The 45,493-nt window shown below is 37.6% G+C and carries 44 protein-coding genes and 1 tRNA gene; 24 read left to right on the top strand and 21 right to left on the bottom strand.

All coding sequences use genetic code 11. The features are described from left to right. Positions 1-338: 338 nt before the first annotated feature. The 7 genes from ADIARSV_RS14295 (at position 339) to ADIARSV_RS14265 (ending at position 14,574) form a co-directional block, all read left to right on the top strand. The gene (locus ADIARSV_RS14295) at positions 339-2,702 is read left to right on the top strand and encodes a glycoside hydrolase family 95 protein (protein WP_016196289.1); all 2,364 of its coding nucleotides are present in this window, start codon (positions 339-341) and stop codon (positions 2,700-2,702) included. A 261-nt stretch (positions 2,703-2,963) separates the two neighbouring features. Beyond that, complete coding sequence (locus tag ADIARSV_RS14290) at positions 2,964-4,466, top strand: arylsulfatase (RefSeq protein ID WP_016196287.1); 1,503 nt, start codon at positions 2,964-2,966, stop codon at positions 4,464-4,466. Between the two features lie 95 nt (positions 4,467-4,561). After that, positions 4,562-7,663 carry a glycoside hydrolase family 2 TIM barrel-domain containing protein gene (locus ADIARSV_RS14285; RefSeq protein ID WP_016196286.1) on the top strand — a complete coding sequence of 1,034 codons (3,102 nt, stop codon included), beginning with the start codon at positions 4,562-4,564 and terminating at the stop codon, positions 7,661-7,663. 164 nt (positions 7,664-7,827) lie between these two features. Beyond that, a complete protein-coding gene (locus ADIARSV_RS14280; RefSeq protein WP_016196285.1) occupies positions 7,828-9,927 on the top strand; it encodes a sulfatase-like hydrolase/transferase in 2,100 nt (699 codons plus the stop codon). 4 nt (positions 9,928-9,931) lie between these two features. Further along, a complete protein-coding gene (locus ADIARSV_RS14275; protein WP_016196284.1) occupies positions 9,932-11,458 on the top strand; it encodes a glycoside hydrolase in 1,527 nt (508 codons plus the stop codon). A gap of 19 nt (positions 11,459-11,477) precedes the next feature. Next, a complete protein-coding gene (locus ADIARSV_RS14270; RefSeq protein ID WP_016196283.1) occupies positions 11,478-13,001 on the top strand; it encodes a sulfatase family protein in 1,524 nt (507 codons plus the stop codon). Between the two features lie 4 nt (positions 13,002-13,005). Next, positions 13,006-14,574 carry a sulfatase gene (locus ADIARSV_RS14265; RefSeq protein ID WP_016196282.1) on the top strand — a complete coding sequence of 523 codons (1,569 nt, stop codon included), beginning with the start codon at positions 13,006-13,008 and terminating at the stop codon, positions 14,572-14,574. Between the two features lie 66 nt (positions 14,575-14,640). Here ADIARSV_RS14265 and ADIARSV_RS20725 read toward each other — a convergent pair whose 3' ends face one another. Together ADIARSV_RS20725 and ADIARSV_RS22910 are read right to left on the bottom strand one after the other, a co-directional pair. Next, entirely contained in the window at positions 14,641-14,856 is a 216-nt protein-coding gene (locus tag ADIARSV_RS20725) for an IS3 family transposase (RefSeq protein WP_016196281.1), read from the bottom strand. A gap of 160 nt (positions 14,857-15,016) precedes the next feature. Continuing rightward, positions 15,017-15,229 carry an IS66 family transposase gene (locus ADIARSV_RS22910; RefSeq protein WP_016196280.1) on the bottom strand — a complete coding sequence of 71 codons (213 nt, stop codon included), beginning with the start codon at positions 15,227-15,229 and terminating at the stop codon, positions 15,017-15,019. 278 nt (positions 15,230-15,507) lie between these two features. Between ADIARSV_RS22910 and ADIARSV_RS14250 the strand changes: the two genes are divergently transcribed. After that, positions 15,508-15,870, top strand: coding sequence for a hypothetical protein (locus ADIARSV_RS14250; RefSeq protein ID WP_040300168.1), 363 nt, complete (start codon positions 15,508-15,510; stop codon positions 15,868-15,870). 99 nt (positions 15,871-15,969) lie between these two features. Here the strand turns inward: ADIARSV_RS14250 and ADIARSV_RS14245 are convergent. Both ADIARSV_RS14245 and ADIARSV_RS14240 read right to left on the bottom strand, forming a co-directional pair. Then, positions 15,970-16,042: transfer RNA gene (locus ADIARSV_RS14245), tRNA-Lys, on the bottom strand. Between the two features lie 61 nt (positions 16,043-16,103). Beyond that, positions 16,104-17,726 carry an ABC-F family ATP-binding cassette domain-containing protein gene (locus tag ADIARSV_RS14240; RefSeq protein ID WP_016196279.1) on the bottom strand — a complete coding sequence of 541 codons (1,623 nt, stop codon included), beginning with the start codon at positions 17,724-17,726 and terminating at the stop codon, positions 16,104-16,106. Between the two features lie 84 nt (positions 17,727-17,810). On the opposite strand from ADIARSV_RS14240, the gene ADIARSV_RS20720 reads away from it, so the two are divergent. The 12 genes from ADIARSV_RS20720 to ADIARSV_RS14180 all read left to right on the top strand — a co-directional run bounded on the left by ADIARSV_RS20720 (position 17,811) and on the right by ADIARSV_RS14180 (position 27,208). Continuing rightward, positions 17,811-18,350, top strand: a complete 540-nt coding sequence (locus tag ADIARSV_RS20720) for a hypothetical protein (protein WP_052017026.1) — start codon at positions 17,811-17,813, stop codon at positions 18,348-18,350. A 29-nt stretch (positions 18,351-18,379) separates the two neighbouring features. Then, positions 18,380-18,784 carry a DUF2721 domain-containing protein gene (locus ADIARSV_RS14230; RefSeq protein ID WP_016196277.1) on the top strand — a complete coding sequence of 135 codons (405 nt, stop codon included), beginning with the start codon at positions 18,380-18,382 and terminating at the stop codon, positions 18,782-18,784. 2 nt (positions 18,785-18,786) lie between these two features. Next, positions 18,787-19,176 (top strand): DUF2721 domain-containing protein, encoded by a 390-nt coding sequence (locus ADIARSV_RS14225; protein WP_016196276.1) that lies wholly within the window; start codon positions 18,787-18,789, stop codon positions 19,174-19,176. A 338-nt stretch (positions 19,177-19,514) separates the two neighbouring features. Continuing rightward, positions 19,515-19,802 carry a hypothetical protein gene (locus ADIARSV_RS14220; RefSeq protein WP_016196275.1) on the top strand — a complete coding sequence of 96 codons (288 nt, stop codon included), beginning with the start codon at positions 19,515-19,517 and terminating at the stop codon, positions 19,800-19,802. A 112-nt stretch (positions 19,803-19,914) separates the two neighbouring features. Beyond that, positions 19,915-20,574, top strand: a complete 660-nt coding sequence (ccsA, locus tag ADIARSV_RS14215; protein WP_016196274.1) for a cytochrome c biogenesis protein — start codon at positions 19,915-19,917, stop codon at positions 20,572-20,574. Between the two features lie 5 nt (positions 20,575-20,579). Continuing rightward, the gene (locus ADIARSV_RS14210) at positions 20,580-20,792 is read left to right on the top strand and encodes a CcmD family protein (RefSeq protein WP_016196273.1); all 213 of its coding nucleotides are present in this window, start codon (positions 20,580-20,582) and stop codon (positions 20,790-20,792) included. Between the two features lie 10 nt (positions 20,793-20,802). Then, positions 20,803-22,224 carry a Glu/Leu/Phe/Val family dehydrogenase gene (locus ADIARSV_RS14205; protein WP_016196272.1) on the top strand — a complete coding sequence of 474 codons (1,422 nt, stop codon included), beginning with the start codon at positions 20,803-20,805 and terminating at the stop codon, positions 22,222-22,224. Between the two features lie 127 nt (positions 22,225-22,351). Next, positions 22,352-22,765, top strand: a complete 414-nt coding sequence (locus ADIARSV_RS14200; protein ID WP_016196271.1) for a cytochrome c maturation protein CcmE domain-containing protein — start codon at positions 22,352-22,354, stop codon at positions 22,763-22,765. 8 nt (positions 22,766-22,773) lie between these two features. Next, complete coding sequence (locus tag ADIARSV_RS14195; RefSeq protein WP_040300163.1) at positions 22,774-25,257, top strand: heme lyase CcmF/NrfE family subunit; 2,484 nt, start codon at positions 22,774-22,776, stop codon at positions 25,255-25,257. 24 nt (positions 25,258-25,281) lie between these two features. Beyond that, complete coding sequence (locus tag ADIARSV_RS14190; protein ID WP_016196269.1) at positions 25,282-26,043, top strand: Rossmann-like and DUF2520 domain-containing protein; 762 nt, start codon at positions 25,282-25,284, stop codon at positions 26,041-26,043. Positions 26,044-26,078: 35 nt separating this feature from the next. Then, entirely contained in the window at positions 26,079-26,615 is a 537-nt protein-coding gene (locus ADIARSV_RS14185) for a KdsC family phosphatase (protein WP_016196268.1), read from the top strand. Positions 26,616-26,623: 8 nt separating this feature from the next. Then, the gene (locus ADIARSV_RS14180; protein ID WP_016196267.1) at positions 26,624-27,208 is read left to right on the top strand and encodes a Maf family nucleotide pyrophosphatase; all 585 of its coding nucleotides are present in this window, start codon (positions 26,624-26,626) and stop codon (positions 27,206-27,208) included. Here ADIARSV_RS14180 and ADIARSV_RS14175 read toward each other — a convergent pair. The 6 genes from ADIARSV_RS14175 to ADIARSV_RS14150 form a co-directional block, all read right to left on the bottom strand. Continuing rightward, positions 27,197-28,123 carry a Ppx/GppA phosphatase family protein gene (locus tag ADIARSV_RS14175; RefSeq protein WP_016196266.1) on the bottom strand — a complete coding sequence of 309 codons (927 nt, stop codon included), beginning with the start codon at positions 28,121-28,123 and terminating at the stop codon, positions 27,197-27,199. The genes ADIARSV_RS14180 and ADIARSV_RS14175 overlap by 12 nt on opposite strands. A gap of 53 nt (positions 28,124-28,176) precedes the next feature. Then, on the bottom strand, positions 28,177-29,331 hold the full coding sequence (gene dnaJ / locus ADIARSV_RS14170) for a molecular chaperone DnaJ (RefSeq protein ID WP_016196265.1): 1,155 nt from the start codon (positions 29,329-29,331) through the stop codon (positions 28,177-28,179). A 5-nt stretch (positions 29,332-29,336) separates the two neighbouring features. Then, entirely contained in the window at positions 29,337-29,933 is a 597-nt protein-coding gene (locus ADIARSV_RS14165) for a nucleotide exchange factor GrpE (protein WP_016196264.1), read from the bottom strand. Positions 29,934-30,055: 122 nt separating this feature from the next. Continuing rightward, complete coding sequence (locus tag ADIARSV_RS14160; protein ID WP_016196263.1) at positions 30,056-30,739, bottom strand: cell division ATP-binding protein FtsE; 684 nt, start codon at positions 30,737-30,739, stop codon at positions 30,056-30,058. Position 30,740: 1 nt separating this feature from the next. Beyond that, a complete protein-coding gene (locus ADIARSV_RS14155; protein ID WP_040300169.1) occupies positions 30,741-30,944 on the bottom strand; it encodes a hypothetical protein in 204 nt (67 codons plus the stop codon). 24 nt (positions 30,945-30,968) lie between these two features. After that, a complete protein-coding gene (locus tag ADIARSV_RS14150) occupies positions 30,969-32,009 on the bottom strand; it encodes an acyl-CoA reductase (protein ID WP_016196261.1) in 1,041 nt (346 codons plus the stop codon). Positions 32,010-32,105: 96 nt separating this feature from the next. Here ADIARSV_RS14150 and ADIARSV_RS14145 point away from each other — a divergent pair, with 96 nt between their 5' ends. Next, positions 32,106-32,453 carry a 4Fe-4S binding protein gene (locus ADIARSV_RS14145; RefSeq protein ID WP_016196260.1) on the top strand — a complete coding sequence of 116 codons (348 nt, stop codon included), beginning with the start codon at positions 32,106-32,108 and terminating at the stop codon, positions 32,451-32,453. A 296-nt stretch (positions 32,454-32,749) separates the two neighbouring features. Here the strand turns inward: ADIARSV_RS14145 and ADIARSV_RS14140 are convergent, their stop codons facing one another. After that, on the bottom strand, positions 32,750-33,226 hold the full coding sequence (locus tag ADIARSV_RS14140; protein WP_016196259.1) for a universal stress protein: 477 nt from the start codon (positions 33,224-33,226) through the stop codon (positions 32,750-32,752). 104 nt (positions 33,227-33,330) lie between these two features. On the opposite strand from ADIARSV_RS14140, the gene ADIARSV_RS14135 reads away from it, so the two are divergent. Beyond that, complete coding sequence (locus ADIARSV_RS14135; RefSeq protein WP_016196258.1) at positions 33,331-34,116, top strand: C40 family peptidase; 786 nt, start codon at positions 33,331-33,333, stop codon at positions 34,114-34,116. Here the strand turns inward: ADIARSV_RS14135 and ADIARSV_RS14130 are convergent. From ADIARSV_RS14130 to hisG, 9 genes are read right to left on the bottom strand one after another with little or no spacing between them, the layout of a single operon-like run. Then, the gene (locus tag ADIARSV_RS14130; protein WP_016196257.1) at positions 34,109-35,023 is read right to left on the bottom strand and encodes a WD40 repeat domain-containing protein; all 915 of its coding nucleotides are present in this window, start codon (positions 35,021-35,023) and stop codon (positions 34,109-34,111) included. The two genes, ADIARSV_RS14135 and ADIARSV_RS14130, sit on opposite strands and share 8 nt — an antisense overlap. A gap of 9 nt (positions 35,024-35,032) precedes the next feature. Next, positions 35,033-35,620, bottom strand: coding sequence for a bifunctional phosphoribosyl-AMP cyclohydrolase/phosphoribosyl-ATP diphosphatase HisIE (hisIE, locus tag ADIARSV_RS14125; protein WP_016196256.1), 588 nt, complete (start codon positions 35,618-35,620; stop codon positions 35,033-35,035). A gap of 11 nt (positions 35,621-35,631) precedes the next feature. Further along, positions 35,632-36,387, bottom strand: coding sequence for an imidazole glycerol phosphate synthase subunit HisF (gene hisF / locus ADIARSV_RS14120; RefSeq protein ID WP_016196255.1), 756 nt, complete (start codon positions 36,385-36,387; stop codon positions 35,632-35,634). After that, the gene (locus ADIARSV_RS14115; protein WP_016196254.1) at positions 36,388-37,146 is read right to left on the bottom strand and encodes a 1-(5-phosphoribosyl)-5-[(5-phosphoribosylamino)methylideneamino]imidazole-4-carboxamide isomerase; all 759 of its coding nucleotides are present in this window, start codon (positions 37,144-37,146) and stop codon (positions 36,388-36,390) included. Between the two features lie 6 nt (positions 37,147-37,152). Continuing rightward, positions 37,153-37,743 (bottom strand): imidazole glycerol phosphate synthase subunit HisH, encoded by a 591-nt coding sequence (gene hisH, locus ADIARSV_RS14110; protein WP_016196253.1) that lies wholly within the window; start codon positions 37,741-37,743, stop codon positions 37,153-37,155. A gap of 14 nt (positions 37,744-37,757) precedes the next feature. After that, complete coding sequence (hisB, locus tag ADIARSV_RS14105) at positions 37,758-38,909, bottom strand: bifunctional histidinol-phosphatase/imidazoleglycerol-phosphate dehydratase HisB (protein WP_016196252.1); 1,152 nt, start codon at positions 38,907-38,909, stop codon at positions 37,758-37,760. A gap of 15 nt (positions 38,910-38,924) precedes the next feature. Further along, positions 38,925-39,980, bottom strand: a complete 1,056-nt coding sequence (gene hisC, locus ADIARSV_RS14100) for a histidinol-phosphate transaminase (RefSeq protein ID WP_016196251.1) — start codon at positions 39,978-39,980, stop codon at positions 38,925-38,927. A 3-nt stretch (positions 39,981-39,983) separates the two neighbouring features. Beyond that, complete coding sequence (gene hisD, locus ADIARSV_RS14095; RefSeq protein ID WP_040300160.1) at positions 39,984-41,291, bottom strand: histidinol dehydrogenase; 1,308 nt, start codon at positions 41,289-41,291, stop codon at positions 39,984-39,986. Beyond that, positions 41,291-42,142, bottom strand: coding sequence for an ATP phosphoribosyltransferase (gene hisG, locus ADIARSV_RS14090; protein WP_016196249.1), 852 nt, complete (start codon positions 42,140-42,142; stop codon positions 41,291-41,293). The genes hisD and hisG overlap by 1 nt, the downstream gene beginning before the upstream one ends. 208 nt (positions 42,143-42,350) lie before the next feature. Between hisG and ADIARSV_RS14085 the strand changes: the two genes are divergently transcribed. Beyond that, positions 42,351-43,544, top strand: coding sequence for a BaiN/RdsA family NAD(P)/FAD-dependent oxidoreductase (locus ADIARSV_RS14085; RefSeq protein WP_016196248.1), 1,194 nt, complete (start codon positions 42,351-42,353; stop codon positions 43,542-43,544). Here the strand turns inward: ADIARSV_RS14085 and mnmD are convergent. Beyond that, positions 43,536-44,216 (bottom strand): tRNA (5-methylaminomethyl-2-thiouridine)(34)-methyltransferase MnmD, encoded by a 681-nt coding sequence (gene mnmD, locus ADIARSV_RS14080; protein ID WP_016196247.1) that lies wholly within the window; start codon positions 44,214-44,216, stop codon positions 43,536-43,538. The two genes, ADIARSV_RS14085 and mnmD, sit on opposite strands and share 9 nt — an antisense overlap. A gap of 105 nt (positions 44,217-44,321) precedes the next feature. Between mnmD and ADIARSV_RS14075 the strand changes: the two genes are divergently transcribed. Then, a complete protein-coding gene (locus ADIARSV_RS14075; RefSeq protein WP_016196246.1) occupies positions 44,322-45,368 on the top strand; it encodes a quinone-dependent dihydroorotate dehydrogenase in 1,047 nt (348 codons plus the stop codon). The last annotated feature ends 125 nt before the right edge of the window (positions 45,369-45,493 follow it).

Here is a 45,493-nt window from a genome sequence, read left to right as displayed (position 1 = left end):
GAAGTGTGTCCATACTATAAAAAACAAGAAAAAAGGAAGGCAATAATGCCTTCTTTTAACTTTTTATTTTGCGATTTACTCTAATTTTTAGTTCGTAATTTATTTTAAGAAATTAATTATGAGCTAGATGGAAAATATTTTAAAAAACAGGGGTTATTAGTACCTCCCATAAATATACATTCGTACAAAAAATAGAAATGTATATACCTGTAAAACAGAACTAAAGGCTGTTTTATAATTGCTTAAGCATCAGAAAATAGCTGGTATAGCGGGTAAGAAGGACTTAACTTAATTGTTAAGATTTAAGATGAAAAATAGATACCCTAAATTTTAAGTTGATGTTTTGTACTTACACTCTTTATAAAGATTTTTATTACAATATGATAACGAGAAACACCAATAAAATTATTTTTTTCCTTTGTTTGTGGGCATATAATGCCAAAGCTAATGAACCTAAAAAAGAAACTCCTTTGAAAATATGGTTTAACCAACCTGCCATGAAATGGGACGAAGGTTTGCCCATTGGAAACGGAAGTTTGGGCGCTATGATTTACGGCTCCCCAGCATCAGAAACACTTTGCTTAAATGAAGAAACCATTTGGTCGGGAGGGAAAAATTATCTTACCGACAGAAAAGATGGATATAAGTATTTAGGACAGATACGTCAGCTTTTATTTGATGACAAATACATTGAAGCAGAAAAGGTAGCAGAAGGTAAATTGCTGAACCAAAGACCTGATTCTGGTTCAAATTCATATCAAATGTTGGCTAATTTACATATTGAAAGTTCACAATTGGTTAACTTAACTAATTACAAACGCCAGCTAGATTTAAACCAGGCATTAGTAAGCACTCTATTTCAAAAACAAGGTGTAAACTACCTTAGAGAAAGTTTTTCAAGTTTCCCCGATCAAGTAATGGTTTTCAAATATACCGCAGATAAAGGACAAAAAATCAGTTTTTCTGCTTGGGTTGATAGAACAGCAAATACAAAGAAAGTACTTTCTAAAAATCGTATCGAATTTTCAGAACATGTTGGAGACGGTTTTGGAGTTAAATTTTATGCCATTGCTGATTTTGAAATCAAAGGAGGGAAATCTGAAGTGATAAATGGCAAATTGGTGATTTCTAATGCCGACGAAGTAATCATTAGAGTGGTAGCTTCTAGTGATTACCGAGGGTTAGATCCGCAACAGAAATGCAATAATGATCTAGCTAATGCATTAAAATTATCTTATCAAACGCTATTAAAAAGGCATATCCAGGATTATCAGTCTTTGTTTAATAGAGTAGATATCAAATTATCTGATAAAAATGGAGAAGATATACCTACAAATGTTCGTTTAAATCAAATAAAAAATGGAGCAATAGATAACTATTTAACACAAGTAGAATACCAATTTGGAAGATACTTGTTAATCAGCAGTTCAAGACCAGGAACCTTACCTGCAAATTTGCAAGGTATTTGGGTTGATGGTTTAAAACCAGCATGGAATTCTGATTACCATATTAACATCAATATTCAAATGAATTATTGGCTTGCAGAAATGACCAACTTATCTGAATGCCATTTGCCTTTTTTAGATTTTATAGGTGATTTGCGTGAAAATGGTCGAATTACAGCCAAAGAAACCTATGGCGCAACCGGCTTTGTTGCTCATCATACTAGTGATCTATGGTATTCTACAGCAGGTTTCGGAAAATCCAGATATGGCATGTGGCCAATGGGCGCCGCCTGGTGTTGCGAACACTTATTTACACATTATGAATATACCGAAGACAAGCAATTTCTGGTTTCTTATGCATATCCAATAATGAAAGAGTCGGCTCAATTTTTTGTTGATTTTATGGTTAAAGATCCTAAAACGGGATTTTTAGTCTCAGGACCCTCAGTGTCTCCAGAAAATAATTTCATTACAAAAAATGGAGAAGTAGGAACAATAACCATGGATCCTACAATGAATAGAGAAATCATTTTTGAATTGTTTAATAACTGTATTAAATCTGCCAATATTTTAGGTATTGATGCAAGTTTTAGAGATAGCCTGATTACCAAATTAAGCCAAATGCAGCCGATTCAAATTGGTAGTGACGGCAGGTTAATGGAGTGGGCTGAAGAGTTTAAAGAGAAGGAAATTGGACACCGCCATATATCGCATTTGTATGCATTACATCCTTCCAATCAAATATCAAAATATAAAACACCAGCGCTTTTTGAAGCTGCAAAAAAAACAATTGAAACCAGATTGGCTAACGGTGGTGGACATACGGGTTGGAGCAGAGCATGGATAATTAACTTTTATGCCCGTTTGTTAGAACCCGAGAAAGCATTTCAAAATATTATAGCGCTGCAACAAAAATCAACATTGCCTAATCTTTTAGATCTGCACCCACCTTTCCAAATTGATGGTAATTTTGGACTAGTGTCTGGCATTACCGAGATGTTGATGCAAAGCCAGAATGATGAGATTAATGTATTACCAGCTTTACCTAAAGAATGGTCATCCGGAAGTATTAATGGATTAATGGCAAAGAAAGGATTTGAAGTTTCTATTGAATGGAAAAACGGAGTGTTACGATCTTTACTAATTAAATCGAAATTAGGAGATCAGCTAAATTTACGTTATGGCGATATTGTAAAAAGTTTATCCACAAAAAAAAGAGATATTTTAAAGTTCAACAGCCAAATGGAATTGCTATAAAAGTTTTATAAAAAACAGGAATATAAGTTTCAATTTAAAAATAATGTTTTTTAAAAACTACAAGCAATTCCATCATTATAAGAATACAACCAATAAATGGAGGTTTTAAATAAAAGATTAACCTCTTAATACCTTTTGAGACGTTTTCGCTATACTTTGAGATATTTTGTTCTGTTACTTTTCTGAAGTTCGTAGTATAAATAATTGATCAACTGCCTTTTTTGTTGTGATTTAAACCTATTAAATTTATAATACTTTTTCATGGATATTAAATGCCGTAATGTTTTAATAGGCAAAAAAAAGAATTTTTATTCTTGCTTATTTATTTGCACAGTAGGTGGCTTTTTTTCTTGTAACGTTAATAACAATCAAGAAGTGCCCAAACAAAAACCTAATATCATTTACATATTGTCAGATGATATGGGTTATGGCGATTTAGGTTGCTATGGACAAAAAACTATCAAGACACCCAATATAGATAAAATGGCCTCCGAAGGGATCATATTTACTCAACATTATGCAGGGTCATCTGTATGTGCGCCATCAAGGGCTAGCCTAATGACTGGGAGAGACAACGGACACTGTAGAGTTAGAGGAAATTACGAAACCGGTACACATGGTTTTGGTGGCGAGTTAGAACTTCGTCCACAAGATACAACCATCCCCGAAATACTAAAAAATGCTGGATATACTACTGCTTTAATTGGCAAATGGGGTTTAGGAATGGATGGCACAACTGGCGAACCCAACAAAAAGGGTTTTGATTATAGTAACGGCTATCTAAACCAGGCACATGCCCACTCTCAATATCCAGATTATTTGTTTAAAAATGGTGTTAAATATATTATTCCAGCAAATGCCAACGGAAAAAGAAATAAATTTAGCAATGATATTTTTACAACAGATGCCATAAGATACATAAAAGAAAGTAAATCGAAAGAGCAACCTTTCTTTATGTTTTTATCTTTTGTTACCCCACATGCAGAAATGCTAGTGCCAGAAGATGAAGTTTTTCAAAATTATAAAAAAAAATTTAAAGAAACTCCATACACAGAGGGTATGGGTGGTTCTAATGGTAAAGACTCTTTAGGTATATATCATTCACAAAATTATCCAGAAGCTGCTTTTGCCTCAATGATTACACATATTGATAATGATGTTGCAAAAGTATTAAAACTTTTAAAAGATTTGAATTTAGATGAAAACACAGTTGTCATGTTTGCAAGCGACAATGGTCCGCATGAGGAGGGAGGAAACAATCCTTATTATTTTAACAGTAACAGCATATTCAAGGGTATTAAAAGAGATTTATACGAGGGTGGTATTAGAGTACCATTTATTGTAAGGTGGCCAAATGTGATTAAACCTAAAATAGTTACTTCTCAAATATGCGCATTTTGGGATATCATGCCTACTTTAGGGCAAATGGCCCATGCCGATATGTCTGGTGTACAAACAGAAGGTATATCTTTAATGCCAACTTTATTAGGCGATACAGCAAATCAGAAACAACACGATCATTTTTATTGGGAGTTCCACGAAAATAAATATTCAGACCAAGCTGTAAGAAAAGGCGATTGGAAAGCCGTTAGACATGATCCTAGCAAAGCCTCAGAATTATATAATATCAAAATAGATCCTGAAGAAAAAAACAATGTTGAAACAAAACATCCGAACATTGTAAAAGAATTTGAGCAGTTGATGATTAGTTCGAGAGTAGATAACCCTTATTTTAAATTAAAAAGATCTTCTTCAGTAAAATGAGTGTTAACTTGTTTTTTTGAGATTTCGATTGTCATCATATTTTAACATAGGTTATGTCTAATGTTTTTTAAAACCAATTATAATTAAAACACAATATGCCACGCATCTTTTTAAGTATTGCTCTTTTATGTTTATTAAAAACTGCAAGTGCACAAAATTTTAATTTAACCGAGTGGGAAGATCCTACCAAAGTTGAATTAAACAAATTAGAACCTCATGTAACCTTTGTGCCATTTCAGTCAGAAAAGGAGGCTTTGTTAGACGAAACTTCAAAATCAAATGCTTATCAATCCTTAAACGGAGAATGGAAATTTAATTATGTTGATAAGCCAGATTTAAGTCCAAAAAATTTTTTTGAACCAAATTTCAAAGATGCCAATTGGAAAAATATACAAGTGCCGTCAAATTGGGAAATGCAAGGTTTTGGGGTGCCTATTTATACAAATAGTGTATATCCTTTTCCTAAAAACCCACCATTTATAAGTCATAATTATGCCTCCGTAGGCAGTTATCGCAAAGTTTTTAAAGTAGCAGATAACTTTAAAAATAAGCAGGTTATTTTGCATTTAGGTTCCATTTCTGGGATGGCTTATGTTTGGCTAAATGGCAAACAAGTAGGTTTTACCAAAGCAGCAAAAACACCTGCAGAGTTTGATATTACTCCTTATTTAAAGAATGGAGATAATACTTTGGCGATTAAAGTTTATCGCTGGCATGATGGCTCTTACCTAGAAGATCAGGATTTTTGGCGTTTAAGCGGCATAGAAAGAGATGTATATTTATTAGCCAGAGAAGAAAATCATATTCAGGATTATGAGATTAAAGCCGGTTTAAACAGTAATTATAAAGATGGTGTTTTAGCACCCATTGTAAAAGTGGATGTGAAAATTGCCCAATCTGTAGAAGTAGGCTATAAGCTGTTTGATAAAGAGGGTAAAACCGTTTACCAAGCTACCCAAAAATTTGTAGCTAAACAAGGAGCTAATACCTTTCAATTTGTTGCTAAAACTTTGCCAGGGATTAAAAAATGGTCGGCAGAAGAACCCAACCTTTATCAAATTGTATTTAATATCAAAGGTTCGTCAGAATATATTGCCAATCAAGTCGGTTTCCGTAAAGTAGAGATTAACGATGGACAGTTGATGGTAAACGGAATGCCTGTTTACGTTTACGGTGTTAACCGACATGAGCATGATCCTGTTAAAGGGCATGTAATTAGCAAAGAATTGATGATTAAGGACTTAGAGATGATGAAGAAATTCAACATCAATACCGTTCGTACTTCGCATTATCCAAATAACGAGTTATGGTACAAGCTATGTAACCAATACGGAATGTATTTAGTGGATGAAGCAAATATTGAAGTACATGGAATGGGGGCTACTTATCAACGAGAGTTTGATACCATTCCACACCCAGCATATCGTAAAGAATGGGCTCCAGCTATTACCGATAGGATAAACAGAATGGTTGAGCGTGATAAAAATAATCCAGCGGTAATTATCTGGAGTATGGGGAATGAATGTGGAAATGGTCAGGTTTTTAAAGACAGTTATTTGTATTTAAAAAAAAGAGATGCGTCTCGTCCGGTGATGTTTGAGCAAAGCAGCCAAACTTGGAATACAGATATTATTGCGCCAATGTACCCAAAAATTGATAGCATGAAACGCTATGCCAGTAAGCCACAAACTCGTCCGTTTATTATGTGCGAGTATGCCCATGCTATGGGTAATAGTTCGGGCAATTTTGATGAATATTGGGAAATTATTTACTCTTCAAAAAATATGCAAGGTGGTTGTATTTGGGATTGGGTTGACCAAGGGATGACCCAGTACGATGCATCAGGCAGAAAATTTTATGGATATGGTGGCGATTTAGGTAGCTATATGTTCAGAAACGACGAGAATTTTTGTGCTAACGGATTGGTAGATGCAGATAGAAACCCTCATCCAGGTTTGTATGAGGTAAAGAATTTTTACAGTCCAATTGTAATAAGCGCATTTAATGCCAAATCAGGCTTGTTAACCATTCAAAACAAATTTAGTTTTACTAATTTAAACCGATATGATTTTAAGTGGCAATTGGTTGAAAACGGAAAAGTGATAAAAGGAGGTATTTTTACTGCTGATATAGCACCTAGACAGCAAAAAGAAGTAAATATTGCTTTGCCCCAAATAAGCAATCTAGCAAATGATTATGCTTTAAATGTTTTTGCTTTAACTAAAAATGCAACGCCTATAGTGCCAAAAGGACATGAAGTAGTACGTAACCAATTTGAAATTGGTAAGTCGGGTTATTTTGTAAACCTAGCTAATCAAAAAGAAAAAACAGCAAGTACAAGTAAGCAAAACGGCAATAATTTAGAATTAAACTCCGGAAATATTAAAGCTAGTTTTGACCTTAGAAGTGGCGATTTAAACAGCTATACCAAGGATGGTAAAAATATTTTGGCAAAAATGCCCGAGCCTTATTTTTGGAGAGCAACCACCGATAATGATTTTGGAAACCACATGAATACAGCTTCTGGTATATGGCGTTCGGCACAAGCTAATTTAAAAGTTGTGGATGTAAAAACGACCGAGAATAACGGCGAAACTACGGTTAAAGTACGCTACAAATTTGATTTTATTAATGCTAATTATGAGGTGGCGTACACCTTTTTAAAAGGTGGTGCTTTACAGATAACCTCCTCAATTTCTAACCTTATTAAAGAATTACCAGAAATTCCACGTTTTGGAATGCGTATGGATGTAGATTCTACTTATCATAATTTGGAGTATTACGGCAGAGGGCCTTGGGAAAATTACAGCGACAGAAAACATTCGGCTTTAATAGGTATTTACAAGGATAAGCCAGAAAATACTTACGTAGATTACATTCGCCCACAGGCAAATGGTAACCGTACAGATACTCGATGGATAAAGCTTGACGACGATAAAGGCAATGGTATTTTAGTACAAGGTTTACAGCCTTTAAGCTTTAGTGCTATGCCATATTATGATGAAGATTTTGATGCGGGCAATACCAAGAAAAATAGACATACAAACGATATTGTGAAAAGGGGAGTGATTAATTTGCAGGTTGATTTATTGCAACGTGGTGTAGGTGGCGATAATAGTTGGGGTTTTTTGCCACACGATCCATACCGTTTAATAAATAATAATTACAGTTACAGCTACATTATCAAACCGCTTTAATAATAAGGTTCATTTTTGTTTTGGGCTACCATATTCATTTTTATATGTTGCGTTAATGATAGAATCGGCAGCTCTCGATTTTTCATCGGGACTATAGCGGATAGCGTGTAAAAATGCCCAAAATGCTGGTGTAATAAAGAGATTGACAAAATTTAATTTAGAAGATGATTTTTAAAAAAGCAAAATATAAGATTTTTGTAATCACGTTACTTTTGGCGCAAAATATTTCATTTGCCAAGATAATAAAAGATGCTGATGCAAAACCAAAAACTAAACCTAATGTAATTTTTATTTTATTGGATGATTTAGGGGTGGGCGATGTGGGAGTGTTTTTTCAGGATCAGCGGAGATTGGCCAATCAACGAAATAGGCCTTTTACCATTACTCCATATTTGGATGAAATGGCTAAGAAGGGGGCAACTTTAGAGCAATATTGTGCGGCGCCTGTCTGTGCGCCTTCACGTTCTTCGATATTACTGGGGCAAAGTCAAGGACATGCCAACGTTCGAGACAATCAATTTGATAAAGCTTTGGCCAATAATTATACGCTTGGAAATGTGATGCAAATGGCTGGATATACTACCACGGCTATTGGTAAATGGGGCTTACAAGGAAACGGAAAAATTAAAGATGCAACAGAATGGCCTGCACATCCTTTAAAAAGAGGTTTTGATGAATATATGGGTTACATCCGACATGGCGACGGACATGAGCATTACCCAAAAGAGGGGATTTATACAGGAAAAAAAGAAGTTTATGATGGCTATAAAGAAATTAGCAATGATTTAGATAAATGCTATACCGGCGATTTATTTACCGCTGCCGCAAAAAAATATATAGTAAAGCATAGTCAAAGAAACGATAAAGCGAAACCGTTTTTCATGTATTTAGCCTATGATACTCCACATGCTGTTTTAGAATTGCCAACGCAGGCTTATCCAAAAGGTTTTGGTTTAAAAGGCGGTTTGCAATGGACAGGTAAGGCTGGGAAAATAATCAATACAGCAAATGGAACTCCAGACTCATGGATGGATACTGAATATGCAAATGCAACTTATGACGATGATAATAATCCATTAACTTCAGAAGTGCCTTGGCCTGATACTTATAAGCGTTATGCAACCATTACCAAAAGAATTGACAATCAGGTGCATGATATATTGATGCTGTTAAAAGATTTAAAAATCGACAAAAACACTTTGGTTATTTTTACTTCGGATAACGGGCCATCTAGAGAGTCGTATTTGCCGAAAAATCATGTTGAATATAATCCTACTTTTTTCGGAAGTTCTGGTCTCTACGATGGAATAAAAAGAGATGTTTGGGAAGGAGGTGTAAGAATGCCTACAATAGCTTATTGGCCTACCCACATCAAATCCAAAATGGTGATTGATAAACCAAGTATTTCTTACGATTGGATGGCTACTTTTTTAGATGTTGCCGGGTTATCAAGTCCTGTACGCTCAGACGGTATTTCATTATTGCCATTATTAACTGGCAAGGGAAAACAGAAAGATAGCCAGATTTATATTGAGTATTTTGAAAATGGGAAAACGCCTAACTACGAAGCTTTTGATGTTTCGCACAGAAACAGGGTAAGGAAACAAATGCAAATGATACGCTTAGGCGATACTGTAGCCGTGAGGTATAATATACAATCAGCTGCGGATGATTTTGAGATTTATAATATCCGTAAAGACCCTAAACAGATTGTCAATTTAGCGAAAATACAAAATTTAAGTAGGTTACAAAGTAATCTAAAAGCCAGAGCACTGCAAATGCGATTGGCGGACAGCGGAGCCAAAAGACCTTATGATAACGCATTAATCCCAGCTGATAATGTAGATGGATTAATCAAAGGCTTGCGTGAAACAGTTTACCAGAATGAAACTTCGTGGATAAGTGCACCAACCAATTTTTCAAATGCAATAGTGGTTAATAACATAAGACTAGAAAACTCAAACCAAAATGCAGTTTTGTTTGATGCTTACGTTTTAATCCCCGAAGATGGAACTTATACTTTTGGCTTACAAACAACTGGTAAAGCTTTTTTGAGATTACATGATATTGCCCTGATTGATGAAGATTTTAACTACCAAGCTGAGCAAAAATCAGAAATACTTAATTTAGCAAAAGGCTATCATCATTTTAAGTTGTATTATAAAAAAGGAGTGAAAAAAGGAGATGAAGTTTTACATTTTACTTGCTTTAAACAAGGCGAACAAAATGTGGACTTGATGAAAAACACTTATGCTAATAAATAGTTTTATGGTGCTTTTTAGGGTCTTAACATTGACTTGTTTAGTTAAATTTTTTATTTTTTCAGTTTTTGCACAATCTCAGATAAAATCCAATGGAGTTTTAAAACTGGAGGTAAATATAAATTCGAAAAAGCAAACTATTGAAAATTTTGGTGCTTCTGATGCTTGGGCAGGGCAGTTTGTGGGGCTTTGGCCTGCTAATAAAAAAAATGCTATTGCAGATTTATTGTTCAGCACCGAAATGGATAAAGATGGTATTCCCAAAGGAATAGGACTTTCTTTATGGCGTTTTAATTTAGGGGCTGGAAGTACTGAACAGGGTAGCGAAAGCAAGATTAAAAATGAATGGCGTAGAGCAGAATCTTTTTTTGATGCTAAAGGAGAATATGATTTCACAAAACAAAAAGGGCAACAGTGGTTTTTAAAAGCTGCAAAAGAAAGAGGTTTGAATAATTTTCTCGGATTTTTTAATAGTCCACCAGTAAAATTCACTAAAAACGGGCTGGCATTTTCATCAGATGGGAAAATCAATATTTCAGCAGACCAATATCCTGCTTTTAGTAAATACACCGTTGATGCAATTAAAGGATTGGCGAAAAATGGTTTCCAATTAAATTATATCAGTCCGGTAAATGAGCCACAATGGGATTGGAAAGATGGAGGACAGGAAGGGAATCCGTACACTAACCTGCAGATAAATGATTTGGTTAAGATAATGGATACCGATTTTGAGCAGCACAACATCGATACTAAAATCATCATTCCCGAAGCAGGAAAATTAGATTATTTAGTAGCAGAGGCAGATAAACCAGAAAAAGGCAAGCAAATAGCATACTTTTTCAAACACGACACATCATTATATAATTTGACACATGTAGAAAAGGTAATAGCAGGCCATAGTTATTTTACCACGTCGCCTTATCATAAAGCCGCAAACTTACGGAAAAAACTGAGTGATGAGGTTTCCAAAGTGGACGGATTAAGATTTTGGATGAGTGAATATTGTATTTTAGGGAATAATGATGGAGAAATAAAAGGAAGCGGGAAAGACTTAGGAATGACAGCGGCTTTTTACATAGCAAAAGTGATTCACAACGATTTAGTGAACGCAAACGCAACCGCTTGGCAATGGTGGACAGCTATTTCTTCATACAATTTTAAAGATGGCTTGGTTTATATTGATAATAATAAAGCAGATGGAAATTTTACGGATAGCAAAATGCTTTGGGCTTTTGGCAATTATAGCCGTTTTATTAGACCAGGATTTGTAAGAGTTAGCAATCAGTTTAGCGGATCCGATTCTTTGCTGTGTTCTTCTTTTATAAATCCGGACACAAATCAAATCGTGAATGTAATTATAGATAATTCAGATATAATTCAAACGTTAGATATTATAGTTAACAAGGTGAAAATTAAAAATTATCAAGTTTATCAGACATCGGCAGAAGCTAATCTTTCGCCTATACCATCTAATCAAAAGCAACAAATTAGTATTCCTAAACAATCAATTATTACCATAGTTGGTTATTATTAAGGTTTTAAAAGCAAATCTTATGAAGATTTACAAGTTTTTAATCATTTTTACAGTAGTTTTTGCTTTCTCTTCTTTTTCGGAAAAGGATTATGCTCAGGTAAAAAATGCTAAACCTAATATTGTTATTATTTATTTAGATGATTTAGGTTATGGCGATTTAAGTTGCTACGGCAGTTTAGGTTTAAACACACCTAATATCGATAAAATTGCAAATGGCGGATTAAGATTTACAAATGCGTACGCTTCATCTTCAACATGTACGCCTAGTAGGTACGCATTATTAACTGGATCATACCCTTGGCGTAATAAAGATGCAAAAATTTTACCCGGTACAGCACCTTTGCTAATATCTGCCGAACAACAAACTTTGCCTAAAATGTTAAAATCGCAGGGCTACACAACAGGCATTGTTGGTAAATGGCATTTAGGTTTAGGCAACGGAGAAATTGATTGGAACCAACACATTTCGCCAGGACCAAACGAGGTAGGGTTTGATTTCTCGTACATAATGGCGGCAACTCAAGATAGAGTGCCAACCGTTTATATTAAAAATGGCGACGTTGTTGGGCTCGGTAAAAATGACCCCATACAGGTAAATTACAATAAAAATTTCGCAGGAGAGCCTACAGGAAAAGATAATCCTGAGTTGACCAGAATGAAATGGCACCATGGGCATAACAATAGCATTATAAACGAAATTCCTAGAATTGGTTATGTTAAAGGCGGTAAATCTGCTAATTGGCAAGACACCACCATGTCTGACCATTTTTTAAACGAAGCCGAAAATTATATTAAAAATAATAAGGTTAAACCATTCTTTTTGTATTACGCAATGCAACAACCTCATGTACCACGTACACCAAATCCTAGGTTTGTTGGTAAATCTGGTTTAGGCCCACGTGGTGATGTTATTTTAGAAGCCGATTGGACTATCGGTGAATTGATGAAAACCCTAACAAATGAAGATGTTTTGGATAATACCTTAGTGATTTTTTCGAGTGATAATGGACCGGTTTTAAACGATGGTTATGATGATGAGGCGGTAGAGAAACTTGGCGTTCATAAACCTGCCGGTGTGTTAAAGGGAGGGAAATACAGTCTTTACGAAGGCGGAGTACGTATCCCTTTTATGATTTATTGGAAAAACAAAGTAAAACACGGCGTTTCTGATGCTTTAGTTTGTCAGTTAGATTTATTGAATTCGCTGGCTCAACTTACAGGTGCTTCGCAAATAAATACCGATAGCAACAATTTATTAGAAGCCATTTTAGGGAAGAGTGATGAAGGAAGAAATGCCTTAGTTATTGAGGCGAATACAAAAACAGCTTTAAGAAAAGGAGATTGGTTGATGATACCTCCTTATGCTGGTCCAGCTATTCTTGAACCTGTGCAAATTGAGGTTGGAAATTCTCCCGATTATCAGCTTTTTAATTTAAAAACTGATTTGGGGCAATATCAGAATCTGGCTAAATCTAATCCCGAAAAATTAAAAGAAATGATTTCAACTTACGAAACTTTAAGAGGTAAAAAAAATAAAAATTAAAAAAATGAAGAGACTATTTTTAATGCTTTTAACAGCCGCAACATGCCATGCACAACAAAAACCTAAAGTGGAGAAACCCAATATCCTTTTCATTTTGGCCGATGATTTAGGATACTCTGATTTAAGCTGTATGGGCAGTCAATATTACGAAACCCCTAATATTGACGCTATTGCAAATAAAGCGATGGTTTTTACCAACGGCTATGCCGGCTGTCAGGTTTGCAGTCCTTCTAGAGCCACAATTATGACTGGGCAGTTTACAGCCAGACATGGTATTACCGATTGGATTGGTTCTCCAGCAGGAGAGGAGTGGCGTAAAAAAGATCGCTTAACCCAACTTCTTCCAGCAGAATATAAACAGCATATGGATACCGATGTAGTCACATTACCTATGGCTTTAAAAAGTGCAGGTTACACCACCTTTTTCGCAGGCAAATGGCACCTGGGAGAGGAAGGTTATTATCCCGAAAATTTTGGATTTGATATTAACAAAGGTGGATTTAGCGCTGGTAGTCCTGTAGGGGGATATTTTTCACCTTTTAAAAATCCAAAACTCGAAAATCATGAAAATGGTGAAAATCTGAGCATGCGGTTAGCTAAAGAAACATCTGCTTTTATTAAAGCATCAAAAGATAAACCCTTTCTCGCATACCTATCGTTTTATGCGGTACATGGACCAATACAAACATCAAATGAGAAATGGAGTAAATATCGCGATAAGGCAGAAAAAATGGGCATTGCCGATAAAGGATTTGAAAAAGGCGATCTATTGCCCATGCGCAAATATCAGGATAACCCGGTGTACGCAGGTTTAATAGAAACAATGGATGATGCCGTTGGAATGGTTTTAAAAACACTTAAAGATAATGGTTTAGAAAAAAATACCATCGTTATTTTTACCTCAGATAATGGCGGAGTAACTTCGGGCGATAGTTATTCAACCAATTGCCTTCCGCTAAAAGGAGGTAAAGGTTACCAGTGGGAAGGTGGGATAAAAGTTCCTTATATGTTAAGTGTTCCATGGATGAATCAACACGGAGAAAAGAATAATATACCTGTTGCAGGAAGCGATTTTTATCCAACTATTCTTGATTTGGCCGGTTTGCCTTTACGGCCCAATAATCATAAAGATGGTAAAAGTATTGTTCCAGTATTAAAAGGAGCAACATTAGCAGAACGTCCATTATATTGGCACTACCCACATTATGGAAATCAAGGCGGAAGACCTGTTTCAATGATGCGTAAAGGCGATTGGAAACTGATTCATTTTTGGGAAGACGGACATGATGAGCTTTATAATTTACCAAAAGATATTCACGAAGACAACAATTTAGCCAAAAGTGCCCCTAAGCGTACTGCAGAAATGTCGAATACTTTATTGAACTGGCTTAAAGAAGTTGGAGCTCAATATCCTAAAAAGGATCCCTTGTATGATGCAGCAAAAGAAAAAGATGCTGTCTCAAAATCAATGGAGAAAAATATCAAACAACTTGAAGAACAACGTAGAAATATGTTAAATAAGGACTGGAAACCTAACAAAGATTGGTGGGGAAGTATTCCTACTATAGATTAATATTTTAGTAAACAATAAAACTGGAATTTCAACAATAAAGTTAACATTTAGTTAAGCGGCAATGTTTTATTTATTTAACTTTTTTCCAAATTCTTCTGCAGATAAATATCCCAGTGTAGAATGTAATCTTTTACGGTTGTACCAGGTCTCTATATATTTAAAAATTATTAGTGCTGCCTGTTGTTCGTCTTTGAATTTATACTGGTAAACGCATTCAGCTATAAGTGTTTTAAAGAAGCTCTCTGCCACTGCATTGTCCCTGCAATTTTCCTTTCTGCTCATACTTCGGATAATGAATGGATTTTTTTCCAATAGACACCTTAATTCATTGTATACTGGACTCCTCGATCAGAATGAAAATGAGCTTTTGTGTTATCGGCCTTACGCTTTTAGCCATTTTAAATGCGGGTATTACTGTATCGTAAGCCAACGGCTAACTACACTAATCTCCCGTATTAATGCTATTATTCCAGTTTTGAGGTAAGAGCTGTTCCAGTTTATTAGCGTGGTGGTCAGGGATTCTGGTCAGTAAATTCCTTAACCATTCAAAAGGATTGACACCATTTTTTTTGCAGGTATCCATAAAAGAGTACAGCATGGCTGCCCGTTGGGCTGCTTCATGTGATCCGGCAAACAGGTAATTTTTTCTTCCCAATTTATGTAAAGCTTTACATTAATTGGGTTATGCATAGCTGAGGGTTATGTAAAGTAAAGGGTAAAATCCAATCTTAGGCTTTGTTTTGAAGTAAAGCACTTTACATAATTATAGCTGTTGTAACGAAGACCGCAATACAGCGATCATTAAAGCAATAGCTATGAAAAAAATGCGGACACCCTTCGACCAGCTCATTTCAGATGCAGGCGAAGTGTTGATGAACAATATTGCTAAGGACCCCAAATACCATCATATGGTATAGCGTTTACTGGCGGCGAATGTATCGTCATCTAAGTACTCAGGGCATTACTGAATTTACCTCCGCTATCGGCAGGCAATATCTGATCAGCCAGTTTGGTGAGTTCGATTATGCTACTCTTTCCAAGCGTGACAAGGACGTGGTAAAGATCATCAACGTGCTCTGTGAGTTCTACGATACTGGCACCCTGGTGAATAACAAGGAACGGATCTTGCTGAATGGCCCCATCGGAGAACTTGTGAAACAGTTTCTTGCTCACCTGGTTTCACTTCGGTTAAAGCCATCGACGATAAATGAACGTAAACATTACTTAAGCCGATTTATCATATCCCTGTGTGAGCATGGTGTGATGTCGATTGATCAAAAACTATGTAAATCCTGACGAAACGGCGGTTGCCTTTCTCAATCCCAACAGACCCTAAAAACGGCCAATATAAGCCAAAAAAGCCCTTTCGTTACCAAAAAGGGCTTTTTTTTCAAGTGACCTGGGAGGGGTTCGAACCCTCGACCCACTGATTAAGAGTCAGTTGCTCTACCAGCTGAGCTACCAAGTCTCATTGTGGCTGCAAAGAAACGATTTTTTCTTGTCTTTTGCAACCATAATTTACTTATTTGTTAAGAATATAAATCCTCACGTTGTTTTTTAACCACTTCACTGCTGATGTATTCATCGTAAGTCATTAGTTTATCGATGATTCCGTTCGGCGTAAGCTCAATAATACGATTTGCAACCGTGTTCGTTAATTCATGATCTCGGGATGTAAATAGGATAGAACCTCTGAAATCGTTCATCCCATTGTTCAATGCAGTAATCGATTCAAGGTCTAAATGATTCGTTGGTTCATCAAAAAGGAGCATATTTGCCTGCTGAAGCATCATCTTCGAAAACATACAACGCATCTTTTCCCCACCGGAAAGCACACTTGCCTTTTTCAAAACTTCCTCTCCCGAAAAGAGCATTCTTCCCAGAAAACCACGGATGAACTGTTCATCTTTATCTCCATCCGAATATTCCCTCAGCCAATCAACCAGGTTGTCATTCTTACCTTCAAAATAAGTAGAGCTATCATTAGGAATATCAGCCACATTAATGGTAGTACCCCACTTGAAACTGCCCGTATAATCAGGATCTCTTCCGCTTAATACATTATAGAATGCGCTTGTAGCAAGACTATTTGAAGCAAGTATCGCAATTTTATCCCCTTTATTAACCAGAATATCAACTCCGGAAAACAAGATTTCGCCGTTTGAAACTTTCTTAAGGTTTTCAATTTGTAAAATCTGATCACCTGCTTCACGCGTCATATTGTTAAACATGATGCCTGGATACTTCCTGTTAGATGCCTTAATTTCATCGATGCTTATCTTATCCAAAGCCTTCTTCCTGCTTGTTGCTTGTTTAGACTTGGACGCATTCGCACTAAACCGCCGTATAAATTCCTGAAGCTCTTTAACCTTTTCCTCTGTCTTTTTATTTTGATCGGAACGCTGACGTAAGGCCAACTGACTTGATTCGTACCAGAAAGAATAGTTACCCGAATAGATACTCATCTTACTAAAATCGATGTCTACGATATGCGTACAAACCGTATCCAGAAAGTGACGGTCATGCGATACCACCAATACGATGTTTTCATAATTAGCCAGAAATTCTTCCAGCCAGGCAATGGTATCTATATCCAGGTCATTCGTAGGCTCATCCAATAATAGAATATCGGGATTACCGAATAGGGCCTGAGCAAGCAACACGCGTACTTTTTGATTTCCATCAAGCTCTTTTAACAGCTTATAATGAAGATCTTCTTTGATACCCAGATTACTCAGCATGGTTGCCGCATTATTTTCTGCGTTCCAACCATCCATTTCAGCAAATATATTTTCTAACTCTCCGGCGCGTTCACCATCTTTATCAGTAAAATCCTCCTTTGCATATAAAGCATCCTTTTCCTTCATGATGCTATAAAGCTCTTTATGGCCAACCATGACGGTTTCTATCACCGGTACTTCATCAAATGCATAGTGATCCTGCGTTAACACAGCCATGCGCTCTCCCGGAGTAAAACCAACCGATCCACTGCTTGGATCAATCTCACCGGAAAGGATTTTCATAAAGGTAGATTTACCGGCACCGTTTGCACCGATTACTCCATAGCAGTTGCCATGCGTAAATTTAAGGTTAACATCTTCAAAAAGTGTACGTTTACCAAAGCGTAAGGATAGATTGGATACTGTAATCATGCATAAATAAATGAGGTGCAAAGGTAAGAAATTGGAATAGCATATGGCAGAAGGCTAAAAAAGTTTTATTTTTGGATGATATTTATGGATAAGATTCAGCTTGAAAAGCAATTATTTCTGCCCTTAACGAAGCTTAAGATGGTTAAACTAGCAGAATTATGCAAAAGGGAGCAATCTGTAGTACCCGTTCTGCTGGAGATTAGCTCATTCCATAAAGAACCTAAAATTGCTTTTAGAGCAGCATGGGTGTTAGAATATATTCTTTTTTCATCTTTTCCCTCAGCTGATGACCAGCTATTATTCTTTAATTACTATCCCCTTCAAAAACACAATAGCTGCCGAAGACATTACACCAAGTTACTGTTGCTGCTCATCAGAAAGGGTCACCCACCTACAGGTTCGTCTCTATCTGCCATTATCAATCAAACTTCGGAATGGCTTATCGAAAGAAAGATCCCCGTAGCAGTTAAAGCTAATTGCATAGAGATCCTTTATTACTTAAGGAATGAAGAAGATTGGATTGAAGGGGAGTTGAAGCTGCAGATAGAACTCCTGATGAAAAGCGGATCTGCTGCTCTCCAATCCAGAGGAAAAAAGTATTTAATCCTGCTTAACCAAGAATAAGTGTAATTTTACAGCTGATTTTAATCATAATGGAATTATCTTTAGGTACTCCGGCTATGCTGTTTCCGGCAATAGCTTTGTTGCTTCTAGCGTATACAAATCGATTTCTTGCTTTAGCGGGACTTATTAGAAGCCTTAAAACTCAATATGTTGAAAGTCCAAACCCGAACCTGATCGGTCAGATTCAAAATATCCGTAAGCGTATTATGCAGGTAAGAAACATGCAAGCATGCGGCATTATGGCATTTCTACTGTGCGTTGTTTCCATGTGGCTGGTTTATATTTCGCAGGAGTTATTGGCAGAATACATTTTTGGATTCAGTTTATTTTTACTGATGATGTCTCTTTATATCTCTTTCCGCGAAATACAAATCTCTGTTCATGCCCTGGAAATAGAATTAAGCGACCTGGAAGAATTAATGAAAGGAAAGTAAAAATGGCAATTTCCCTTACGACACCCATGCTTTTGTTTCCGGCAACATCCCTTATTTTGCTGGCCTACACGGCTAAACTGGCCTATCTTTCCAATTTGGCACGAACACTTTATAAACAATATACAATTCTTGAAAATGAGGGATTGCTGATCCAGATCAGGAATTTAAGGAAGCGAATTTACTTCATAAAAAATATGCAGGCTTTCGGCAGTCTTAGTTTTTGTTTCTGCACCATAAGTGTATTTATGCTCTTAAATAACTGGATGATAGCTGGTGAGGTCTTTCTTGGATTAAGCAGCGTACTATTAGTTATCGCATTATACTTATCCTTCATGGAAGTTGTGTTATCCGCTGAAGCATTAAAGATAGTAGTAAAAGACGTGTGTGATTGAGGTCGCGAAGGATTTAGCTATATGGTATCCCCGTATCATACTGCTTCGTTCTGGCTTGCTCTTCCGTCCCTAGGCGAAGCACCAAGGGTGCACTAAGCCAGCAGGAGCGAACAAGCATCGAAGTTGACCCCTACACAGCTCCTCAGTGTCTCTAACATCAAAGGTCATATAGCCGTCAAAATTTCACAATTACCGGTGTTATTTATATACTTTCTTTTTTATTCTCTTTATTTTAAATACCTTGCATTCTGATTCAAGAAATTCAGGTTAGGCTATTGAGTTTTACCTGTCGATCAGAGTAGGAAATTCTGTATCAACACAAAAAACAGCATCTAGTTATGGGGAACATTAAATTAAAAGATTCATTATTAAACGGTTTTAGCTTTACAGAGCTCTTAAAAGAATATGCAGTTGATCCTTCCGATTTTACTATTCAGGATGAGCAGCTTATATTATCTGAAAAGAAACTCTTAAATAAAGAAACGATCAAGGAAAAAGTGATCATTGTAGGTAAGGGCAAAGACGGTTTGGTCAGCTTTTACGGCACTCTTCATTATAATCTTTTGAATAAATTAGCGGTTTTTGAACTGGATTCAGTAGATCAAACTAATTCTCAGGTAGCTTAACGCATCTCATTGTAATAATGAAAAGCCCGGACATTAAACAGTTCGGGCTTTTTCGTTTTATTTTTTGAAGCTTGCTGTACTTTTATACCTTTGATACCTAAATGTTAAGTATATGAAAGAAAACTGGTGGAAGATATTAGCCTCAGTTCTTGTTATCTATTCGGTATGGTCGGGTATGCTGGGATCGGTTCCCGAACTGCCCATTTTGCACGAAACCATTCGTAATCTTTATTTCCATGTGCCCATGTGGTTTACCATGGTTATATTGTATTTAATATCAGTTATATATAGCATTAAATACCTTTCCTCGGGAAATGAAAACCATGATTTACTTGCTGTTGAATGCGTAAATACGGGTGTTGTTTTCGGATTTCTAGGCTTGGTAACCGGTATGATCTGGGGGAATTACACCTGGGGTTCTCCATGGCCTAATGATCCTAAAATGAATAGTGCAGCCATTTCTACATTGATGTACCTGGCTTATCTGGTGCTAAGAAACTCCCTGGAGGAGGAGCAAAAACGCGCCCGCATCTCTGCGGTATATAATATTTTTGCTTTCCCGGTTATGATTGTATTACTTTTTATCCTTCCTCGTTTAACCGATTCTTTGCATCCGGGTAATGGAGGCAATCCTGGGTTTAGCTCCTATGACCTTGATTCGCGCATGAGAATGGTGTTTTATCCGGCCTGTATCGGATGGATTTTAATCGGTGTATGGATTGCTACTATTCAGTATCGTCTACGTAAACTTCAAAACAAACAACTTAATTAAAACAGATGAGAAAATATTTCGTTACTGCCACTATGGTTCTATTTACAGCAGTCTCATCTCTGGCACAATCAACTTCGGGTGTTGAAATGGCTGATGAATTACGTTCATCGGGTAAAATCTATGTGGTGGTTGCTGTTATTACAATTATACTATTGGCTTTAATTGGCTATCTGTTTTCTATCGACAGAAAAGTCAAAAAGCTTGAAAAAAAGAATTAATCTTCCTGTTATGTCTTCGATTCCAACTACAAATTTTTTCAATGATGTATGCTCATTTTTCGATCATGCCTCTCAATTTACTAATCACTCAGCAGGCTTGCTCGACCAGATCAAAACTTGTAACAGTGTTTATCGGTTTCGTTTTCCGATTCGCAAAGGAAACGGCGTACAGGTTATTGATGCCTGGAGAGTGGAACATTCGCACCATATGTCGCCTACCAAAGGTGGAATCCGTTACAGTGATATGGTGAATGAGGATGAGGTAATGGCATTAGCTGCCCTTATGACTTACAAATGTGCTATCGTAAATGTTCCTTTTGGTGGCGCTAAGGGGGGAATAAAAATTAATACGAAGAATTATTCTGTAGCTGAACTGGAAAACATTACCCGGAGATATACAGTAGAATTGGTTAAAAAGAATTTTATTGGTCCTGCTATTGACGTTCCTGCACCAGATTACGGATCGGGTGAAAGAGAAATGAGCTGGATTGCTGATACGTATAACACGATGAATCCCGGACAACTGGACGCAATGGGTTGTGTTACCGGAAAACCAATTGCTTTGCATGGGATCCATGGTCGCCGTGAGGCAACAGGAAGAGGGGTAGCTCTTGCTATCCGAGAATGTATGAATGTGACCGAGGATATGAAAAGGTTGGGACTTACACCAGGACTTATCAATAAACGTGTTATTGTTCAGGGACTGGGAAATGTAGGTTACCATACCGCTAAATATCTAGCTGAACTAGGTGCTATTATCGTAGGCCTTTGCGAATATGAAGGGGCTGTTTACAATGAAAATGGTCTTGATCTTGAAGCTGTTGTTGCTCACCGAAAAGAGGCAGGCACTATATTAAGTTTTCCAGGAGCTCAAAAGGAATTTATAAATTCAGCTGAAGGTTTAGAGCAGGAATGTGATATTCTTGTTCCTGCTGCGTTAGAAAATCAGATCCTGATCACCAACATCGGCCGGATTAAAGCTAAAATTATTGCTGAAGCTGCAAATGGACCTACCACACCTGAAGCTGCTCATCTATTTGTAAAAAATGAAGGAATCATTATTCCGGATATGTATTGTAATGCAGGAGGGGTAACGGTATCCTATTTTGAATGGTTGAAAAACCTTTCTCATGTTGCTTTTGGAAGAATGGACAAACGTTATGAGGAAAATGCCAATTCAAACCTGGTATCGATGGTGGAGAAAATGACAGGCATGAATTTGACGCTGGAACAAAGGGGACTAATTGTTAAAGGTCCTTCCGAACTGGAATTAGTTAATTCCGGATTAGAGGAAACTATGGTTCGTTCTTATCATGAGATCAGAGAGATCAAGATGGGAAATAAAAACATAAACGATTTGCGAACAGCTGCTTTTGTAGGAGCCATTAATAAAGTTGCTGTTTCGTACATGAATATGGGAATCTGGCCTTAGTTTAATGTAAAATTTTTAGGAGTATTGATTTCAGATGACATTTGAGGACCGATAATTTGGTACAAATGATTCCTGTTTTGTATTTTTGACGTTATTCTATTTAATGAATAGTTAGACCGGGGATTCAATGAAAAAAAGTTCTATTGTTGGTATTATAATTATTGCCATCGCTATAGGGGTTATTATAAGTACGTACGCAGATTCAAGCACTTATGGCTCTTTTACTGATGCCAAAGAAAGTCAAACTGAGCTCCATGTAGTGGGAACGCTAAACAAGAGTAAGGAGCTGATATATAATCCGAAAGTGGATGCCAATTATTTTGCTTTTTATTTAGTAGATAAACAGGGTAAAGAATGCAAAGTAGTTTTTTCTGGTGCTAAACCTCAGGATTTTGAACGATCTGAGGAGGTTGTGCTGACCGGAAAAATGATTGGTAATGAGTTTAGTGCCTCTAAAATTCTAATGAAATGTCCTTCCAAGTACAATAAGGACAAAATGGAAGTTCAGGAAGTTGAACACACAGCTGCCTTAAACAGATAATTTTTTAAATGGATATACAATTTGCGGGAGAACACCTGCTACCAGGGAAACTTGGGCAATTCTTCATTATACTTACTTTTGGTTCTGCGCTTATATCAGCCATTTCATACTACTTTGCTACTGTAAAAGATACAAATGACGATTCCTGGAAGCGTATAGCACGTCTGTCTGCATGGGTTAATACCTTCGCAGTTGTTGGAATTGGCGCTTCTCTTTTCTACATTATATACAGTCATTACTTCGAGTATAACTACGCATGGGCGCATTCATCTCGCTCGTTACCTGTTTATTATATAATATCTAGTTTTTGGGAAGGCCAGGAGGGAAGCTTCTGGTTGTGGATGTTCTGGCAAGCGGTACTTACAAACGTTTTAATACAGCGTGCCCGTACCTGGGAAACTCCGGTGTTGACTATCATCATGCTTTCACAGGTCTTTATATCCTCTATGTTATTGGGTGTAGAAGTCCTTGGATTGCGAATAGGCAGCTCTCCATTTATTCTTTTACGAGATGCTGTAGAAGGACCCATCTTTTCAAGAGCTGATTATTTAAATTTAATTCCTGATGGAAATGGACTTAATCCTTTATTACAAAACTATTGGATGGTTATTCATCCTCCAACTTTATTTTTAGGCTTTGCTTCTATGGTCGTTCCATTTGCTTATGCCGTTGCTGGTCTTTGGCAAAAGCGATATAAGGAATGGGTTACGGCAGCCTTGCCATGGGCATTGTTTGCGGTAATGGTACTGGGTACTGGGATTATCATGGGTTCTTTCTGGGCTTATGAGGCTTTAAACTTTGGTGGTTTCTGGGCATGGGATCCGGTGGAAAACGCTTCCATTATTCCCTGGCTTACGTTGATTGCCGCAGTGCACGTGATGATTGCGTATAAAAACTCCGGTCATTCTTATTTCACGGCTACTTTCCTGGTGCTGATCAGTTTTGTATTGGTTCTTTATGCTTCTTTTTTAACCAGAAGCGGGATACTGGGTGAAACTTCGGTTCACTCCTTTACGGATCTGGGCATGTTTGGGCATTTATTAACCTATCTGCTCGTATTCTTCGTTATTGCCATTGGTTTTCTGATTGCAAGATGGAAGGATTTGCCAATCACTAAAAAGGATGAAGAAACCTACTCGCGTGAGTTTTGGCTCTTCATTGGTGCTTTAGTGTTAACAGTTTCCTGTATCCAGGTGATCGCAACAACGTCAATTCCTGTATTCAATGCTATTTTTGGTACAAAAATAGCTCCACCAGCAAATGTTTTTCAGCACTATCATCAATGGCAGGTACCTTTTGCTATTGTAATCAGTTTGGTTTCGGGTTTCTCTCAGTATCTTAAATATAAGAATACTGATCCGCGTAAGCTTTACGTCAAGCTGGTTATGATCATCATCATGGCTGCGATGATTACAAGTGCGTTTGCCTATGTTGCTGATGTGTATCATAACGTGATGTATGTGATACTTACTTTTGCTGCTGTATTTTCGCTGTGCTGTAATGTTCCTTTTCTCATTGACGCCCTTAAAGGTAAGTGGAAATTAGCAGGAGCTTCCATTGCTCATATTGGCTTTGCTTTCCTTTTACTTGGGGCTCTTGTAGCTGCTGCAACCAGTAAAGTAGTGTCCATTAATACTTCCGGTGTTGGTTTTGGCGAAGAGTTTGACAAAAGCAATAATGCGAAGGAGAATATTATTCTTTATGAGAATGAGCCGGTCCGCATGGATCAGTATACCGTTACTTACAAAGGAGACTCTACAGTAGGGGTGAATACCTATTATAAAATCAACTACAAGACTATCAATCAGACCACCCGTAAGGTGATTGAGGAGTTTGATCTTTATCCAAATGCACAACAGAATGCAAAAATGCAGACTATTGTGGCTTCTCCAGATACACGTCACTACTTGTTACATGATATTTATACCCATGTGAGCAGTGTTCCTTTGAAAACGGAAACTGCTGAACATGATGACCATACCGGTCATTCGGCAGACGAAGGGTACGACCAACCTGCTACTTACGAGGTAGCGCTAGGGGATACCATCCGATATCGCGAAGGAATAATTGTAGTTAAAGGGATTAATAGAAATGCCACTGTTGAAAAAATCCCTCTTGGGAAAAATGATGTGGCGATTGCGCTTACACTTCAAGTGATCGCTAAAAACAAGACCTATGAAGTGGATCCTATCTTTTTACTTAAAGCTGGAAATAAGTTTGATTTCGGAAAGGCTGTAGCGGATGCGGGTCTGAAGTTTCGTTTCACTAATGTTCTTCCTGACAAGAATAAACTGGAAGTTATGGTTTATCAAAAGCCCTTAGCTGAAAAGAAATGGGTGGTACTGAAAGCTATTAAATTTCCATTCATCAACTTTTTCTGGGCTGGAAATATATTAATGATGGTTGGATTTCTGCTTTCTATATTCAGAAGGAATAAAGAGATTAGAGTTAAACCAGAAGAAATAAAGGAAATAAAACTCCAATCGAAATAGTTAGGAGATTAACGTTATACAGGCATGAAGGTTGTTCTAATAGGTAGCGGAAATGTGGCTACTCATCTTGGAATCGCACTTAAAGAAGCTGGTCATCAGATTCTTCAAGTTTGGAGCAAAACCCTTCTTCACGGAAAGGTTTTAGCTGATATTTTGCATTCCAGTGCAACTGACGATTTAACAAAGATTGATCAGGAGGGCGAAATTTATATTATAGCGGTTAAGGATGACTTTATTTCAGAGGTAGCTGCCGGTTTGAATTTAAAGCATCAAATTCTTGTTCATACATCCGGTACAGTATCGTTGGACCAGTTAGCCGCTCATGCTGATCGTTGTGGTGTTTTTTATCCTCTTCAAACTTTTAGTAAAAACAAAAGTATCGGATTCTTGACCGTTCCTGTTCTTGTGGAGGGAAACACTCAGGAGGTCGGGGAGGTGCTATTTACTCTGGCTGGTACAATAAGCAATCAGGCTTGTGAAATGTCTTCAGAGGAGAGGAGTGTGTTACATGTTGCTGCCGTATTTGCCTGTAACTTTAGTAATCACCTGTATGCGCTTTCCGAAAAAATATTGCAGGACAGAGGTATTGACTTCAATTTATTAAAGCCATTAATTGCAGAAACGGCTGCTAAAATTCAGCATTATCCACCTGCTGATGTACAAACTGGACCAGCCATACGAAATGACTTACTTACATTAGCCAGGCATAAAGAACTTTTAAATAATTATCCTGATCTGAAAGATATTTACGAAATCTTAAGTAACAGCATTATGCGTTCCAAATAATAAGCTATATTCACGTTTTTACTTGATCATCATTTATGTTTTTAACAAAAATTAAAGCCGTTAAAGCCTTTATTCTGGATATTGACGGCATTTTAACAGATGGAACTGTTCTGGTTACTGAATCTGGCGATCAGTTGAGGAAGTTTAATGTTAGAGACGGATATGCCATGCGTGTGGCAGTGAAACGCGGTTATCATATCTGTATTATATCAGGTGGAAATTCGGCTAGTGTTATATTTCGTTTAAACGGGCTTGGCGTTACTGAAATTCATTTGGGCATTGACAGAAAGCTGGATGCCTACCAAAAATTTATTGATAAGCATAATCTGGCTCCTGAGAGTGTATTATATATGGGAGATGACATTCCGGATATGCCAGTGATGAAAGTGGTAGGTGTAAGTGCTTGTCCGGAGGATGCCGTTGAAGAGGTAAAGATGATTAGCGACTATATATCTGCTCATTCCGGAGGTACCGGATGTGTGCGGGATGTGATTGAAAAGGTGCTTAAAATTCAGGGTAAATGGTATGATCCTGATCCTTCTGCACATGATGATACGATCACTTCTTCTTAATTTTTGTTATGCCTGAAACTCCTTCTCCAACTATAATTTTAGCTTCAAAGTCGCCACGCAGACAAGAACTCCTGGAACAAATGGATATCCATTTCAAAGTGGTTCTTAAAGATGTGGATGAATCTTATCCTGAAGATCTTAAACCTGCAGATGTTGCCTTGTATATTGCTCAGAAGAAAGCAGAGGCATTTGACGACGTGCTGCATGAATCAGAAATCGTGATCACAGCGGATACCATAGTCACCATTGACGGTTTGATTCTAGGTAAACCCAAAGATGAACAGGATGCCTTCGACATGCTTACTCTTTTATCGGGACGGAAACATGAGGTGATTACTGCTGTAGCCCTGCTACATAAACACCAGATCCATGTTTTTCATGACATCACCTATGTGTATTTTAGGGAATTAAGTGCGGATGAGATCCTATTTTACATCAGGAACTATAAGCCTTTTGATAAAGCAGGGTCGTATGGAATCCAGGAATGGATAGGACATAACGCAATAGAAAAAATTGACGGATCGTATACCAATGTGGTAGGTTTGCCTACATTCAGATTAGCTATGGAAATCAAAAAGCTTTTAAGCGTTTAGTTTTTCATAAAGCAATCCTTCCTTAAGGGCATAAGTGGAGAGCGCAATAGCCGGGATTTTTAGTTCATCCAATACATATATCGCTAAAATAGCCGCGACAACAATCATATCAACCCGCACCGGACTAATCGTTACGTTAGCTACTCTATGCTGATGGTCAGATAGGATCAGGTCCTTTACAATGGATTGAAAATGCGCTACTGATACTTTGTAACCAATTAGAGATTGACGGCCTGAGAGCTGAAATTTCTTTATTGCAAGGTCTGCAAATGTTTCAAAAGCTCCTGCAGAACCTATTAAAATTTGCGGTTTGTATTTTGCAGCAGCTAATTTTAAATCAGCAAGCTGCTCATCGAGGTACTGATGGATAGTGTTGATATCGCTTTCCTGGATTGGATCAGAATGATGATAAAGTGCCATTAAGCGGGCTGCACCAAGAGGATAACTTTTTTTAAAGAGAATTTCCTGCTGGTTGCATAAAATAAATTCAGCACTTCCTCCGCCAATATCGAGTATCAGGGAGCTTTGATCAATAGGCACCGCTTGTTGTACACCATTATAAATTAATGAGGCTTCGCGATCACCATCAATAATTTCAATGGTTATTCCTGTTTCTTCTTTAACCTTATTAATGAAATCATTTCCATTGCTAGCCGTTCTTAAAGCCGCTGTACCGGTAGCATAAACCGAAGTGATCGAATAACTGTCGATTACTTTTTTAAAGGCTATCATGGCATCAACACCTCTTTGAAATGAAGCTGCTGTAATGAGTCCAGCCGTAATTCCGCCTTCACCCAACTTCACATCTTTTTTATCCATGTAGATTTCTTTTATAGATTGCTCTTGGGTAAGTTCAGCAATTAATAAATGAAAGGTATTCGTACCGAGATCAAGAACTGCAATTTGTTTTTTCATAAAAAAGGATAAAAAAAACCACCATACGGTGGTTTAATTAAAAATATGTTTTTTTATTCGAAGTATTCCTTCATTCTTTCAAAGAAGCTTCTTTCATTTTTACCAGGTTGTGGTCTAAAATTAGGAGAGGCCTGAAGTTTTTCAAGCATTTCTTTCTCATCCTTAGAAATAGCTTTTGGAGTCCAGATATTGATATATACCAACTGATCGCCTCGGTGATACGAGTTTACTTCAGGTACACCTTTTCCTTTTAGGCGTAAAATTTTACCGCCCTGAGTTCCGGGTTCAATCTTAATCTTTGCTTTTCCATCTATGGTTGGGACTTCAACAGAAGCACCAAGAGCTGCATCTATAAAACTGATATGAAGGTCGTAAACTACATTATTACCCTCACGTTGAAGGGATTCATGTGGAATTTCTTCAATAAGGATGATTAAATCTCCGGGGATACCGCCATTTGGTGCTGCATTTCCTTTTCCGCCCATTGAAAGCTGCATTCCTTCACTAACTCCTGCTGGAATATTGATGGAAATTGTTTCCTCACCACGTATAACGCCTTCACCATGACATGAGTCACACTTAGATGTAATTTGTGTTCCGGCTCCGTTACAAGTAGGGCAGGTTGCACTAGTCTGCATCTGACCAAGAATAGTATTCGTCACACGCCTTACCGCTCCACTACCACCGCAAGTTTTACAAGTTTGAACAGAAGATTTATCTTTTGCTCCTGTACCATCACAAGTACGGCAAACGATAAGTTTATTGACTTTTATTTTCTTTTCGGCACCCTTAGCAATTTCATCAAGTGTTAGTTTTACCTTAATGCGAAGGTTACTACCGCGGGACATACGCCGGCTTCCACCTTGCTGTCCGCCACCACCGCCAAAGAAACTGTCAAAAGGACTGCCACCGCTACCAAAGATATCTCCAAACTGGCTGAAGATATCGTCCATGTTCATATGGCCACCACCGCCACCCTGAGGTGAATTACCGGAATGACCATATTGATCATAACGTTGTTTTTTTTCAGGACTGCTGAGTACTTCGTAAGCTTCAGCAGCTTCTTTAAACTTATCTTCGGCTGCATTATCACCAGGGTTCTTATCCGGATGGAACTTTATTGCAAGCTTACGGTATGCTTTCTTTATTTCATCCGCAGTAGAACTTCTGGTAACACCCAGAATATCATAAAAATCTCTTTTTGCCATAATTATTAACTTCCTACCACCACTTTCGCAAATCTTAACACTTTATCGTTGAGATAGTATCCTTTTTCAACTTCGTCAATAACCTTACCTTTCAGATCAGCTGAAGGGGCGGGAATGTTTGTAATAGCTTCGTGAATATCTGCATCAAAGACAGTTCCTATAGATTCCATCTCTTTTATTCCCTTTTGTCCAAGGGTATTTTTAAGTTTACTACTTACCAGAATAATACCTTCCTTAATGGCTTTGACATCGGAAACTGATTCCATTGCCTTTATAGCACGTTCAAGGTCGTCAGCAACAGGTAGAATACTTAATAAAACATCTTTTCCTGCGGATTGCAATAAATCGATCCGTTCCTTTGTGGTACGCCTCTTATAATTATCAAACTCAGCATATAAGCGCAGGTATTTATCGTTAGCTTCTTTTAAATCACCCTGAAGTTTCTCTTCTACAGAAATCTCTTCAACTGCTTCAACTTCGCTATCGACTTCAGGAGCTCTCGCTTCGTTTACCTGCTCTATCTCTTGTTCTATTTCAGACTGCGTCTGATTTTCTAAAGCTACTTTTTCTTCTTCGGTAGTTTTCTTCTTGTTTTTCAACATGTCTGAAAAATTCATATTTATGGAATAGACAATTTATTTGCCAAGTTAATTAATCAGTCAAGCTGTCAGCAAAATGCATAGTATGTCAGCGACATACACATTAAAGCAGACATTTAGCCTTGTTAAACCATTTTTACATCTTCTATTACTCTTCCATTTTCGCATTTAACAATACGGGAAGGGAAGGTGCGAATCAGATTATAATTATGTGTGGCCATCAGGACAGCCGTCCCTGATCTGCTGATATCTTTCAATAAAAGCATAACTTCTTCGGATGTTTCGGGATCGAGATTACCTGTGGGTTCATCGGCCAATATAAGCTCCGGATTGTTTAGCAATGCCCTGGCTACTACAACACGCTGTTGTTCGCCACCGGAAAGTTCATGTGGCATCTTCCGGAGTTTAGAGCGTAGACCTACTTTTTCAAGTACATCACGGATTCGTTCATTGATCAGGTTTTTATCCTTCCAGCCCGTTGCATTTAATACAAATGCAAGGTTTTCTTCCACCGTACGATCAGTAAGCAGTTGAAAGTCCTGAAATACGATTCCAAGTTTTCTTCTTAAGAAAGGGATATCGTGATCGGAAAGCTTTTTTAAATCATATCCTCCGGCATGGCCTTCACCTTCTGTGATATGAAGCTCACCGTATAAGATTTTCATTAAACTACTTTTCCCTGAACCGGTTTGTCCAATAAGGAATACAAATTCACCTTTATCAATGTGAAGATTCACTGCTGATAAAACAAGGTGTTTTTGTTGGTATACATCTACGTTATGGAGTTTTATAATCGAATTTCCAATCATATTACAATTCTAATTTCATTATTTTGCCAAATGGAAGACTCTCTATCAGCGTCACTATATATTCTTTCTTACTGCTTAATCCTATTTTATCAAGCGTTTTATCCGGGCGATCTACCCTGAAGTAGGCCAGCAAAGTAAACTCATCATCACGTAGCTGAACATAGTCAGGTATTTTAGCTATTCCCTTTACTTTGATGATATACATGGCTCCAAAGTTAATATTTTCCATTTAAATCAATGTGGGATTATAATTTAGCAAAAATTCAAATGTGTTTACTCCATCTGCATAATCCCACAACTTTGGAGTCTGACTATCACCAAACATGACCTGTTGATTCTGTAGATCAAGTTTTTCTTTAACCACAACACATTGAATTTGTTCGCTAAGAATATTGAGCTTCTCTTCTGCCTGGAGCTTTGTCGGAAAGGTATCGTAAAATAATACGGCTAAAGGTGAACTCATGCTAACATCCTGTTTGAGTAATAAAAATCCATTATCCAGGTGCTTTTCTCCGTTCACCAGATATATCGACTTATTATAGTCGTAATTGTTTGCATATTTATGATGATTAATCATGTTTTTAAAGGGTTCTTCTATTGCTTCGAAAAATGGAACAAAGTTATATGCTTCGGGAACGAACAATTTTGAAACATTTCTACAGCCTAATCCGAAGTAATCGAATATATCATGGCCCAAAGCAATGAAATCTTCCTTACTTTCTGTACCATCAAGCACGGCTACGCTATTTCTATTTTTACGAATGATATGCGGAACTTTTTTAAAATAATACTCAAAGTATCGGGAGGTATTGTTACTTCCGGTTGCAATTACAGCATCGAATTCCTTTAAACGATCGGTGTAAATGATGTGATCCTTTAACGAAGGCATATATTCAATCAGACGGGAAAGAATATGAGGAGTGAGGTGTTTATCCTGTGAAGAAAGCTTAATCATCGCCTTGTTTCCACTTGCCAGCACAGTTAATATATCATGAAAACCGACAAGAGGAATGTTCCCTGCGAGAACTAATCCAACGGTAATAGACTGATGTTCTTGCTGATGAGTTTCGTAAGCGGAGTCTATCCATTGTTCAATGTCTGATGGATTAAGCATTTTACCCAATGCTTGTACAGCATGATTTACTTGTTCGGGGGTAAACCAGGCATTGTAACCCTGTGCAGAGTTAATGAGCTCATTTAATTGAGCGTCATCTGAGCGTAAGTAGTGTCCTAACTGTGTAAAAGCTTGTTTTATTTGTTGTGTTGACATATAAGTCGTATGTTAAAATCAAGTATTGTATTATATTTGCATTGTTTTTGCATATATAACATTGCAAAAGTAAGTTAAGGAAAAGACATTTAGACCATGGCAATAAAAATAACAGATGAGTGTATAAACTGCGGAGCCTGCGAACCTGAGTGCCCTAACAATGCTATTTATGACGCCGGTGCTGCATGGCGCTTCTCTGATGGAACAACATTAAAGGGTGTAATAGATTTTGGGGACGGTTCAACATTAGATGCTGAAGAAACTCAGGCAGCAATTTCTGAAGAGTTTTACTATATAGTTTCAGATAAGTGTACAGAATGTAAAGGTTTTCATGATGAGCCTCAATGTGCTGCGGTATGTCCCGTAGATTGTTGTATTGATGATGAAGATGTTAGAGAAACTGAAGAAGAGCTTTTGGCGAAGAAGGATTGGCTTCACTCTTAAGCCTAAAGAATCGATTTAAAGGAATTAACATAAAAGAGAAGAGAGCATTAAAATGGTTTCTTCTCTTTTACGTTGATATCCTTTCTGTATGTTCCTTTAATTTTAGGAAGACTTTTTCATCCTGATTGGATTCTATTTGCCTTAGTGCAAGATTTTCACTAAGTAATTTAACTAGTTTTACTGGATACTAACACCTTTTATTGCTGTTATTATATCGCAGCTTCCTTGTTTGGATAATCATTACAGGACATTTTGCTTTTCTAATTACCTAGTATAATTACTCTTTATTGCTGTTATTATAACGCAGCTTCCTTGTTTGGGATAATCAATACAGGACATTTTGCTTTTCTAATTACCTTTTCAGCAACACTTCCTGATATAAAATGATCAAATCCTGTTCTCCCATGAGTTCCTAAGATGATCAGATCAGCTCCCCATTCTTCTGCAGTTGCTAAGATTTCATCCTTTGGACTCCCTACCTTAGTAAAAGTATACACGGGAACTTTATCATCGAAAGATTCAGAGATACGTTCCAATAGTTTTTTACTTGACTCTTCCTGCAACTCCATCAAATCTGGAATAACAACCTGTGATTCATTCAGTAAAGGATCTGTAATATATGGGGTGTTGATTGGAACCTCGTTTACATGCAGAAGAGCAATTGATGCGTGAAGTTTTTCTGCCAGGTCTAAACCATATCCGGCTGCATAGTTTGAATACTGACTATCTTCTACGGCAATTAATATTTTGGTTATTTGATTGAGGGTTTTCATAATTATAAAATTTATTATACTTATTGTTCTAATTTAAACACTTAAGAGATAGTATTAGTTTTTTTATGTGGAGACATAATTTTTTAATTTCTTTGTACTAAAATATGACGACAGAATTTGGTGTTTGTAATCTGTCTCAGGCACCCTTAAGGGCAGAAGCCTCAGACAAAAGTGAAATCCGGTCTTTCTTATTATTCGGTGATTGTTTTAAAATTTTAGAAAGCACCAGTAAATGGACACAGGTACAGACCTTATCAGACGATTATACAGGATGGATGGACCCGAAGCAGTTTGAGTATGTTCCATATAGTTTCGTGGAGGCACAGGGTAGCTCTGTGATAACAGGACCAGTTTTAGTTCAGACGATTGAAAGAATTCCTCAAGGCGATTTTATCCATCTGCCCTCTGGATGCACCTTACCTCTAATCACTGATAATAAATTTTCCATAAACAGTACCAGTTACCGGTTTACAAAACCTCCCATATTAGCAGATTCAGATGCTTTTTATGAAAACATTAAACCCTACGCTTATTTGTTTTTAAATGCGCCCTATCTATGGGGAGGCAAATCAGCCTTCGGAATAGATTGTTCAGGTTTCACGCAAATAGTATTTAAAATGCTTGGAATTACGCTGCCCAGAGACGCATGGCAGCAGGCAGAGGAGGGAAATATAGTTAACTTTTTACAGGAAGTTAAACCGGGAGATCTTGCCTTCTTTGATAATGAAGAAGGACGCATCATTCATGTCGGCATCCTATTAAACGAACAGGAAATTATCCATGCTTCAGGGAGAGTAAAGATCGATTTAATAGATGGTCAGGGAATTTTTAACAAAGATTTAAATCGCCATACTCATCGGTTAAGAATTATAAAAAGGTTTTTTAACTAATCTTTACACTCCATATAATCACCAATTTATCATCACCAACTGATACTAATGATTGACCATCTTTAGTCCATGCAATTTTATTTACAGAATGAGAATGGGTCTCAAATCCTTTTTCTTTGCTGATGATTCTTTGTAATTTTAACGTTTCGGAATCCCAAATTTTAATGCTTTTATCCTGACTGCAAGTCGCAAAGAAAGGAGCAAAGGGATGAAATTTGATATCATATACGGTAGACATATGGGCTATCACTTCTTTTAAAGGAATACCATCAGCGACATTCCAAAGAATAAGTTTTGCATCGCGTCCTCCCGAAAGTAAACGATCATCAGAAGAAGGAGAGAAGGCCAATGATGTCACTGGCCCTGTATGTCCATTTAAATTTGTTATAAAGGAATAATTTATTGCATTATAAATCTTGATCGTATTGTCTTTACATCCAAAAGCAATAGTCTGTTCATTTGAACTTAATGCCATACACCGTACAGTATCGTCGGAAACCTTAAAGTTATACTTCAAAGTATAATCAATACTACTTATTACTGAGACCGTTCCATCTTCAGAAGCAGCAAGAATTTCATTCTTACTTGTCAGTTCTGTTAAACAAAATACAGGTTTAAGATGATGCGTAATTTGGGCTACTACCTCAGCTTTATCGTAGCTATAGATACTAATCTGACCACTCCGCTCTCCAAAAATTAAAAGTCTATTCTTTTCAGAAACATGCAATGCATAGACAGAACTCTTCACCGGAAGCAAAACTGTAGGGCTAAGAAGCTCCAGATTCCATTGAACTATTCCTTTATCATTACCGGCAGTATAAAATACTCCTTGTTCAATTCCCGGCTCTACACTGTAAATTGAATTCTGATGTCCGGGTAATAAAGCGAATTGTTCAATATCAATCATAAAATAAATCTACTTGTGTCTGCCTTCCAGATTTTTCGCTATAGTTTCAAGTGTAATATTCTTTTCACGAAGCAGCATAAGCAAGTGGAACAGTAAATCGGAAGATTCGTTTATAAAATCAAACTCTGTTTCACTCAAAGCAGCAATTACAGTTTCTACACCTTCTTCACCAACTTTCTGTGCAATTCGTTTCAAGCCTTTGGCCTGCATCCTGTTTACATAAGAACCTTCCTTGGGATTGTCGTAACGATCTGCGATGACCTGTTCTAATTTGAATATAAAGTTTTGATTGTATGAAGTAGCAAAGCAGCTTCTGGATCCGGTATGACAGGTTGGACCAATCGGGTCAACCTTAATCAACACCGTATCCTGATCACAATCAATATCAATACTTTTTACATAAAGGAAGTTTCCACTTTCTTCACCTTTCGTCCAGAGACGATTCTTTGAGCGGGAGAAAAAGGTAACTTTTCCTTCAGTTTCTGTTTTTGCGAAGGCCTCTTCATTCATGTAACCCAACATCAACACTTCAAGCGTTTTATCATCCTGAATGATCACTGGTATGAGACCATCACCTTTTTTAAAGTCTATAGACATTAGTATAATTATTATAATCTTACTTCAATATTTTGCTTCCTTAACTCTCTTTTAAGATCAGGAATTAGAATTTCACCGTAGTGAAAAACCGATGCTGCAAGGGCAGCATCTACATTAGCCTCTAAAAAGATGTCTGCAAAATGTTGCATACACCCTGCACCTCCGGAGGCAATTAACGGAATGGACAACGTTTGATTTATTTTCTTAAGCAAATTAGTATCAAAACCAGCTTTTGTTCCATCATGATCCATAGAGGTAAGTAGAATTTCTCCGGCACCACGATCTTCAACCTCCTTAATCCATTGTTCTGTTTCCAACTCTGTTGTAATACGTCCACCATTTAAGTGAACCAGGTTTTTACCATTTACATATTTGGTATCAATAGCAATCACGACAAACTGCTTTCCAAAAGCCGCCGCTAATTCATTAATTAGATCTGGATTTCGTACTGCTGCCGAATTAATAGAAATTTTATCGGCTCCTGAATTTAAAAGAACGTCTGCATCAGATAACTCATTAATACCTCCACCAATTGTAAAAGGAATATTTACTTGTCTGGCTACTGATTTCACTAACTCTACCATCGTTTTTCTACGTTCATTGGTAGCCGTAATATCAAGAAAAACAAGTTCATCTGCACCCTGTCTGGAATATTGCCAGGCAAGTTCTACAGGATCACCCGCATCTCTTAAGTTTACAAAGTTAACGCCTTTAACGGTTCTGCCGTCTTTGACATCCAGACAAGGTATGATTCGTTTTGATACCAATTAAAAAGATATTAATGATTTTAAATTCCAGTCTTTTATTTCATCAATAGAAATATGACCTTCATATATAGCCTTTCCAACCACACAAGCTTCAACTTTATATTGTTTTACAGCCTTAATATCTTCCATTGAACTGATTCCTCCAGAGGCAATAAGCTTAATAAACGGAGAATGATCCAGCAATTTCTGATATAATTCGACTCCAGCACCACCTAGTTTACCGTCTTTATTAATGTCTGTGCATAAAAAGCGAAAAAAACCAAGGTTTAAGCATTTATCAACGTAATCCATCAGTTTAATAGGAGAGCTTTCCATCCATCCTGAGTATTTGATCACCTCATCCAAAACATCAATAGCAACAACTATTTGATCCTGACAAGAAGATGCCTGATCCTTTCCATTAAAAGACTTGCTTAACTCAAGTAAAAAATCAGGGTTAGTAATGGCTTGCGTTCCTACGATCACCCGATGAATTCCTGCATCAATAAGCTCTTTTACCATATCGATACTCCTCACTCCACCACCATACTGAACCTTCATTTCAGTATTCCTGATAATATCAAACAAATATTCCTGATTACTGAAGTCTCCTTTTGCTCCATTTAAGTCAATAATATGAACGAATTCAGTTCCATTTGACTGATAACGCTCTATCATTTCCTCTAAAGTAACATCGTAGAATGTGGCACTCTCGTAGTTTCCTTCACGTAAACGGACAACTTTCTTGTCCAGAATATCAATTGCAGGGATTATGTACATATTTTTCTATAATTCTGAAAAGTTTTTAAGTAACTGCTCTCCAGCCTCTCCAGATTTTTCCGGATGAAACTGAACACCATAAAAATTATTTTTGCTAAACGCGGCAGAAAACTTTAAACCGTAGTCAGCAAAAGCGACTGTAAAAGTAGAATTAAATTCTATAAAATAGGAATGTACAAAGTAAAAGTAGCTTCCATCCTGAATACCATTAAATAAGCTATTTTCAGATTGCGAATAAACACGATTCCATCCCATATGGGGAACCTTGACTTTAAGATCACTTGTAAAAAGAAGTGTCTTGACCGGTGTAATTCCTAATAAGTCAGAATTACCCTCTTCTGAAAATTCAGTCATCAGTTGCATACCCACACAGATCCCTAATACGGGCTTATCAATACCTTTAATGGCATCCGCCATCCCGCTTTCTTCCAGTTTTTGCATTGCAGCACCAGCATGACCAACTCCTGGTATAATAAAGTGGTCATATTTATCAAAATCCGCTGACGAAGCTACCATTTCATAGGAAATGTGCTGCCTATCCAAGGCGGCAGTTAATGAGAAAATATTTCCAGCTCCGTAATTAATGATTCCTATCATTTACAAATATTAAATTAGAGAAGACCCTTTGTACTTGGTAATCTCATATTATCCACATCCCTCTTTGTTGCCATCTTAATTGTTTTTGCGAAAGCCTTAAATATTGCCTCAATTTTGTGATGCTCATTTGTACCCTCAGCTTTAACGTTCAGGTTACATTTAGAAGCATCACTAAAAGATTTGAAAAAATGATAGAACATTTCAGTGGGCATATCTCCAATTTTTTCACGATTAAACAGTGCATCCCATACGATCCAGTTCCTTCCACCAAAATCAATGGCCACCTGTGCAAGACAATCATCCATTGGAAGGCAAAAACCATACCGTTCAATTCCTCTTTTATCGCCAAGAGCCTGGGCCATTGCTTCTCCCAAAGTTATTCCTGTATCTTCAATGGTATGGTGTTCATCTATTTGCAAATCGCCTCTAGCTTCAATCTCCAGATCTATATTACCATGACGTGCAATCTGATCCAGCATATGATCAAAAAAGGGAATCCCAGTATTGATCTTCGAATCGCCCTTTCCATCCAGGTTTACCTTAACCAATATATCCGTTTCTTTCGTAGTTCGTCTATGTTCTATTATTCTTCTACCTACCTTGAGAAATTCATATACTTCCTTCCATGAAGTAGTGGATAAGGAAATGTAAGGACTCAATTCCTCCGCTTTACCCGTTATCTCTTCGATCCCTAAAGCTTCATCTTGCTTAATCCATATCGCTTTAGTACCCAGATTTTTAGCTAATAATACGTCTGTAATTCTATCACCTATAACGAAAGAGTTAAGCAGGTCGTACTTTTCTTTATCAAAAAAGTGGGTCAGTAAGCCAATACCAGGTTTTCTGGTTGCCAAATTTTCATGAGGAAAGCTTTTATCAATGATTACTTCCTTAAAAACGACCCCTTCTCCCTCAAATGAATTCATGATAAAGTGGTGAACAGGCCAGAAATTAGCTTCCGGATGTGACTCTGTTCCTAATCCATCCTGATTGGTAACCATAATCAGATCAAAATCCAGCTCTTCAGCAATCTTGGTCATATATTTAAAAACACCTGGATAAAACCTTAACTTCGCAAAAGAGTCTACCTGATAATCATCCGGCTCCAGTACGAGTGTCCCATCTCTGTCTATAAAAAGTAACTTACGTTTAGCGTTGCTATCCATTTTTTTAATTCTTTTTCAGCTCTTTAAATAAGCCCTTAACGTATTAATTAGCAACACATTCTCTTCTGGAGTACCTATAGTAATACGGATACAGCCTTCGCAAAGTTGCACTTTCGAACGATCTCTGGTAATAATTCCATTATCTACCAGATACTTATATACCCCTAATGGGTCAACCATCTTCACAAGGATAAAATTTGCATCCGAAGGAACGATATTTAAGACAAATGGCAGCTCAATTAGTTTAGAAATAACCTGCTCGCGTTGAAGAATTATCTCACGTATCCAATCGTTTACCTGATCTACATTACTTAAAGCTTCAAGTGCTAACTGCTGAGATGCTTCATTTATATTGTAGGGCGGTTTTACCTTATTAAATACTTCAATGATCTCCTCGCTAGCAAAAGCCATCCCCATCCTTATGCCTGCAAGACCCCAAGCTTTTGAAAGTGTTTGTAAAACAACCAAATTGCCATATTCAGTCAGTTCCTGAATAAATGTCTTTTGTCTGGAGTAATTTATATAAGCCTCATCAACTACCACTAAACCACTAAAGTTCGCAATCAGTGTTTCAATATCAGATCTGTTGATCGAATTAGCAGTAGGGTTATTTGGCGAACACACAAATATAATCTTCGTATGTTCATCAATTGCCTCAGCAACACCCTCCATATCAATCTGATATTCTGGCGTCAGCAGTATCTTTTTAGTTTGTACATCATTTATATTAGCCGATACCTCATACATCCCGTAGGTTGGGGGCAACAATATCACATTATCGATTCCCGGTCTGCAGAAAGCCCTGAAAAGAATATCTATCGCTTCATCACTACCATTTCCAAGAAAAATATTCGGAACAGGAACCCCCTTGATCAAGCTCAATTTAGCCTTTACCGCTTGTTGCATCGGATCTGGATACCGGTTATAATTCCTACTTAAGGGCGATCCGTAGCTATTTTCATTCGCATCCAGAAAAACAGAAGCCTCTCCTTTATATTCATCTCGTGCCGATGAATATGGAACAAGGTTTAATATATTCGTCCGAAGAAGCTTTTTTAAGTCAAATTCCATTTTTTATGCTGGTTTATCTTCCTGATTCATGCGCAATGTCATTGCATTTTTATGTCCCTGCAAACCTTCCAGTTCAGCAAGCACCTCTACAGTATGACCAATATGCTGAATACCTTCCGGAGAAATATGCTGAAAAGTAATTTTTTTGATAAAAGAATCCAATGAAACACCTGAAAACGATCGGGCATAAGCACTGGTAGGTAAGGTATGGTTCGTTCCTGATGCATAGTCACCGGCACTTTCGGGTGTCAGGTTTCCTAAAAACACAGAACCTGCATTCTTTACAGCTGGAATAAGTGCTTTCCAATCCCTTGTTGCCAGTATCAAATGCTCAGGAGCGTATAAATTACTAAAGGCAATTGCCTCATTTAGATCGGTAGTAAGCACCGCATAAGAGTTATGAATCGCTTGATATGCTATCTTACTTCTCGGTAAAACTTGCATTTGTCTTTCCAGAGCCAAATTTGTTTGGTCAATTATAGATTGAGATGTTGCAACCAGAATAGCCTGCGAATCGGGACCATGTTCTGCCTGTGCAAGTAAATCTGCAGCTACAAATTCAATATTCGCCTGCTCATCTGCAATCACAAGCACTTCTGAAGGTCCTGCTGGCATATCAATTGCCGTCTGGGTGCTGGATTGTATAATGGTCTTAGCCTTGGTGACATACTGGTTACCGGGTCCAAAAATCTTATCCGTTTTCGCAATACTAGCGGTTCCGTATGCCATAGCGGCAACTGCCTGAGCACCACCAACCAAAAAAATCCGGTTAATCTGGAGTAAAACAGCCACATAAGCCAGATATACGTTGACTCGTCCATCCTTTTGAGGAGGTGAGCAAACTACAATATCCTGACATCCGGCAATCCTGGCTGGGATTCCCAGCATCAGAAAAGTACTTGGCAATACAGCTGAGCCACCGGGAATATATAACCCCACACGCTCAATTGCACGTGCCTCCCGCCAACAAGTAACACCAGGCATCGTTTCAACAGGTTTTTCCTGCTGAAACTGACTTCGATGAAAGGCAGATATATTTTTAAACGCAGTATCTATAGCAGCCTTTTGTTCTGTGCCAATAGTGGAAGCAATTCCTATAATCTCTTCTTGTCCAATAAAAAGCTGATCCAGTTTAACCCCATCAAAACGCTCAGCAAGTTCAAATAAAGCCTCATCTCCACGACTTTTAACCATGGAGATGATCTGTTCAACCTGCTCAGTAATGCTGTTATCGGCATCGGCATTCCGCAAAATTAACCTGTTAATTTCTGCAGTTGATAAGTCTGGATATGAATATGTTTTTAATAACACTATAAAATGATCTTTTCAATAGGCATAACAACAATTCCCTGGGCACCTACAGCTTTAAGCTGACTAATCTTACTCCAAAAATCCTTTTCTGCAATAACGGTATGAACAGCTACCCAGCCCTCATCTGCCAATGGCACTACTGTAGGGCTTTTAATTCCGTTTAACAATGATTTTATAGCTTCAAGATTTTTACGTTCAATGTTTAAAACCACATATTTGGTTTCTTTTGCCCTTAAAACAGATTGAACACGTTGCATTAACTCAACAATAAGGGGATTTTCCTCCTCACCTTTACGCCCAATTAACACTGCCTGCGAATGCATAACATCACCAAATGGAATCAATCCATTGCTCTTCAACGTTCCGCCTGTAGAAACAAGGTCACATATTGCATCACTTAATCCCAGTCCCGGAGAAATCTCTACAGATCCGGAGATCGTTCTAATATCTGCTGTAATCTTATTATCAGCTAAAAATTTCTCTAAAATAACAGGATAAGAAGTAGCAATAGCTTTTCCATTCAGATCCTCCAGCTTAGTAATTACTCCATTATTTGGAATAGCCAACTTCAATGAGCATTTGCCAAAACCAAGCATTTGAAGATAGGCCACATCAACCTCTGTTTCATTGATGACATTTTCTCCTACAATTCCAAGATCAGCAATACCGTCCTGAACATATTCAGGAATATCGTCGTCTCTTAAAAAAAGAATCTCTAAAGGGAAATTTGATACAGGAGAAATTAAGGAGCTTTTGTAATTATCAAAACTAAGGCCGCAGTTTTTAAGAAGCTCTACCGATTTTTCGTTTAACCTACCCGATTTCTGGATAGCAATTTTGAGTGTTTTCAAGATATTTTTATTATTTAATCAGTCCAATAAGGATTGTTCAGGAATCATCTGTTTCATTCGAAACCATGCATAGGTTATATCGCTGCAGAGCGATGATGGAGACGATGATGGCATGTAAACATAATTGTCATATACTGGATTCCTGATTAAAACCGGGATTACAAATATACATATCATAGCATGAAAACAAAACTTTTATATTTGAGGCATGTTTGATGCTGTTATAATAGGAGCTGGTGCCTGCGGATTAATGTGTGCGGTACAAGCCGGATACTTGGGTAAAAAAGTAATTATCCTCGAAAAGAATGAGGAACCTGGCGCTAAAATCCTTATTTCCGGTGGCGGAAGATGCAACTATACCAACCTTTTCAGCACTTCTGCCAATTTCATTTCCCAAAACGAACACTTCTGTAAATCAGCCTTTTCACAATGGACAGTAGAAGATACCATCAGCTTTTTTGAAACTTATGGCATCTCAGGAAAAGAAAAAACATTAGGCCAGTTATTTCCTGAAGGCAACAAGGCAAAAGATATTGTCGAAGTATTTACCCAATTATGTGAGCAGCTGGGACAACAAATCCTGATGCAATCCGAAGTAAAAACCATTGATAAAGATGCCGATGGCAGCTTCACCATTCAATATGAACAGCGGGGCAAATTAAAAACCGTCCGTTCAGCTACCGTAGTGATCGCTTCAGGAGGGTTACCCATCCAAAAACTTGGAGCAACTGATTTCGGATTAAAAGTGGCAAAAAAGTTTGGGTTAAACATCATAAACACGGCTCCAGCACTGGTACCCTTAACCGTGACAGGAAAAGATGCGGACTGGTTTGCCAGTCTATCGGGAAACAGCATTTTTTGCAGGGTAAGCAATGACCGGATCAGCTTTGAAGAGAATATCCTGTTTACCCATTGGGGCTTAAGTGGACCTGCAATTCTACAGATCTCTTCTTATTGGCGTCCGGGCGAATCCATAGAACTCAATCTTTTACCTAAACAAAATATTCTTGAACTCATTGAGCAAGAGAGAAAGCAGAATGGCAAAAAGACCTTACTCAATCTCTTGTCGCAATTATATACCCGTAAAATTGCAGATGCCCTCGCTAAATACCTTCCTACAGAAAAAAATCTATCCTCATTAAATAAAAACGATCTTCAGCTGATCGAACAACAGATTCATTATTTTAAGGTAAAACCTGCAGGAGATAAAGGATACGATCGTGCAGAAGTGATGCGTGGAGGAGTCGATACAAATGAATTATCATCCAAGACACTAGAATCCAAAAAAGTCAAGGGTTTATATTTTGGCGGAGAGTGTGTAGACGTTACAGGCTGGCTTGGTGGATACAACTTTCAATGGGCCTGGGCATCCGGTTATGTTATCGCCAATAGCTTAGACTAGCTTGGTGGCCCTTAGCATTTCTCTTTTTCCAGGTGCACCAGGAACCTTTTCAATAGAAAAGTTTAACGACTTCATAATTCGCTTTAGGTTTCCCGTGATGGCATAAGTAACCAGCACGCCCCCGGGTTTGATAAATTGGGTAATATGCGTCAACGCTTCCAATGACCACATTTCCGGCTGATTTGCTGTTGCAAACGCATCAAAATAGAGCATATCATATAACCGTTCTGTTGAAAATTCCGATGACAGCATAGGCGCTACCTCCAGCGTACACTCCGCATTAATTTGCAGAGGACCCAGTAACGCTTGCTGATAAGCGGATTTAAAACCTTCCCAAACAGCTTCAGATACATACCGATTATAAGCTGTAGAAAAAATAAGCTCATCCGGCAGGGGGTAGGCTTCTATTCCTGTATAGTGCAGTTGAATTCCTTTTTCCAGGCAGTAATCCGCAGTAAGCAGATAATTTAAGCCAGTACCAAAACCAACTTCCAGAATAGAAATATGGGATTCCGGATGCTGAGACATGAAATAATTTAACCCGGCCTGAATAAAAACATGCTGACTTTCCTGTAACGCTCCATGCATAGAATGATAGTTTTCCCCAACTAATGCATTAAAAATTGTCGTTGAGCCATCTTCTGTCTGTACCAGTGATAAATAATTTTCCATCAATCCGTCATCTTAAGCCATAAAACTACCATTATAAAAGGCCTTTGACCTTAAATAAATAAAAAAAGAAATCTATATTCCCTAAAACTGCTGTAATTTTGCGCTATGTATCAATTACTAAAACCCTTACTTTTTCAGTTCGCTCCCGAAAATATACATCATGTGGTTACTTCCCTGTTAAAAAATGGAAACCGGGTACCGGGTGTTGCCTATATACAAAAGAGTATCTTCCAATTGGAAGACCCAAGACTGGAAAGAGAGGTATTCGGACTAAAATTCAAAAACCCAGTAGGCCTTGGTGCCGGATTCGATAAAAATGCCACACTCGTAGAGGAATTATCCCATCTTGGTTTCGGATTTATAGAAATTGGTACTGTTACACCATTGCCTCAACCTGGAAACGACCAACCCAGAATGTTTCGGTTGCCACAGGATGAAGCCCTAATCAACCGAATGGGTTTTAATAATGAAGGTGCAGATGTTGCAGCTACCCGTTTAAAGTTTCTAAAACGTAAAGGATTGATCATAGGGGGAAATATCGGTAAGAATAAAGTAACGCCCAATAAAGAAGCTGTCCATGATTATGTGAAAGCTTTTGATACCTTATTTGATGAGGTGGATTATTTCGTTGTCAATGTAAGCTCTCCAAACACACCCGGATTAAGGGAACTACAGGAAAAAGCACCTTTGAAGAACATTTTAAACACCCTACAAGAGCGTAATAACAAGAATGGAGTATCACGCCCCATTCTATTAAAAATTGCACCAGATCTTACCAATGACCAACTGGACGATATAGTAGAAATTGTCACCGAAACTAAAATTGCCGGAGTAATTGCTACCAATACCACGATCTCCAGAGAAAACTTACAATCATCCACTACGTTAACATCCGAAACCGGTGGATTAAGTGGAAAACCACTCACTAAACGATCTACTGAAGTGATCCGGTACATTGCTACGAAATCAAATAAAGCATTTCCTATAATAGGAGTAGGGGGAATCCATTCCGCGCAGGAGGCATTGGATAAACTAGACGCAGGCGCATCATTAGTGCAAATCTATACCGGATTTATATATGAAGGACCGCTATTGGTTAAAAAGATCAACCAGGCAGTGCTTAAACGGATACAAGAAGGCAAATCAGTATAATTATCGGACTAAAGGAAATAAATCTGAACGGAGCTTATTTAAAAATAAAATAAGTTCTGTTCATTTACCTGAAATCAAATACAATTGATCAGCATTTCTAAAAAATAAAGATCATAAAAAANACA

The sequence above is a fragment of the Arcticibacter svalbardensis MN12-7 genome (assembly GCF_000403135.1).
Taxonomy (GTDB): domain Bacteria; phylum Bacteroidota; class Bacteroidia; order Sphingobacteriales; family Sphingobacteriaceae; genus Arcticibacter; species Arcticibacter svalbardensis.
This window is presented reverse-complemented; position numbering and strand designations above follow the sequence as displayed.

Excerpts from the sequence above, each read along its gene's own strand:
- ADIARSV_RS14295 (WP_016196289.1), top strand. The coding sequence starts at position 339 with ATGTTTTGTACTTACACTCTTTATAAAGATTTTTATTACAATATGATA.
- ADIARSV_RS14290 (WP_016196287.1), top strand. The coding sequence starts at position 2,964 with ATGGATATTAAATGCCGTAATGTTTTAATAGGCAAAAAAAAGAATTTT.
- ADIARSV_RS14285 (WP_016196286.1), top strand. The coding sequence starts at position 4,562 with ATGCCACGCATCTTTTTAAGTATTGCTCTTTTATGTTTATTAAAAACT.
- ADIARSV_RS14280 (WP_016196285.1), top strand. The coding sequence starts at position 7,828 with ATGATTTTTAAAAAAGCAAAATATAAGATTTTTGTAATCACGTTACTT.
- ADIARSV_RS14275 (WP_016196284.1), top strand. The coding sequence starts at position 9,932 with ATGGTGCTTTTTAGGGTCTTAACATTGACTTGTTTAGTTAAATTTTTT.
- ADIARSV_RS14270 (WP_016196283.1), top strand. The coding sequence starts at position 11,478 with ATGAAGATTTACAAGTTTTTAATCATTTTTACAGTAGTTTTTGCTTTC.
- ADIARSV_RS14265 (WP_016196282.1), top strand. The coding sequence starts at position 13,006 with ATGAAGAGACTATTTTTAATGCTTTTAACAGCCGCAACATGCCATGCA.
- ADIARSV_RS20725 (WP_016196281.1), bottom strand. The coding sequence starts at position 14,856 with ATGAGCAGAAAGGAAAATTGCAGGGACAATGCAGTGGCAGAGAGCTTC.
- ADIARSV_RS14250 (WP_040300168.1), top strand. The coding sequence starts at position 15,508 with ATGTATCGTCATCTAAGTACTCAGGGCATTACTGAATTTACCTCCGCT.
- ADIARSV_RS14240 (WP_016196279.1), bottom strand. The coding sequence starts at position 17,726 with ATGATTACAGTATCCAATCTATCCTTACGCTTTGGTAAACGTACACTT.
- ADIARSV_RS20720 (WP_052017026.1), top strand. The coding sequence starts at position 17,811 with ATGGATAAGATTCAGCTTGAAAAGCAATTATTTCTGCCCTTAACGAAG.
- ADIARSV_RS14230 (WP_016196277.1), top strand. The coding sequence starts at position 18,380 with ATGGAATTATCTTTAGGTACTCCGGCTATGCTGTTTCCGGCAATAGCT.
- ADIARSV_RS14225 (WP_016196276.1), top strand. The coding sequence starts at position 18,787 with ATGGCAATTTCCCTTACGACACCCATGCTTTTGTTTCCGGCAACATCC.
- ADIARSV_RS14220 (WP_016196275.1), top strand. The coding sequence starts at position 19,515 with ATGGGGAACATTAAATTAAAAGATTCATTATTAAACGGTTTTAGCTTT.
- ccsA (WP_016196274.1), top strand. The coding sequence starts at position 19,915 with ATGAAAGAAAACTGGTGGAAGATATTAGCCTCAGTTCTTGTTATCTAT.
- ADIARSV_RS14210 (WP_016196273.1), top strand. The coding sequence starts at position 20,580 with ATGAGAAAATATTTCGTTACTGCCACTATGGTTCTATTTACAGCAGTC.
- ADIARSV_RS14205 (WP_016196272.1), top strand. The coding sequence starts at position 20,803 with ATGTCTTCGATTCCAACTACAAATTTTTTCAATGATGTATGCTCATTT.
- ADIARSV_RS14200 (WP_016196271.1), top strand. The coding sequence starts at position 22,352 with ATGAAAAAAAGTTCTATTGTTGGTATTATAATTATTGCCATCGCTATA.
- ADIARSV_RS14195 (WP_040300163.1), top strand. The coding sequence starts at position 22,774 with ATGGATATACAATTTGCGGGAGAACACCTGCTACCAGGGAAACTTGGG.
- ADIARSV_RS14190 (WP_016196269.1), top strand. The coding sequence starts at position 25,282 with ATGAAGGTTGTTCTAATAGGTAGCGGAAATGTGGCTACTCATCTTGGA.
- ADIARSV_RS14185 (WP_016196268.1), top strand. The coding sequence starts at position 26,079 with ATGTTTTTAACAAAAATTAAAGCCGTTAAAGCCTTTATTCTGGATATT.
- ADIARSV_RS14180 (WP_016196267.1), top strand. The coding sequence starts at position 26,624 with ATGCCTGAAACTCCTTCTCCAACTATAATTTTAGCTTCAAAGTCGCCA.
- ADIARSV_RS14175 (WP_016196266.1), bottom strand. The coding sequence starts at position 28,123 with ATGAAAAAACAAATTGCAGTTCTTGATCTCGGTACGAATACCTTTCAT.
- dnaJ (WP_016196265.1), bottom strand. The coding sequence starts at position 29,331 with ATGGCAAAAAGAGATTTTTATGATATTCTGGGTGTTACCAGAAGTTCT.
- ADIARSV_RS14165 (WP_016196264.1), bottom strand. The coding sequence starts at position 29,933 with ATGTTGAAAAACAAGAAGAAAACTACCGAAGAAGAAAAAGTAGCTTTA.
- ADIARSV_RS14160 (WP_016196263.1), bottom strand. The coding sequence starts at position 30,739 with ATGATTGGAAATTCGATTATAAAACTCCATAACGTAGATGTATACCAA.
- ADIARSV_RS14155 (WP_040300169.1), bottom strand. The coding sequence starts at position 30,944 with ATGTATATCATCAAAGTAAAGGGAATAGCTAAAATACCTGACTATGTT.
- ADIARSV_RS14150 (WP_016196261.1), bottom strand. The coding sequence starts at position 32,009 with ATGTCAACACAACAAATAAAACAAGCTTTTACACAGTTAGGACACTAC.
- ADIARSV_RS14145 (WP_016196260.1), top strand. The coding sequence starts at position 32,106 with ATGGCAATAAAAATAACAGATGAGTGTATAAACTGCGGAGCCTGCGAA.
- ADIARSV_RS14140 (WP_016196259.1), bottom strand. The coding sequence starts at position 33,226 with ATGAAAACCCTCAATCAAATAACCAAAATATTAATTGCCGTAGAAGAT.
- ADIARSV_RS14135 (WP_016196258.1), top strand. The coding sequence starts at position 33,331 with ATGACGACAGAATTTGGTGTTTGTAATCTGTCTCAGGCACCCTTAAGG.
- ADIARSV_RS14130 (WP_016196257.1), bottom strand. The coding sequence starts at position 35,023 with ATGATTGATATTGAACAATTCGCTTTATTACCCGGACATCAGAATTCA.
- hisIE (WP_016196256.1), bottom strand. The coding sequence starts at position 35,620 with ATGTCTATAGACTTTAAAAAAGGTGATGGTCTCATACCAGTGATCATT.
- ADIARSV_RS14115 (WP_016196254.1), bottom strand. The coding sequence starts at position 37,146 with ATGTACATAATCCCTGCAATTGATATTCTGGACAAGAAAGTTGTCCGT.
- hisH (WP_016196253.1), bottom strand. The coding sequence starts at position 37,743 with ATGATAGGAATCATTAATTACGGAGCTGGAAATATTTTCTCATTAACT.
- hisB (WP_016196252.1), bottom strand. The coding sequence starts at position 38,909 with ATGGATAGCAACGCTAAACGTAAGTTACTTTTTATAGACAGAGATGGG.
- hisC (WP_016196251.1), bottom strand. The coding sequence starts at position 39,980 with ATGGAATTTGACTTAAAAAAGCTTCTTCGGACGAATATATTAAACCTT.
- ADIARSV_RS14085 (WP_016196248.1), top strand. The coding sequence starts at position 42,351 with ATGTTTGATGCTGTTATAATAGGAGCTGGTGCCTGCGGATTAATGTGT.
- mnmD (WP_016196247.1), bottom strand. The coding sequence starts at position 44,216 with ATGGAAAATTATTTATCACTGGTACAGACAGAAGATGGCTCAACGACA.
- ADIARSV_RS14075 (WP_016196246.1), top strand. The coding sequence starts at position 44,322 with ATGTATCAATTACTAAAACCCTTACTTTTTCAGTTCGCTCCCGAAAAT.